We start from the raw sequence: 55,888 nt of genomic DNA on the forward strand, positions 1-55,888 counted from the left end.
TGCCGGACTGCGCCGAGTGATTGTGGGATCTCATCGTGTCGATTTTTGACGATCCCATCGTCGTTGCATTTGCAGTGTCAGCGTCAGTGCCGGTGTATCGGCGGAACTGGTTGCGCAGATCGGGAACGCGGAAATTGTCCCCGCCGAGGTCAACAAATCGGTGCATGCCGGCCGTCCACGACGCGGACGGAACGATCAGCGCATTCTCCTGCGCGTAAGCCCACAGCGACGCGTACGCGGCTTTGCTCAAGGTGCCTCCAACGGCATCGATCTCGCTCGGGAGCGGCACCACCGTGTGACCGTCCAATGGTCGGCCGCAAAGCGGTGACCGGTAGCCGGTGTAGTACTGCGTTGCCGACCACACCCACACCTCGGCAACCTCTGCCACGATGATGGGCCCGATGTTCGTCGCCGGCAGCGCTTGAATGGAATAGACCGGCGCGAAGCCCGCCAGCGCGGTGGTCACGAATTGGGTGGTTGCAGCCCGACGTGAGTTGTCCCCGCGTGCAGGCGTGTCAAACGTAGCGACACCTTTGACCTGGAGCGGACTAAGGCCGTCGTCGGGCGAACCGTTGATGAGCAGGCGCCCGCCGCTTTGCATAAGGCGCATGACTGCGGACGTGATGCCGGCAGGCCGATCAACTGAGAAGACGGTGGTGGACGACTTGTAATCGTCTGAGACGGCACGCAGCGCGAACGAGCCGCTGCTGCCGTGGAGAAGCTCCCACGTCTTCGCGTCGACGTCCGCCCCTTCGCGCATCAGGTGGATAGACGTCTGGCCTACGCCCTTGCCGTTGGACGCAGTGACCGCGCCGGTAGACGATGAGCCACGGATTCGTCCGTACGCGATCAGCTTGGTGCCGGTCAGATCGTCATCGACGCCGCCAATCGTGACAGGACCAGAAATCGCACCGCCGACCTTCTTGAAATACTGAGTGTGAGGATCGGGGGCGTCGACGTGCGCCTTAAGTCCCTTGTCTACATACTCGCGGGTTGCGAGGATGACACTGGGATCGATCTTCAGTTCGACATTCACGCCGCTGGAATTGACGATGACCATACGCACGGACTGCGTCTTGCCGGAGCCCTCGGGCAACGTCGGCTTGTACGTCGGCGGCGCATTGGAGACGTAGCACAGGTCGCCGTCCTCATCGAACAGTCCCAGCTCGCGAATCCACTTTCCGCCCTCGGTCTCGGGAATGACTTGTTCGGCGATGAGCTGCGACGGAGCCTTCGGGTCGACGTCGAGTGAGTTCAGCGCCGCACGACGCCATTCTCCGAGCAGCGCCTTCTGACTCGTCTTCGGGGTTGGTACGGGAGCGTTGTCGCCACCGCCGTCGCCAATGGCGAGCGCGACATATTTTCGCGGCAGGCCGAGGGCTTTTGCGTTTGCATCTTTGGCGTTGCCAATGTCAGTGGCAATAGCGAAGTAGGTCGCAGTCATGGGTAGACGGTCAGGGTTTCGATGATGTGAACGGCAGCGCCGGCGTATGCCGGGCCATCAACGGCGACGGCTTCAGGGGTGTACGGGTAGACCGTAAGCTCCTCGCCGAAATATGCGGCCGCGCCGTTGTACTGATAGCCTCGAATCTCGAGGCTGATATTCATTCCTGTCAGGTGGCGGCTGGCGGGCTTTACGTCGTCAATGACACGCACCAGCTCGTTGAACATCTCGTCGGTGATGCCGGTGTCGAGTACTCCGATGCGCAGATGGAACGTGCCGCGCCTGCCGACGGGCTTTTCCTGCCACCACTCGATGACCTCGATGAGGTAGCCCAGCGGCTCGACCGCACGGCGTAGGGCCGTGATCGTGCCCTTACGCTTGTGCAGCCAGAAGCTCTTGCGGATGACCTCGCGCTTCGTCGCCTCCGGCCAGGCGTCGTCCCAGCGGTCGACAGAGACTGTCCATGCCAGGATCGGCAGGAGAGCGACAGGGCACGTGCGCAGGTTCCACAGATCGCGCAGCGGCACGGGCACGCGCTCAATGTCGGATAGCGCGACCGCTACCGCACGCTCGAGCGCGGTTGCGTTAGCGGGGAGCAATGACTTCTTCATTGCGCAGCCACGAGTTCCGCAACCGTCGAACCGAGCAGCGTTCCGTCTTCCTGCTTCAGCCGCAGCGTGATGCGCGTGCAGATCGCTGCCTCTTCCTTGTTGCGGGCGATGTTCGCCGGGGGAGACACGATCTCGACGTTGTCCACGCCTTCGACGCCCAGCGCCGCGTCGATCTTCGCGCGATAGATGCTCTGGCCCAGGCGTCGACGTGCCTTGGCATACGCTTTGGCGTTGGTCATGGCGGCGGGGAGCAAGAGCGACTTCTCCGGGCTGGAGTCCGCGACGATCAGGTCCGCGTCGATCTCATAAAGAACGACTCTTGCGGCCTGCACCGTAACGCGGTCGCCGACGGGGCGCAGATCCTCTTCACTAAGCTTCTTCCTGACGGCGGCAAGCGCCTCCTCGGGAACAGTGCCGTCGTCGGCCGCGCCCAGGGCAGTGATCAGAATGTCGCATGGCTCCGGACTCACACATGAAGCGTCCGCCACGCGTCCGTCCGCCGAGCGCGAGTGAAACTCGTACGCTTTCGTCGGCCCAGCGATCGATAGGCCTTCATAGGCGTTTTGCCCGCGCTCGAGCAGCGCGTCGTCGTCTTCGTAGACGGCGTCGACGGGCGGGTTCGCGTCGGGGTTTGCAGGGACAATCGTCAGCCGTTCAACTTCGAAGAACGCAACGAGGTTCTCCAGGTCATTGCCTTTCGCGTAGGGCAGCATGACGGCCTTGGCCGCTTCGTTCACACGCTGGCGCCAACCTGTCTCGCGATAGCTGTTTTCCTCAAACAGCTTGGTCAGCATTTCGGACTCAAGCTCGAGGGTCGCCGCGACCGTTGCACGCATGTCCTCGGGCACCAACAAGAGCAGGCTTGCCTTTCGGGCGTTCAGGATGGTTTCGAAGTCGAGCGGCTCGACGACGTCCGGTGCGGGCAGTTTCGAGAAATCGATAAGGGCGCTCATGCGGCACCTCGCGCCAAGGCGACACTTGCGGACACAGGCGACGAGTCGCGCCCGCCGTCGATACGGTCCGCCTCAAATTCCACGGTGGCCTTACCAGTGTCGCCGCCGGTGCCGATGTTGAACGTGAGTCGGGTGAGAGACAGGCGCGGCTCCCAGCGCGTAATCGCCAGGACGCAGGCGGCCTGAATCAGCATTCGGGTGTAGTCATTGCTCGGCTGGTCGATCAGCTCTGGCACGATGGAGCCGTACTCGCGCCGCATGACGCGCGAGCCAACGGGCGTCGTCAGAATGTCCGACACGGATTGCTTGATGTGATCTAGGTCGCTCAGATTCGAGCCGTCGACTTTGTTTACACCGAGGTAGGTCATTTGTTCGGGCCATCCGTGTTGTCGCCGCCACGCTGGACGCCGCCGTGATCGTGCTCGTCTACAACGACGCCGTTCGATGACAGCTTGCCGCCTTCGTGGGTGATGTCGCCCTGAATGACGGTCTTCCCACCCTCGCCACCTCTTCCGGACAACCCTCCGTTGTAGGTCAGCAGCTTTTCGACGGTGAGCGCGCCGCCCACGTGCACGTCTCCCGTGAAGTTGGCCTTCGGAAAATCCACGGTCGCGTGTTCGCTGCCTTTGACGGTAGCCGTCTTCATTCCGGTGGCATTGAGCGCGCTGGTAGCTTCGTTGTAGACGATGCGCGCGCCGTCCGGGAAGTCGATCACGAACTCGTTGGGATCTTCTGACGGGGAGAGGATGAGATCAGACGGCAGACCGCGCAGCACAATGCCGTTGCCGGTCTCGCCGCTCGGGGAGAAGACCGTTACCTGCTCGCCTTTGCTCAGCGGCGACCAGATGCGCACGCGGCCAGCGGCCGGCTGAATGCATGCGAGCCAGTCGGTGAGGCGCTCGCCGATCTGCACGCGCACGCGCAGCGGTTTATAGGAGACCGCCGCGACGGTGCCCGTGGCGATCAGATTGGCGATGAGTCGGTTGTGTTCGGCATCCATGAAAGCAGGATGCCGCGCGCGCGGGAGAGCGTCACGCTAACGCTGTTGTTGCTGGTGCGGGCACAACAAAGGTTGGTCGCTGATCACCTCATGCCAATCTCTTGAACGTCGTCTATACCAACGACGCGGAACCTTCGTTCGGGCCGCTCTTTGGCCCATTTCATAAGTAGTACTTTGTCGCCTGCCGGGTAGACCAATCGCCAGACCTCTTGCGGCGTGTCATTTAGATGCGCCACCGACAAGGCGCTTGCTCCTGGGTCGCTATCGAAGTGCGCACGCAGCTTCCCAATCTGGGTCGGATAAAACCAGAGAAAGACGTACGTCGCAATGGTCAGAACGAGATTGAAAGAGTAGGGGAGTCTTGACGCACGTCGTTCGCGCAGATTGCGAAACTCCGCAAAAAGACACCCACACGAAATTCCTGCGAAGCCGGCGGATACATAGTAAACAGATCCGAAAACGTCTCGCTTCGAGACAAAGAGGGGAGACCCTGCGACGAGAGCGAATGCACATATTGCGGCGACGATAGCAACTGAAAGTTGGATGTTATCGACCTGTCGACTGCGGGGGTAGATGAGGACGAGAAACGTCGCGAACACCAAGGGCCACAATGTTCTAGCGCTGGCGATAATGATTGCTTGCGGCGTTAGTAATGACGCAAACCACGGAGCCCCTAGATAGGTAAAGTAGGAGGTCGTTTCCCGATAAGCGAACGCGAACGCCAAGGCCGAGACTAGAAAGACAGGGCCACCGAGTTTGCCGAGAAAGTCCAGAAGTCCGATCTTGTGTGTCTCGGGGTTCACGTTTTTTCTAAGCGGCGCATGCATGCGGGCGTCCTCGACTTGATTGTTTTCGGAATTGTATAGCGGCAGTCCTCCGTCCGATGGATAACCTCCTTCACCCGTGCCCATCGTTGCCCCTCATCAACCGGGCTGCCGCGATATGTGCGTTAGTACAAGGTCGGAAATACGTTCACAGTCGAGATCGGATATCCCAATCAACTCGCGAACCGCATATTTCACGGTGGGTCCGTTCTTTTCAACGCGATCACGAAGCCCGAAGTGATGCACGCGTGCGATGCGCTGTACTTCCCCGGTGAACTTCACGACGGCGCTATCTGATGTGGCCTCGATCTTGAGGTAGCGCGCCGTGCGAATCTTGGTGAACATCTTCCGCCGCACTCTTCCGGCCTTGGCCCGCATCTGGGGCTTGCGCGGCTCATAGGCCGTGCCGTCCGGATTCGTCTGCGCCGCGATACGCGCTTGCTGCTGGCGGCGCAGCTCGCCAGCGATCTGCCGCGCGAGCATACGACGGCCGGTCGGCTCGAGCGAGTTGAGCAATGCCACCGCCCAGGCATCCAGCTCGCGAATGTCGCCCGCCATCAGTTCATCCCGAGGAAGTCGCGCACGGCGTCGGAGAGCATCGGCTCTACACGGTAGATCGCCTCGGGCTTGCCCTCAACGTATTGCACATCGACCGCCTCGGTCAGTTGGATCTCGATAGAGACGTCGGCGGCTTCGTCGTTGAGAATGTCGACCTCAAATTTGATGCCGTCGCGCTGCCGGTCGGGATTCGCCAGCAGCTCGGGTTGCCAGTCACGGACCCACGCGATTATCGGAATCATCAGCGTGGGCGAGTCGTAAGGGTAGTCGGTGACGATGAGGTTGAGCGTGTAGCTGTAGCGAAACGAACCGCCTTTCGATCCGACCTTACCCGCTTCGCTGCTGGCCTCAAGCCGACCGTGGTCCACGAAGATGTGCAGCTTGCCGGGGTTCTGCCGCAGATAGGGGGTGTTCTCCACCAGGGCGGCTCGTAATGCGTTGGGCTTCTTCATCGGGTGACGCTCTCTTCTTCGATGCTCACGTAGGGGCTACGACGCAGCTTGTCGCGCAAGGCGTCGTAGCGGGCGACGAGTTCGTGATAGGCGGTGTAGTTGTCGGCAACGGTTGCGGCGACGGCAGAGAGCGCAACGCCGGAGGGTCGCGCATCAGAATCGCTGGGATCGTCAAGCGCGGTGTTGGCTGCGGCTGTGTCGTGCAGGCGCACAAAGCCGACAGGGACAGTGCAAGCGGCATCAGCTTGAGCAGTGACATAGACGGGTACCTTCTGAATGATCGTGTTGCCCTTGACGCGGACTTCCCGCACTCGGTCGACGTACTGCGTGATGACGACGGGGTTTTCACGCGCGTCGTTCAGATTGACCTTCAGTTGCTTAGCCTCTTGCTCAGCCGCGCTGGCGCGACGCTGGGCGGCGTCGAGCCGAAACTGTTGAACTGAGAAGAGCAACGCGGCGAAGGCCAGCGCGAGAAGCGCGCCGAGGACTTTGGTGAGGGGCGTCACTTGAGGTACTCCCCGAGGACGAGGCAGCGAAAGGCGTCCGGGTCGGTGGCGCGCCGGAAATCGGCTGCCATGTAACGGTAGACCGGCGGATCGTTCATGAAATGTTTTTCGCACCGCCATCCGTTTGCCCGAAGCAATCGAGCAAGAATGTCGTCGCCTTCGAACAGGTCTTCTGCTGAACGCAGGTATCGCGCGGTGGTGGCGTAGTAAGCCCCCTCCCTGACCTGCACGCCTTCGATCCAATCGAACTCGTCGTAGAACCACACGGCGTCGGCGGCGCGATGAGTTTCCGGCACTTCGGCGTTGCCGTCGCGAATCGTCACGATGCCGTGACGCTGCAACTGCGGTCGCAGGTGTCGTGCGAGCGAGGACACGAAGACGGTCGGCTGACCGTCCCCCGCATGGCGCATCGCGGCGAGCATCAGACGGTGCGTTTTTCCGGTCTGGCGCGGCGAAATCTCCAGGTGGGCAATGTGCGTCATGCCGCCACCTCAAGCGCTTTGTATTTGTCGAACGCGCGCGACAGCCTCACGTCGTACAGGTGCTGCGCGTAGTCCGAGCCGTTATAGATTTCGGCTACGGTGGTCCACTTCTTCGCCCGCATAGCCTTGAGAAGGACTGGATCTGCCAGCACGAAGCGAACGAAGGCGTCGAGCTGGGCGGCCTCGCCCGTGCGCATGAGATCCACGAACGCCTCGACGCTCTCATAGCCCAGACGCTTCCAGTGGTACGCCATGATCTGGAACGCCCCCCAGCTCGCAGACGACAGCGCGCAGGCGCGCTCGATGGTGCATGCATCGGAAAGCCGCTTATGCTCGCCGGCACCGCCCACGTAGCCGCCTTGCTTCGGGTTGACCAAGTTCGGGTAGCGCTTTGCGAGCGCAGTGGCATCCAGGCCGGCCGCGCGGACTTCCCGGTACATGACGTGGCGTTCGTACAGGATGACCGGCCGGCCATCGGGCAGGAACCCACAGCCCCGGCTCTCCACTTCGTTGACCGCGCGCACAACGGCCAGCTCGGCGCCGAGCCTATCGGCGGCCGCGACCAGATCGGCGCTGGTCAGGTGTCTCGGCACGCGCGCGCCGGCGGCGAGCGCTTGCTGTGTCTTCGTCCCTGCGATGCCATCGACCACAAGGCCAAAGTGCTGCTGCACGTCCATGACGGCACTGGTGGTGGCGGGGCCGAACCAGCCGTCGGCGTCGATGGCCGCGCCGAATGCCTTGAGCGAAATCTGCAGGCCGCGCACGGCCGCGCCGTGATTGCCCTCACGAAGCACGTTATTGAGCGGTGTCATTGACCTTCCTCAGAATTCGAGTGATGGGGTTTTCTTCGCCGGCGCTGCACCGGAACAGATCCACCACGTTGCCGCGTACGGCGAACACAGCCAGGCACAGCACCGCATTGATTGCCACGGTTGTGATATCGACCGCAGGGTGTGCGCCGAAGATGACGCGGATCGGCACCGAGGCAGTCGCGAGCGTCAGCACATAGGCGAGCCAGGCGGCGGCCGGTCGGTGACTGCCTGCCGCGCGCCGGAACAGCATCAGGCGCACGGCAATCGCGGCACAGAGCGTCGCGTTGATGATTTCGAGGGTGTTCACGATTTCGGGCCTCCCTTGAACGAGTCGAGCAGCTTCTCTGGGTTGTCCGCGCGGCGGATGAGCCAGAGCAGGAGCTTGATGACCACGGCGGCCGCGACAAGCGCTCCGACAGCCGGGTTGACGGCAATCCTGTCGGGGAGTCCCCAGCCGAGCAGGTCGGCGCTCAGCCTGGCTGAAAGACAGCCGGCTACGAAGGAGATGAGGAAGAACGCCAGGCGTTTGAACGGTGCCAGGTCATCGGAGGCCAGCACGAAGACCCCGGCGCCGGCAAACGCACCCATGACCACGGCGGCATCGACGCCTGGAAACAGCGAGATCAGGGCGACACCGGCCGTGGCGACCGTGGCGTTGGTGGTAACAGGTTCGGTCATGGTCAGTCCCACAGTTGCACGGTCTTTTTCTCAGCCTGTGCGGGTTGGTCGGGTAGATCGATCGGGTGGCCGTGAGGCAGGATGGGGCCGAGGTCAGCCAGGCCGGGGTTTGCCGCGAGCGTTGCTTCGACCACGCCCTGCGTGCGGCCGAATACGCGCCAGCAGATCGCATCGACGGTGTCGTTTTGCATTGCTCGCACGCGCATCAGATCAACTCCACGGTCGAGCGCGTCGCGCCGGTAATGTCGTTGATGGCCCATTGGGCATCGCGGCGCAGCTCGTCGGCACCTGGGCGTGTCACGTCGTCTTCCTTACGGGCGGTGGCCGTCGCGTCGAAGTTCCGGTACCGCTCGATGAGACTGGCGTGCGCCCAGCAGAACACAGCGCGCGTGTATCGAAGCACATGAGCCGTCGAGCCTGCGGCTTCCGGCACCCCCTGCCCCCCGACCATCTTCACGTCGGCGAGCGTTGCGCAGCCTTCGGCCACGCGCTGCGAGCGCCAGCTCGACAATGCCCCGTTGACGTACAAGATCGCTTCGATGACCTCCGATTTCAGGCGCGGCCCCGTCACGGTGCCGTCGAGACGCTGCGTGTCACGCATCGTCGTGAGATCGATATCCGGAAAGAACCCGTCGTTCTTGACGGTCTCGCCGGCGTCGTTGGTCGGTGCGGGTGCGAGGAAGGACATACGATGATTCCGTTGGGTAGTGGGCGGTGGAGGGGGCGTCGGCGTGGGCGATCAAGCCTGCGTCAGCTCCCTGCCGCCCGGCGCGGGGTACGCTCGGTGTCAACCGCTGCCGGCATCGCCGGCGTCGGTGGAGTTCTTGTTGCGGAGCTTCGTCTCTAGGCGCTCAATTTCCTTGATGACGCCCACGTTCTTGTTCAGCTCGAGCGCGCGTTTCAGACGCGCCAACGCTGCCGGCGGGTCCGTCTCGATCTGGGCAAGCCCGATTTCCTTGAAGAGCTTTGCGCGCACCTGGTCCGGCATGTCCTGCGTGTCGGTCATGCGTGCCACGGCGAGCAGGCTCGAGACGTCCACCTCGCCCCCGCCGCCACGGACCTTGCGCGCCATGTCGGCGTACTCCTCCGTGATGACGCAGGCCGTGGTACGGGTGTACGGCTCGGGCATCTTCAGGCCGTACTCGATGGCATGCGCGGCGATGGGCAGCGCGCCGGCGTAATCGCCCGCGTCGATGCGCCACACGAGGACGTTCATAACGACGTCGTCCTGCACACCGCGCCCGCTCGACAGCACGCCGTCAACCCAGGCAGCGTACTTCGGCAGCATCTCGCGCTTGGCTTCTGCCTTCTTCTCCGTGGACTGGATGCCGCTCAGTTGCCGCTTGTCCTGCGCCAGTTGCATCAGCTGTTGCTCGTAAGCGGTGGCGACGATGGGTTCATCGGTATTCGCCGCGGCGGCGGTGGCGCTCGCCGCGGTGACCCGCATGAAGTGTTGTTGAGCGGGTGACGGCATGCTTACTCCGGTGCGAACTCGATGTTCTCGACCACGCAGCCCAGGCCGTAGTCTTCGATCACGAACGCGTCGTTGCTCGACTCGAAGTTCTCGATGCGGTCGCGCTTCGCGTTGTCGATGACGGAGCGGCGGCGCGCACCATCCTGGAAGTAGATCGAAATGTTGTCGAAGCGGGTGATCATGAAAGCGGTAGCCGGGAAGAACGGGACCATAACCGCCGGTCGGCCCCCCATCGCCTTCTGGCTCATGATGATTTGGCCCGCGAGCTGCTCGGTGGGCGGCTGCTGGCGGTTGATCATCGGGAAGTACTTCTCGTGCGCGAGCGCGCGGCCGCACAGCACGACGAGGTCGGTGTCTTCGCGGTGCCACGGGTCAATCAGGTTCTCCAACGCGTCGTAGACCGCAGCGTCGATGTTGGCGTAGTCGCCGCCAGCGCCGATGACAACCTTGCCTGCGGTCTTGCCGTGATTCATAACTCGCGCCGGGGCTTGCTCACGGTATTTCTGCAGCCACCCCTTGTTGACGTCTTGAAGAAGCGGATTTGCAACACGGTCCGACGTGGGGGCACGCGACACACCGTTGAAGCCGATCATCATGCGGTCGAGCGCCTGGCGGACCATGAGGGCGTCACGCACACGCGCCTGAAAGTCCGGGAACTTCGCCCAGGCGTCGAGCTTCGAGTACTTCAGGTGCGAGTCGAAATTGGTCTGCGTGCAGAAGTATCCGTTCGGATCGAGGTCCGTCGGATCGGTGGTCTCGCGGTCTTTGACGTCGGTGTTGGTCGTGCTCGCGAGCGGCGAGCCAACGCCGAGACCGAGCTTCTCGCCCTGTTGCTCGGGCACGCCGATAATGTTGATGCGCTTGAGGAACTCAGTCGATTCCTGCATCTTCGTTTCGAGCGTCTGTTGAACGGACGGCGCGACCGAGTATTTTTCGGTGACGCAATCAACGCCGTTCAGTTTTTCGAGCTGGCGCAGATAGCCATTAAAGGCGATGCGGGTTTCCTTACGCATGTGTGCTTCTCCGGTACGGTGGGTTTCGTGTGGTGGTGAGGGCTGCGATCAGCAGTCGGTCAGCTCGGCGGACTGGGAGCCACCGGTAGCGGCAGCGCGCTGGGCGCTGCTGTCCGTATCGGAGAGCTTTTGGACCAGGGCGTCATGATCGGTGCGCAGCTTGTCGATGGCCTCGGCCACCGGCTTCATCGCGGCCGTGACGTTCGCGCTGAATTGTTCCAGCACCTTCGCGGCGGCATCTGCGCCAGCCTTCGCTGCCGCTTCGGCCGTGAACTCATGCGTTTTCGTGGTCGCGTCGGGAGTCTTGGTCGGCGGTGTGGTCGGTGTGGGCTTCTGGCCGAACAGTGCGGCGGTGAAGCGCTCGATGAGCGACGAGTTGGAACCCTTGACCGTCATGGTGACTTCGCCGGTGTCGTCGTCGTCGGCCTTGTCTTCGAGTTCGAGCGTGAACGGCAGCGCTGCCGTGAACAGGTTCTCCGGCGCTTGCTTGCGAGCGGCCAGCGGGCTATCCGTTGCGCTGGAGCTGAACTTCAGCATCTCCGTGCCCAGGCTCGCCGGGTTATCGGTAACGGCGAGCGCATACAGATACGCTTCACCGGAGTTCGCGAAGTTCGGTGCAATCTCGATGGACGTGTAGACCTTCTGACGGTCTTGATTCGTCATCTTGACCAGGTCATCGGTCGGATCGATCTGCGCGAGCAGTTGCAGCTTGCCCTCGGCGTTCTTCTGCGTCTTGAGTGCGACGACGTCGCCGTACGCCCGGAACGGACTGTCGGGGTAAAGCCCCTTGATGTGTTCCATATTCACGCGAGCGCCGTACTTGTTGACCGGGTCATAGTTGCTGGCCATCTGCGTGATTTGAGCGGCATCGATCTTGCGACCATCGGTCGTGTCGCCCTCGGTGGCAACGACGAAGAACTTCGACTTCTTGGACATGTTGGGCTTTCCTCTGGTGAGCATTCAACATGGCCCATATTCGGCGTCGGCCGCGCGCGGAGCAACGCAATGGTGTTGTCACACGAAGCCTTACAACACGGGCGCGTCGACCGTCCGCGCGCGCGTGGGCAACCTTGTCGGCATGACGCAACAGCTCGCCACCGACACCGCTCCTCACATCGAGGCACGCAACCTGTATTTCGCAGGGTGGCGCGTTGCGCGTATCGCCGAAAAGATCGGCGTGAAGCCGTCGACGGTGCACAGCTGGAGCCGACGGTATAAGTGGAAGGAGGTCGCGCCGGTCGACCGCGTCGAGCTATCGCTCGAGGCGCGAATGATCCAACTCGTTCGCAAGGAAGACAAAGAGGGGAAGGACTTTAAGGAAATCGATCTGCTCGGCCGACAGATCGAGCGCATGCAGCGTGTGCACAAATACCAACAGACCGGCAACGAAGTCGATCTGAACCCGAAGATCGCAAACCGCAACAGCGGGCCGCGCAAGAAGCCAGAGAAGAACGGCATCAGCGACAGGCAGCTCGGCCAACTGCGTGACGCGTTCATGGATTCGATCTTCGACTATCAGCGCGTCTGGTACGAGTCGGGGCAGAAGCACCGTATTCGCAACATCCTGAAAAGCCGTCAGATCGGCGCTACCTGGTACTTCGCTCGCGAAGCGCTCATGGACGCGCTCGAAACCGGGCGCAATCAGATCTTCCTTTCGGCCAGCAAGGCGCAGGCCCACGTCTTCCAGCAGTACATCGCGCAGTTCGCGAAGGACGCGGCCGACGTCGAGCTGCGCGGTTCGCCAATGCTGCTGCCCACCAGCGGCGCGAACCTGTACTTCCTCGGCACGAACGCCCGCACGGCGCAGAGCTACCACGGCAACCTGTACTTCGATGAGTACTTCTGGACGTCGAGGTTTCGCGAGCTGCGAAAAGTCGCGTCGGGTATGTCGATCCATAAGAATTGGAGACAAACCTATTTCTCCACGCCGTCGACGCTTGCGCACGAGGCGTATGGATTCTGGAGTGGTGCCCTTTTCAATAAGGGCAGGCCGAAGGACCAGCGCATTCAGCTGGATCTGTCTCACAAGGCGCTGGCGCGCGGCGTGCTGGCGCCCGACGGCCAGTGGCGTCAAATCGTTACGGTGGAGGATGCGCTCGCCGGTGGTTGCAACCTGTTCGACCTGGAGCAACTGCGGCTCGAGTACGGCCCGGAAGATTTCGCGAACCTACTGCTGTGCCAGTTCATTGACGACATGCTGGCCGTCTTCAAATTCGGCCTCTTGCAAGGCTGCATGGTCGACAGCTGGGAGGTTTGGGAAGACTTCATGCCGTTCGCCGCTCGACCGTTCGGCTATCGCCAGGTGTGGCTCGGCTATGACCCGAACGGCGCGAGCGGCATGGGCGACTCAGCTGCGCTGGTGGTGCTGGCCCCGCCGGCCGTGCCGGGTGGCAAGTTCCGCATTCTCGAGCGTATCCCGTTCCGTGGGCTTGATTACGAGGCGCAGGCGGCGGCGATCAAGAAGGCGACCGAGCGTTACACCGTCACGTTCATCGGCATTGACCGCACGGGCATTGGCGACGCCGTCTTCCAGCTCGTGCAGAAGTTCTTCCCTGGCGTGGTCGGCTTCACGTATTCGCCCCATGTCAAAACGCAGCTCGTACTTAAAGCTCATGACGTGATGAGCAAGGGCCGGCTCGAATACGACGCAGGCCACACCGATATCACGCAGTCGTTCATGACGATTCGCAAGACGATGACCGCCGGCGGCGGGCAAATCACTTTCAAGGCGGACCGCTCGGAAGAGGCCAGTCACGGAGACATTGCCTGGGCAACGATGCACGCGATGTCGAACGAGGGCATCGACGGCAGCACAGGCGCGGGCCAAAGCTTCATGGAGATCTATTAGTGAGCAAGAAACGAAACACGCGATTCAGCGCGCGCGGGGCCGAGATGCCCGCAACCCATCCGACGCTTGCGCGGGCATCGATGCCTGGCGTCGAAGCATTCACGTTCGGTGACCCTGTCGCCGTCCTCGATAAGCGGGAGATCCTGTCATATCTGGAGTGCCTGAAGCTCTCCAAATGGTACGAGCCTCCCATCTCGTGGGACGGGCTGGCGCGCTCTTTTCGGGCCGCTCCGCACCATAGCTCAGCGATCTACGTGAAGCGCAACATCCTCGCTTCAACGTTCATTCCGCACAAGCTCCTGTCGCGGGCCGAGTTCAAAGAATTCGCCCTCAATTACCTGGTGTTCGGCAACGCTTATCTCGAGCTGAGAAGGAACCGGCTTGGCGGACCGCTGACGCTCAAGGCGTTGCTCACTAAGTACACCCGCCGAAGTCTCGACCTTCAATCGTATTGGTGGGTGCCCGAAGTGGGGCAGGAGTCACAGTTCGAAAAGGGTGACGTCTTTCACCTGATGGGCGCGGATATCGATCAGGAGGTGTACGGTCTGCCCGAGTACCTTTCCGCTCTTAACGCTGCCTGGCTGAACGAGTCCGCGACGCTGTTTCGCCGGCGCTACTACAAGAACGGCAGTCACGCCGGATTCATCTTGTATATGACCGACGCCGCGCAGAGCCAGGGCGACGTCGATGCGCTGCGCACGGCGCTGAAGGATTCGAAGGGGCCGGGCAACTTCCGCAACCTGTTTATGTACGCGCCGAACGGCAAAAAGGACGGCATGCAGATCATCCCGGTCTCGGAGGTCGCGGCGAAGGACGAGTTCTTCAACATCAAGAACGTGACGCGCGACGACTTGCTGGCCGCGCACCGTGTGCCGCCGCAACTCATGAGCGTGATCCCGAATAACACATCGGGTTTTGGCGACGCGGAGAAGGCAGCGAAGGTGTTCGGCGTGAACGAAATCGTTCCGCTCCAGGACGACATGAAGGCCGTGAACGATTGGCTTGGCGAAGAAGTAATGCGCTTCCAGCCCTATGCGCTGACGGATGGCGAGCAAGCAACCTAACTCGCCAGGCTATTCCTCCTCAGGACCGGCGGCTGGCGCACTCGCGCGCGCAGTCCCCGGTTCCGGTTGGGCTATCGCATGGCGCTTGCGGTGATACCCAGCCTCCGCCACGCACGGCTCGCTCAGTAACCGTGAGCGCATCGCCTCAATACCGAATAGCCAGCCACCTACCTCTTCGCGCCACGCGTCCCTGACGATCTCCATCTCGTCGCGACATCCCACAAGCACGCCGTGCAAACGGTGAATCTCCCAAAGCAGCTCGCGGACCTCGTGCGTCGGCGCGCGCTCCCATATCGCGCGTAGCTCGATCCTGGTCAATGCCCGTCGTTTCGGTGGGGGAGTCTGTCGGCGTGCCATGACGAAATACTGTGTTTATGTACAGTATTTTAACCCAAAATCGAGGCTGCACCAGAGGCCCCACAACCGGCTGGTGTCGCGGGGTAGGCGCAGGGTCAGACGGGCGCGTCCGGCCTGTTGTGCGGGCGGGCAAGGGCGTTGCCCCCGGCGTTCTTCCTGTTGGCTGGCACCCCACCATCAAAGGCCGGCGCGCGCGGTCATGACCCCGCCACGCCTGCCCGCTTGATACAACACATTTTATGCAGGTCGGGACCCGGCGCCTAAGCCCGCCCGTACTGGCTTGAGCATGCCTTTTGCATTGCATAAAATGTGTGCGTATCTATGCGCAGAGCTCACGCAGTTCCCCATGCGGCGATCCGTGGAAATGTGGCGTAGCTACGTTGTTGTTCTACATGCGAATATGCGAGATCGGGGGTATGTTCAACATTCACACCACCGCGGTCCCAAAAACATAATATTGGCCGTTTTGGAAAGGAAATTGCATGGCCACCGCTTTATCATTTATTCACAAGCATTACCGCGTTGTCTGCACCGTCGTTTCGTCCCCAGACGGGCGATGCCGAGGAGAGGCGGAAATTTTCAAGATTATCGAAGGACTCGCCTCCTCGCGTGTGGAGCGGAGACTTAATATAGAGAAGAGCATCCAGGAGACGGCAGCTATGGAGCAAATTTCCGAGCTGGCTAGACGGTGGATAGACACCAGATCGTGACTACTTGGGAAAGTCGGGGAAATCGTGTATGCCAAGCGAAGCCTATTACTACTGTGTTGACGCGGCCGCTCAAGAAGATGGGGCGTACCGCTGGGTCATTTATGGCTACTACGACGAAAGGGGCCGTCCGGGCTTGCATATTAATGGTACCGAACGCTATCCCTCTGTGTCCGTGGCTTGCAAAGAGGGAGCGAAATGGGCAACGGAAAACCTTCGGGATGCAAAGGCGTACACACTGCGATAGCAGCGCGCTCCGCGCCGAAGTGTCATGAGGTAGGACCACACGGAACGCCCCCAGAATGCAAGTACGCACCGCAGAGCGAAACGGCGGACCGATGGTACGTTCTCCAAACGCCACTACGTTAGCAATTTCTCGGCGAGTTTCGCCCGAATTTTCTTCCCAGTCCGTGTTCGGCCCTTGGGGTTACCGTGTCCGACCACGCGCAAATCGGGGACGGCGGTCGTGTTTAGCACCCGACGAGTCGGTGGTCGATCGCCATGCGTACCTCCTCAATCAATGCGTCTCGAATCTCGTCCAATTCCTCGCCTTTTGCTAACTTCAGTTCTCTCGTTCCGAATGGCTCGATAAGCTCGACTCCGTCAAATGGAGTGACCCTAATGGATACATTCCATGACTCGGTGCGTTCGACGATTTCGATGTCGATTAAGCATCCGCGATAAACGGACTTGATGGATTGCATGGTGACGGTCTAGTTTTGGGGCGAGGCGGAGATATGGTTAGTGTATGGCAAGCGATGGAGAGGCCCAAATACACCTTCAGGCGCTAAGCTCATGCATCTTTGGAGGCACCCCGTTCGCTGTGATATGCGGCCACGAGATTGGTGAGTTCTGCCGTGAGGCGGTCCAGGCAGGACGATAATTCGGTCGTCTGACGCATTTCGGGAAAGGCGAGCCTGATCATTGCTATCACGAATAACCCGACTTCGAAAGCGTACTTGAGTGAGGCCAGAAAAAGATCGCCGTCCGCGTGTACGTACGTGAGGTTCAACAGAGATTTGCCGTTGCCGATTGGTTTGTGACTTAGATTTGAAAAGAGAGCAACGGAATTTGGATGAGCCCCGAAATCAATTGCGGTCTGGTGGAGGTCTTTTGCCCACTTGGCCCCGTCGTTGCTGCATTTTGCAAGTTCTCTGGCGATCGGTGCCACGGAGAATTCTTTCGACCATGCTCTGAAGGCATTGCGGTCTGCCGCGTCCGGTTTCGTGGCCCACCGCGCGGCAGCAGATTGGTCGTGCGTCATATACCACGCATACAGCGCCATTTCTGTTGCGGCCCGCCCGGTAGCATATGTCGGGAGACAGTGCCCGGCCTCGGCTGTGCGAGCTGCGGCCACCCAATGGTTTGTTGCGGTGATTGCCAACAGGCGAGCGATTTGATCTGGACGTTTTAGCACGCCGTAGACCAACTCCGCGTTGCACTTGGTGAGCGCTTCGAAGATATCCGAAAGCCCCTTGTGCCAATCTGCCGAGTGAACGAATGTTGCCCATTCATTCCCGATCAATAGCTGGCTGATCGACGATAGGCCGTCGCCTCCCCAATCCGGGGGGCTTTCGATTTTGTTGTTTTCGGAGGGCACCGGCGCGTCCTATTTATCGATTTATCGCGAGACAGAGTAAGCGAAGGCGTCGATCTCGTCGCGAAGCGGATTTTGCGTGCCGTTTACGTGCCATTTGTCCGAAAATCAACGACAACCAGCGACAACGACGCAGAAATGAAAAACGGGCCCGAAGGCCCGTCTTTACAAGGTTTTTGACTGTCGTTCGTTGTCGTTGACGGTCAGAATTTTGGTGGAGCCGGCGGGGATCGAACCCGCGTCCGCAAGTACTCCACGACCAGTTCTACATACTTAGTTCAGTCGTTTGATTTAACTGCTTTGTCGCGGACGAACACGCTACGCAGCAGCGATCCACTAAATTTTCGACCCTGGCGTCATGGCGCCGCCAAAGCTTAACTGACGTATATGACCTCTGGCGGTATTGCTACCGGTCTTGCGACACTAGTCCGTCAGTGAACTAGGCAGAGGACGGCGGCCCTTAGGCTGCCAGCTGGTAACGAGAGTCGTTAGCAGTTACTTAATTTCCCATTGATTAACGAGGTGACGGGTCCTCGGTATGCCCTGAATCGCTTTGCTACCCACGTCGAAACCATGTCGGCCCCTGTGGAACTTTGCATTATGACACAAATGCATCACTTGAGTGCGAAGTCCACCCGCGTCGTCGCCCCTTTGTCCTTGATGCCGTCTGCATTGAGCTTCGGCGCCACTACGAACAGGCGGTCGGACGCGATCTTGCCGTCCAGCCATGAGCGCACCCGCTGAGCACGTCGCTCCGCCAGCGCCCGCAAATCGTCCTCTCCGACCTTGACGTTCGTCTCCATGAGCTTCTCCATCTCGTCGTCGGGCAGCGACTTGGTAAAGCCGATCATGTTGCGCGGCTTGGCAAAGTCCGCCGCCTTGTACGCGGCCGTCAGGTATTTGCTGCGCTCCTCAGGGGTGACCGTCACGCTGTCGACGTCGACACTCTCCCCCTTGCCGACCATCGACTTGACCTTCTGGGCCTTGATGGCGCGCTCCACCGCAACGCTGCGCAGCCCGTCGGTGTCTTTCGCCGGGTCGACACGTCCCACGATGTCCAGCTTGAGCGCCTCACGATCGTTGAGCGCCTTGACCAGCGTTTCCAGACGTTTCTCGTCTGCCGGCGTCAGACGTGCACTGCCAGGGGCGAATTCAACGTAGCCGAGCTCCTGATCGCCACCGCCAAACGCAGACGCCAGCAAGCTGAACGGCGCCGTCACGGCCTTGACGATGAGGTTCACGAAGGCCCGGAAGATCACGCCGCCGAGACTGAACTGGGGATCGTCCAGGGACCCCGAAATCGGAATGTCCACATCGATCTCCCCTCGCGAATTCTTAAGCAACGACACCGCGAGGCGTACAGGGAGATTCGTTGCCGTCGGACTGTCGACATGATCGCCGAACGTCAACTGGTCGATGAAGATGTGATTGTTTGCCGTGAGCTTCGCCTGATCGAGCAGATAGTGCACGTCGACGGTCAGCTTGCCCTTTTCGATGGGGTAGCCCGCGTATTTCGTCGAGTACGGCGTGAGGTTGGTCAGCTCGATGCCATCCGCTTTTGCCCCGAGATCCACGAACGCCATGGGCGCCAGCGGATTGATCTTGCCGTTGATGTTGATCGGGGCGTTGCGATTGACCTTGCCTTGCAGCGCTACGTCGGCGGGCTCGGTTGTCGCGGTGCCGAACGCGCCGATACGCCCGCCGATGTCCGTCAGGTTGGCGGTGTAGTTCGGCTTGACGAAGTTGTCCGTGAAGTTGATGTTCCCGCCTTGCAGCGTAATACGCCCGATGTGGACGTCCGCAGGCAGCGCCTTGCCGGTGCCATAGCCCGGGCCGCGCTCCACGGTCGTCTGGCCCGGCGACTGCTCCTTTTTCTCGACTTCGGTCGGTTGTCCCGCTTCTACCGCCGACGCGGCCGCATCGAGCGGTGGCTTCGCGGCAGACGCCGCATCCAGCGGAATGCCTTCGTTCGCGCGCGTGAGCGAGCGCGGCGCCTGCTTGTTGCCGACGACGTCTGCCAGATTCAACCGGCCGTTGGCATTGATGATCAGCCGCGCATAGAAGCGAGAGAGCGCAACGCTGCCCAACTGCACGTTCGGTTTGCCGCTGCCGATCGCCAGATTGATTTGCTGCACCGACAACGCATTCCAGCGCACGAAGTCGTCGGTCGTCACCTTGTCAAGCAAGCGTACGTTGCCGAGCGTAGCGTCGCCGCGATACGTTGCTTGCGTGGTCTCTCCCTTCATGGCAAACGTAGTGCGGCCGTTGCTCGAGAGCAGGGCGCTCGCGATGCTCGCGTTAAGTTCGTCACTCATGTACGAGTCGAAGGCCGCGAGATCGAGCTGCTGTGTCTTGACCTGGAGGTCACCGGACAGCGGTTGCGGCGTGATGTTGCCGGTCGCGTTCAGCGAACCCTTCTTGTTGAGCGTGCCGTCGATCTGGAGCTGCAACGGCTTGGTCATGTCCTGGGAGGCGTTCTGAAGCTTGATGTTCAGCGGTGCGAACCTCGCGTTGATCGGGCGACCTTTGACCGCGCGGTCTTCAAATCCGACGCTGGCGTTCTCGACGGCCACCTTGCCGACCTTCCACTGCCATCCGTCGGCACCCGACGTACCGGACGTACCAGACGTACTCGACACCGTTCCCTTTGACGAGCGGCGCCCCCGTTCGGTGCCGACACGCGCCTGGATTCCGCTGCCGTTGCCACGGCTGGCGGCTGCTTTGGGTTGACCGTTGCCGGTCAGCGCCAGGAGGTTGATCGTGCCGTCCTTGTCGCGCCGGGCCGCCAGATCGAGACCGGTGACCGTGACTTCGTCGACCACCGCTTGCCGGGCGCCGAGATCGAAATGCGACAGTTTTGCCTGTGCCTTGGCGAGTTTGAGCGGCGCGTCGTTCTTGTTGCCCGTATGCCATTCGATCTTTTCGAGCGTGGCCGTGGCCGGCTCGATCTGAACGTTCGGCTGCTTGTCCGGTGCAAAGGCTGCGCTGAACTTCGCCTGCGCGCCGACCGTCCCGCTCTTCAGATCGCCTGCAAGCGCTCCCTGTGCGAAGGGCAGCAAAGGAGCGAGCGCGATCGACTGCGCGTCGAGTTCCCCCGTGGCGTTGTGGGCAGGCAGGCTGAATTGCCCGTGCGCCTTGAGCGAACCGCCGCTTTGAATGCCGAGCGAGGCCTCGTAGGACGCCGGATCCTTGCCGAGCGTCGAGAATTGTTTCACCGCGAACCGGACGTTCTCCAAGGACACGCTGGCAGGCTTCGCCCCGCGCTCGTCGGTGAAACGCAACTTGCTGTTGACGAGCGAGACTTCGCCCACCAAGAGGTCGAGCGGTGAAGGCTGGGCTGCTGCGGCCGCCTTCGCCTGGGCCGCCTCGGCCGCAGAGGCCGGGGTCGCGGGGCGCGCCGTCTGTTCGGCAGCCACCTTCGGCGCGGACTTTGCCGCTTCACTGGCCTTGGGCGACGCGGCGGCTTCGTCCACGGCTTTACCCACCGCCTTGAGCACTGGACGCTGCGGCAGCAATGCCCGCGTCACGTTGATAGAACCGTCCTTCTCCAGCGTGACGTGCTGGTCGAGTCCGTCGATGCGCACGCTATCGATGTGGTAGACGTTGTTCAGCGGTTCGATCTTGCCGAGTTTTACGTCAACCTGTTTGACCGCAACAAGCGGCGACCCGTCGGCTTCGTTGACTACTGCATCGGCCAGCCCCGCAGTGCCCGTTAGCACCACGTGATTACCGTCCTTGTCACGTGTGAACCGTAGCTTCAGGTCGGTGCTGACTGCCGCGCTTTTGATCTGCGCGGGAACCGTCATCGGCGAGTATCCGAGATACTTCGGCACGTCGAGGCGGTCGATCTTGATGTCGACAGTCGACTCGAGCGAGTCGGCGAACGGCTTCGTTTGCCCGGAGATGTGCAGCGGCGCGCCGTCGATGGACGCCTGGAGCAGCGGCTGCACGAAGATGTCCGTGTCGGCCGGCAAATTGGCGATGAACGGTACACCGACTTGCAGATTGTCGACGACGTGTTTTTCGTCCTGATAGGTGTCGTCGATGCGGATCGTGCCGTTCTTGATCTGCACATTGTTCAGGGCAAAACGCGCCGGTTTCGACGGCTCGGGCGACGGTGGTCCCGACGTGGCGCGATCGATGATGTCCGAAAAATTGAAGCGTTGCGGGGCCGTGCGCACGATATTGACGACCGGGGTGTCGACGTACAGTTCGCCGATCACCGGCGCGAAGCGAAACAGCGAACTCCATGACGCATTGACGCGCAGCTCGCCGATGTCCACGAAGGGCTGACCCGGCGTCTTGTCGCCGATGTGCACCTTGTGCAGATCGAGGCGGAGCGTGTACGGGTTGAAGCTGACGTCGCCCACGCTCACCGGCCGTTCGAGATAGGCGGACAGTTTGTCGACGGCGTAGTGCTTGAGCACGGCCGGGACGGTGAAGTAACCGACGACACCGAACATGGCAATGATGCCGGCGGCCCACAGGCCGGTTTTACGGGCGCGGCGGCGCACGTTGGGGTCGCGGCCGAGCGCTTGAGCGCGGGCGACACCTTGCTGCAGGCGATTACCGCCTGCGGAGGATTCCGTCGAGGATTTGCGATCGTTCGCTTGCTCGGCCATGCGGTCTCCCGTAAGTAGCCAGTGAAGCATACGCCGTGCCACTGAAGCGCGGCGGGACAGTCCCGAAACGCGGCCACGGCATGCGTCGCGGCGTTTCGGCAGGCGATGGTCCGGCGGCTTACGCCGGTGACATCACCAGCGGGGCGATCGCGCCCGCGCGTTCGACGACGGCGTCGGCCTGCCACTGAGCAGGCGCGAGCGAGTCACCGCAATAACCATAGGCCGCAGCCACCGTTGCCATTCCAGCCGCTTTGCCTGCCTGCACGTCGCGTAGATCGTCTCCGACGTACACGATCTGTGCGGGTGCAATGCCCAGGCACTCCGCTGCGTACAACAACGGCGCAGGATGTGGCTTGCTGTGCGGTGTGGTGTCGCCCGAAACCACGCAGGCGGCGTTGTCCGCAAGCCCGAGCAATTTCACGAGTGGGTTGGTGAGGCGTGCTGCCTTGTTGGTCACGATGCCCCAGGGCATACCGCGCTCGGCAAGCGCCGCGAGCAGGGCGGGGATGCCTTCGAACAAATGGCTCTGCACGCACAATGCGGCTTCGTAGTTGGCAAGGAAGGCGTCTCTCAGGGACGCAAAGGCAGCATCCTCCGGCGTGACACCGAACGCACTGCCAATCAATCCGCGAGCGCCATGCGACGCCTGCAACCGCAGCGTTTCATAAGGCCCGGGCGGCAGACCTCGGTCTATACGCACCTTATTGACCGCGGCGACGAGATCGGGCGCCGTGTCGGCGAGCGTGCCGTCGAGGTCGAACAGCACGGCGCGAATGTCGCCATGCAATAGGGTCGGGGCGGGGGTGTCGAGGAGGGAGTCGGAGACTCGGGCGGGGGGCTCGAACATATCAGGCGTCGCGTGTGCACGCGATCATGTAGTTGACGTCGGTGTCGCGATTGATCGAGTAACGCTTGCTGATCGGATTGTAGGACAGACCACGCATGTCGCGCAGGGTGAGACCGCTGGCACGGGTGAACGACGCCAGTTCCGACGGGCGAATGAACTTGGCGTAGTCATGCGTGCCGCGCGGCAACATGCGCAGGACATACTCGGCACCGACCACGGCGAGCAGCCAGGCCTTCGGATTGCGGTTGAGCGTGGAGAAGAACACATGACCGCCCGGCTTCACGAGGGTGGCGCAGGCGGCCACGATGGACGCGGGCGAGGGCACGTGTTCCAGCATTTCCATGCATGTGACTACGTCGTACGTTCCTGCGTCGCGCGCAGCGAGCGCCTCGGCGGCGATTTCTTCATATTCGATGTTCAGGCCCGCTTCGAGGCTGTGCAGATCCGCCACGCCAAGCGCTTTCTTCGACAGGTCGATGCCTTTCACGCGTGCGCCCTGACGGGCCATCGATTCGGAGAGGATGCCACCGCCGCAGCCGATATCGAGCACACGTTTGCCTTGCAGCTGCACATGTTGTTCGATCCAGTCCAGGCGCAGCGGGTTGATCTCGTGCAGCGGTTTGAATTCGCTGTGCGGATCCCACCAGCGGTGGGCCAGTTCACTGAATTTATTGAGTTCTTGCAGATCGGCGTTCATCACTTGCTCATGGACATTGACGGATCGACGCAGACCGGATGTGACATGGCCGCGCGTGCCCTGTGAACCGGATGGTCGGCGGGCGCCGTCGAGATGCGGCAAGTATAACGAAGTGAGTACGCCCATGTCCAAAGCGCAAGGCGTGACGGGGACTTCGCGGTTATCGTCAGGGGCGTAGCGACACGCGCGCCGGCAGGCAGGCGTGGCATGAGAATACCGGGCCACGTCTACCCGCCCGTCTGCCCGAAAGGTCAGAGACTCCGTTCACGCCGGACGGCAGCGGCCGAACGTGCTGAAACGAGATGGATTCAGGGGCGAAGGCGGCGACCCGAAGTCGCCGCCTGCATATCGTGGTCGCTCCGGTTCGGGGGGGCGCTTACCTCCCCCGTGTCAGGCGGCGGCCGGCAGATGGGCCAATACAGCGTTCGGGTCGTGATAGACGAGGCCGAGCGCCTCGGCAACGCCCCGGTTGGTCACCATGCCGCGCGCGACATTCAGGCCCGCGAGAAGATGCGGGTCGGCGCGCATGGCGGCAACGGCGCCATGGTCGGCCAATTGAAGAATGAACGGCAGCGTCACGTTGTTCAGGGCAAAGGTCGAGGTGCGCGGCACGCCCCCAGGCATGTTGGCGACGCAATAGTGCACGACCCCATCGACGACATAGACGGGGTCGGCGTGCGTGGTCGGGTGCGACGTCTCGCAGCATCCGCCCTGATCGATGGCGACATCGACGATGACCGAGCCTCTGCGCATCAGGCCGAGCATCGCCCGCGTGATGAGCTTGGGTGCTGCGGCACCGGGAATGAGTACGCCGCCGATGACGAGGTCGGCGTCACGCAAATGGCTTTCGATGGCGTGCTGCGTCGAATAGACGGTTTGCACGCGGCCGCCAAACTGCGCGCTGATGCGGCGCAAGGCGTCGACCGATTTATCGATGACGGTCACCTGCGCGCCGATCCCGACCGCAACGGTTGCGGCATTGGTGCCGACGACCCCGCCACCCAGAATGACGACCTTGCCGGCTTCCACTCCCGGTACACCCGAGAGCAGCAGCCCAAGTCCCCCGTGGGTTTTTTCGAGCGCCGTGGCGCCTGCCTGAATCGACATGCGGCCTGCGACCTCCGACATGGGCGCAAGTAACGGCAAGCCGCCGCTTGCGGACGTCACAGTTTCATACGCAATGCACGTGGCGCCACTCTTGATCAGGTCGCGCGTCTGTTCCGGGTCGGGGGCGAGGTGAAGATAAGTGAACAGCGTGTGATGAGGCCGCAATCGCGCCCGCTCGATCGCTTGAGGTTCCTTGACCTTGACGATCAGCTCGGCACGGTCGAAGACATCGACGGCGTTGGCAGCAATGCGCGCACCGGCAGCCGCGTAGATCGTATCGTCCATGCCAATGCCTTCGCCCGCTTGGGTCTCGATCCACACCTCATGCCCGCGTGCCACCACCTCGCGTACGGCTGCGGGCGTCATGCCTACGCGATATTCGTGGTTCTTGATCTCCTTGGGTACACCGATCTTCATGATGCGTCTCCTGTGTTGTGTTTTGTTGGAACGGCAAACAACGGGTATGACAATGCGGCAAGGACAAACAAAAACGGCACCCGAAGGTGCCGTTTCGCGAATCAGGCGAAGGCCGGTTGGGCCTGTGCCTCCGACGCGCCGCTGTAGCGCGCCACGGACAGGTCGTCCGCGAGGATGGCGGGCCGGCGTCCGGACATCAGATCGGCCAGCAGTTGGCCCGACCCGCAGGACATGGTCCAGCCCAGCGTGCCGTGTCCGGTATTCAGGAACAGGTTGCGCAGCGACGTGGCGCCGACAATCGGCGTACCGTCCGGCGTCATGGGGCGCAAGCCTGTCCAGAAAGAGGCTTGTGCCGTGTTGCCGGCGCCCGGATAAAGGTCGTTGACCACCATTTCGAGTGTGGCGCGGCGTGCCGGATTGAGCGCCTTGTTGTATCCGACGACTTCGGCCATGCCGCCAACGCGGATGCGATCGTCGAAACGGGTCACTGCGATCTTGTAGGTCTCATCCAGGATCGTCGACACCGGAGCGCGCGAGGCGTCGACGATTGGCACGGTGATCGAGTACCCCTTGAGCGGATACACCGGGATGTCAACGATGCCGCGCAGGAACGGGGTGGAATACGAGCCGAGCGCAACGACGTAGGCGTCCGCACGTTGCAGCATCCCTGCGCAAACCACGCCCTCGATCTTGTCGCCAGCCACGCTCAGCCCATCGATCGGCATGTCGTAACGGAATTTCACGCCAAGCGCTTCGGCCATGGCCGCCAGTCGCGTGGTGAACAACTGGCAATCGCCGGTTTCGTCGTTGGGCAGGCGCAGGCCCCCCGTCAACTTGTGTGCGACGGTAGCCAGTGCGGGCTCGGCGCCGGCCAGCGCCTGGCTATCCAGTAACTCGAACGGCACGCCGGCCTCTTCGAGTACGGCGATGTCGCGCGCGGCATTGGCCAGTTGCTCTTCCGTACGGAAGAGTTGCAGCGTGCCTGCCTGGCGGCCTTCGTAGGCGATACCCGTTTCGGCGCGCAACTCGCGAAAGCAGTCGCGGCTGTATTCCGCGATTCGCACCATGCGTTCCTTATTGACGGCATAACGCTCGGGCGTGCAATTGCGCAGCATCTGATAAAGCCATTTCAATTGCGTGAGCGTGCCGTCCGGACGAACGGCAAGCGGCGCGTGCTTCTGGAACAGCCATTTCACGGCCTTGGTCGGAATCCCCGGGGCCGCCCAGGGCGACGCGTAACCGGGCGAAATCTGGCCGGCGTTGCCGAAGCTGGTTTCGAGCGCCGGACCCGCTTGACGATCGAGCACCGTGACGTCATGCCCGGCCTTGGCCAGGTAGTAGGCGCTGGTAACGCCGATGACGCCGCTGCCGAGAACGATGACCTTCATTGCGTTGACTCCTGTAAAACCATAGTTATGCAGTAATAATTCGCATGCTATTCTCGGATTGGTAGGTTTAGTTAATGTATATCGCCTGAATTCAGGAATTAATCATGAGAGTGCAGCAGCAATCGGTCCGCACGCTGGACCGGCTCGATCGGCGGATCCTGACGTTGCTTCAACAAGACGGCCGGATGTCCATGAAGGACCTGTCGGAACAGGTCGGGCTGTCGATAACCCCGTGTATCGAACGCGTGAAGCGCATGGAGCGCGACGGCGTGATCATGGGGTACTTCGCCCGCGTGAACCCGGCGGCGCTCGGGGCGGCACTCCTGGTGTTCGTGGAGATCACGCTCGATCACAAGTCCGGCAACATGTTCGATCAGTTCCGCCGGGAAGTGCTGCGCATTCCGGAAGTCATGGAGTGTCACCTGATCTCCGGCGACTTCGACTACCTGATCAAGGCGCGTATTCGTGAGATGTCCGAATACCGCAAGTTGCTGGGCGACATTCTTTTGCAACTGCCGGGCGCCGTGCAGTCGAAAAGCTACGTGGTGATGGAGGAGATCAAGGAGACGCTCACCGTGCACGTCGAGGAGTGATGCGCACACGCGGGCGTGTGAGGCCGCGGCTTTGCAACTTGGAGGTGACGTGGGGCCGTCGATAGACGGCGCTATCGGGCGCTATCGGGCGTTATTGAGCGTTATCGAGTGTTATCGAGCGCCCGCGAGGCTGCGGCATCGACCCGCGTTGACGGAGCGCCTGCGGGAGCCGCACATTGCGGCGCCGCATTTGACGGTCTGTCAGAAAAGCGGCATTTGCGGGTCGACTTTGCCGGTGGCTCCGGCGCTGATCGCGTCGCGTCGGATCGTTGTGCCAACCGACGTAGCGTTGCCGTTCGTGTCAGCGGCGCCGGGCGGCCGATCGGGGACGCGAAACTGATCCACTCTCAATGGCGGACGCGCCTGATTGAGCCCCAACTTGCGGGCCGCCAGATGGAAGCGCTGTCGAATCAACTCGGCATGCAAGCCGGTCCCCCGCATGCGGGAGCCGAACTCCGCACTATTGTGTTTCCCCTCCCGGACTTGTTCGATCAGGCTCATCACGTGGCGCGCCCGCATTGGGTAATTGGCTTCGAGCCAATCGACGAATACGTCGTGAACCTCTCTTGGAAGTCGCAACATCACGTAGCCGGCGTACGTCGCACCAGCGGAGGCTGCCGTCGTCAGCACACGTTCGATGTCGAAGTCGGTGAGGGCGGGCACGATCGGCGCCACGATCACGCCGGTCGGGATGCCGGCGTCGGTCAACTTGCGAATGGCCTCGATACGCTTGGGCGGCGTATTGGCGCGGGGCTCCATCTTGCGGGCGATCTCCGCATCCAGCGTTCCCACCGAAATGAAAACCCTCGCGAGTCCACGTTCGGCCATGCGCGACAGGATGTCGATGTCCCGAGTGACCAGTGCCGACTTCGTCGTAATGCCGACCGGATGGCCAAAGCGCTCAAGCACTTCGAGCACGCCTCGCGTAATGCCGTACTCCCGCTCAATCGGTTGGTAAGGGTCGGTGTTCGCGCCCAGTGCGAGCAGGGCGGGTTGGTATCCGCGCTTGCGCAATTCGGCATCGAGGCGTTCGGCGGCGTTGTGCTTGGCATACAGGCGAGTTTCGAAGTCGAGCCCTGGGGACAGTCCGAGATAGGCGTGCGTTGGCCGCGCAAAGCAATACGTGCAGCCGTGTTCACATCCGCGATAGGGGTTGATTGAACGGTCGAATGGAATGTCGGGCGACGTGTTGCGCGAAATAATCGTTCGTGCGGTCTCCAGGGCGACCTGCGTCACGAATTTGACCTCGCATTCCTGGGCCGCGTCCGATTCGTGGCGATTCTCGTCGCTTTCGCGACGAAATTCCGAGAAGCGCGATTCGAGATTGGCCGTAGCGCCTCGGCCTTTGCGCGACGGGGGCGGCGCGAATGAGGATGCCATGGTTTGTCTCCTGTCGTCTGCTGAATGGCAGACCCTGTGACGCATCGGCGGCAGTCGCAGGGAATGATCGTCATTATACTGTGTTTTTATACAGTATTTTGACGGAGACGAAAGATGACAGCGAATGCAGTTGCCGTGGCGGCGGACATGCCCTTGGTAGTGGCGTGCTGGAAGGAGTGGACCGCCTGGGCGAAGTTATGCGTCGTGCTCGGGAGCCACGGGTGGAATATACGGGGCGATGGCTCGCGCAATGGCATCGAGCGCCCTGTCATCGGCGTTGGGACGTTGCCGGGCGAGGTGAATGGCTCGCTGGGTCAACAGGGAATAGAGCGTCGCATGGTTGCCTCCCATTGCGGCAAGCGCTTCCGTGTGTCGCGTAACGATGCCGGCATCGCCGCGCGACACCGGCCCGGCGAGTGCGCCCGAAAGCCCGCGCTCGCGCGCGGCATTGAGCGTCCCCATCACGAGCGGCCACATCGCCTCGCGGGCGTCTTCCGCCGGAAGTCCGATCGCCTTCCACAGTTGCGTCGCTTCGTCGAGCAGACAAAGCAGAAAGCTGGCAGCGTAGTTGGCGCCCGCGTGATATCGCATGCGCTCGCCCGCAGGAATCGACAGGGCGCGGCATCCCATGTCGCTCGCGAGACGTTGAAGCACTTCGTTCAGCGGCGCTTCGGCCTCGATCGTGATCGCGCTGCCTGCAAGGCGAGTTGCGTCATCGTCCAGTCCCGCAAAGAGAAACAGCGGATGGAATCCGCCAATTTGTCCGCCGCTCTTCGTCGCACGCGTAAGCAGTCCGACTTCGGAAGCTCCGCTGCAATGCACGAGCGCCTGATCGGCGCGCGGCGTGAGGTAGCACGCGCATTCGGCAATGGCGTCGTCGGGGACCGTAAGAAACACTACGTCGGCCCGCGAAAAGACAGCGTTCATGTCCCCGGGGCGGTCAATGGTCAGTGCGTGGCAGTTACGCAGTGCTGCTGCGACACGCTCCGCGTTTTCCCCGCGGCGGCTGGCAATGACGGGCACTTCGTATCCCGCCCTGGCGGCAGCGCCTGCCAGGGCGCTGGCGACACGTCCCGCGCCAATGAAGCCCAACGTCGGCCGGGGCGGGAGTGGTGGCGAAGTGAGCGTCACAATCGGGGCCTACTGGGACAGCCGGTTCGGCGTGTCGTGGATTTCGAAGTACGTCTGGAACGCCACGGCGAGGCCGACCATCATCAGCATGGCACCGACAAACAACGACACGCTGACGATGATCACGGCGATCCAACCCGAACGGGATTTGGCCGTGACCTGAGTATTGAATTGTGCGTTCCAGCGCTCATCCGGACGAAGTCCGTAGACGATCGCCGCGAGGAACGCGGAAAACAGCGAGATGGCACCGAGAACCGTCAATACCCATCCCGCCGAGGAATGCAGCTCGCTCGTCACAAGCAGACCCCAGCCAGCCACCCCGCACGCAGAACCCACGATGTGGGCCCAGCCGAAGCGATCGCGCAGGCCGTACAAATAGAAGCGATGCAGGCCCAGTGTGCCGAACAGCATGGCGAGGCCGGCGGTCAGGGTCTTGGACTTGTAGGCGACTGCGTTCATTGGATGTGGTTATCGGGCAGGCGTTTCGCGAAGGACTTCGACGAGCGTCCAGCGCATGCTCGACGCGTCAGCGGGCGGATTGGCCACGGGTTCGCCGTGAATTTTCACGCGGTATTCTACGCCGGGCTTCCACTCGAAGCCATCGATGTGGGCGTACCACAGCTCCCATTGCGATTTTCCGGTGTCGTCCGCCGTGCGAACGCGCAAACACTTACGCGGCGCCACGCCGACGCAATCGGCCATTTGCGAATCGACATCCAGAATGCGGTCTTCTGTCTTGGTCGTGCCGCTTGCGCCCGCGACCGGTCGGTTGAGCAGTGTTTGAGACGCGTAGGTCAGTGTTTCACCGTTGGGGGCGCTCAGTGTCAACTGCGTATCGCGGCGCTCAAAACGGGTCACGCTCGGCAGTGTCTTGAGATAACGCGTCTCGAATGCCATCGAATCCGCGCATGCCATGCGTGTCGCGGCAGGGGCCTGAATCGTGACCTGGCCCTTGCCCGGCCCGAGCGTGTACTGACCGAAAATTCGATTGCAGCCGCCGGTGCCGGAGAACGCGCCCTTGTCGTTGAACGTGAGATTGATCGCGCGGCCCTCAGGCAGGCTCGGGGCATCGCTCGCGCCCTCCCATTTCACCAGTTGCCAGGTGCCGAGAATGTCGGCCGGGCCCGTCGCGGCAGCGGTGGTGTCGGTGGCCCCCGACGACGGATTCGTGCCCCCGCCGGTCGGTGCGGCGCAACCGGCCAGCATGGCGGCCGGCACGAGGAGGGTCGCCAGATAGGTGGCGAACGAGGTGGGGCGGAGCGAGAGTCGGCTTTGCGTCATGATTTTGAATGGGTGTAGTTGCACAGGGGGCAGGAACGGCCAGAGGCGCGTCGAACGCAGGGCAGTGTGTTCAAACGGTGCCGTGAGTACCACGACCGGTTGACAGAGGCTGCAAGGGGACAGTTCCTTGCGTAGGGCTGGGGACATTTCCCAAACGGTTTGGCTAACTGTCATGGCGGGGCCTCAAGGCTTCCGGTATGTGATGCGGTATATCGCACCGGCATAGTCATCGCTAATCATTAGGGAACCGTCCGGCAATGTCAGCAGGTCGACGGGGCGACCCCATACGGAATCGTCGGCGCCCAGCCAGCCCTGGGCAAAGACTTCCTGTTTCACCACGTTGCCTTTCGCATCCAGCGCTACACGTACGACCCGATACCCGACCTTGCTGCTTCGGTTCCATGACCCGTGTTCAGCGATAAAGATACTGCCGCGATACTCCTCGGGGAATTGCTTACCTAAATAGAAGCGCATGCCAAGTGTTGCGACGTGAGCGCCAAGTTTCGCCTTGGGCGGCGTGAAAGCGCTGCAAGATTTTTCCCGTCCGAAGTCGGGATCCGCAATGTCGCCTGCATGGCAATACGGGAATCCGAAATGCTCGCCGTGACTGGTGAGTCGATTGAGTTCGTCGTCGGGCATATCGTCACCCATCGAATCGCGACCATTGTCGGTGAACCATAGCGCATTTGTGCCGGGCTGCCAGTCGAATCCCACGGTGTTGCGCACGCCGCGGGCCACGACGCGCCAATCGGTGCCATCCGCTTTCATGCTCCCGATCATGGCGTAGCGATTTTCGTCTTGATGGCAGGCATTGCAGGGGGCGCCAACGCCCACGTAGAGGCGTTGGTCGGGGCCGAAAGCGATATATCGCCAGCCGTGGTGGCTTTCGGACGGTAGCTTGTCGTAGACGGTCACCGGTTTGCCGGGATTGTCCAGACGATTTTCGATGTCCTCCAGTTTCACGATGCGTGAAACGGCGGAGATATAGAGGGTGCCATTACGAATGGCGACGCCGACGGGCATGTTCAGCCCCGAGGCAACCGTGCGGATTTTGGCGGCGTAGGCGCGCGAGGGGTCGAGCGTGATCGCGTAGACGTTACCCTGCGCGCGACTTCCGACAAACAAGGTGCCTTTCGGGCCTAGCGCCATCCCCCGCGCGCCGGGGACTTGATCGGAGAGCACTTCGACGTGGAAACCGGGCGGCAGCGACAGCTGCTCGATCGGAAGGGCTTCGCGCGCGGTCACGAGTTGAGAGGCGCAGGCGAGGAGCGCGCCTAGAAGACGTTGCCATCCATTGGGAAATCCTGGCATTCGGGACTCGCTTCACGCAAAGGATGCGTGCATTGTAGACCAGGCCCCGCAGGGGCGCGGCAGGGCCGCACTGGCGGCGCAATTTTGGCGCGGTATGGCGGGGACCACATTCCGTTTGGCGAAGTGTTTGTTTTGACGAGGGTTTTGCGCTATAATCACGCGTTTTCTGTCCGAACACTTCTGGATTCACAAGGATTTAATATGGTCGTTATCCGCCTGGCTCGCGGCGGCGCGAAGAAGCGCCCGTTCTACAACATCGTTGCAACCGACTCGCGTAACCGCCGCGATGGCCGCTTCATCGAGCGTATTGGCTTCTACAACCCGGTCGCTGCCGAAGGCACGGAAGGTCTGCGTATTGCTCAAGACCGTCTGACGTACTGGCAAGGCGTTGGCGCACAACTGTCGCCGACCGTGGCTCGTCTGATCAAGCAAGGCGCCAAGGCTGCTGCCTAAGCTTTCAGATAGTCGAGCTGTACGCATTGCTATCGGTTTGCCGATGGCATGAGAATTGAACGGCGGTGCCTGTTCCTGAGTGATCCGGAGCAGGCATCGCCGTGTGTTCGTCACAAGGTTGGATTGGCATGGTTCGTACCGCACGTGAGCGGGTACCGCTGAAAATCGGTGCTGAAGCGCGTCGCGCCTCCGGCATGCGCGCTGAGCAGGTCCTCGCCCCGGTGACCGAAGTCCCCGACGATCTCGTCGAGCTTGGTTACATCGGCGATGCCTACGGGATTCGCGGCTGGATCAAGGTGCAGCCGCACACGGGTGAGGGCGAAGGCCTCTTGTCCGCAAATTGCTGGTATTTCCGCCGTCCCGGTGAGTCCGCCTTTACGAAGGCCAACGTGCTTCATAGCCGTGGACACTCGGGCACGGTCGTCGCGCAATTGCGTGGAAGCGAGAACCGCACGGCTGCCGAGGCGCTCAAGGGCCTTCAGGTCTGGGTGCCGCGAAGTGCATTTCCGACAGCTGGTGAAGACGAGTTCTACTGGGTCGACCTGATTGGCGCCCAGGTGACGAATTTGCAGAACGAATTGCTGGGGAAGGTCGTCGGCTTGCTCGATAACGGCGTGCATACCGTGTTGCGTGTCACATACGACGTGCCTGCCATCGACGACAAGCCCGCGAAGACCGCCGAGCGCTTGATCCCGTTCGTTGGCCAGTATATTCAGACCGTCGACACCCAGGCCGGGCGCATTGTGGCCGACTGGGGTCTCGATTACTGAATTACCGATTGACCGCCCGGTGGCTTTTGCGCCCGGGCACCTATGGACGGAACCGGTCTGATGCAGTTTGACGTCGTCACGCTCTTTCCCGAAATGTTTCGGGCGCTGACCGACTGGGGCGTCACCAGCCGGGCGCTCAAGCAGTCGCGCTACGGTTTGCGGTTTTGGAATCCGCGTGATTTCACGCACAACAACTACCGCACGATCGACGATCGCCCTTATGGCGGCGGGCCTGGCATGGTGATGCTTGCCAAGCCGCTCGACGATGCGATTGCCGCTGCAAAGGCGGCGCAGGCACAAGCCGGTGTGCCGCGTGGTCGGGTGTTGTTGATGTCGCCGCAAGGCAAGCCGTTGACGCATCGTCGGGTCGTAGAGCTGCGCGAGCAGGAGCAGGGTCTGATTTTGCTTTGCGGACGTTATGAAGCCATCGATCAGCGATTGATCGATCGCGTGGTGGATGAAGAAGTCAGCGTCGGCGATTTTGTGCTCTCCGGCGGTGAAATACCGGCCATGGCGCTTATGGATTCCCTGATCCGCCTGCTGCCGGGGGCGCTGAACGATGAGCAATCGGCGGAGCAAGACAGCTTCGTCAATGGGTTGCTCGACTGTCCGCATTACACGCGGCCGGAAGAATACGAAGGTGTGCGCGTGCCCGACGTGTTGTTGGGCGGGCATCACGCAGAGATTGAAAAGTGGCGGCGCCGTGAGGCGTTGGCCAACACTTGGCGCAAGCGACCCGATTTGATCGAGAGCGCACGCGCCAACGGATTGCTCAGTCGTGCCGATGAGGCATGGCTGGCAAGCCTGCAGGCCGATTCGGCCAAGTAGGTTCGGGTGTCGTCATGGGGACGACATTCGGTTTGAACCCATCCTCTGTCGGGGCCGGCTCGCCGGTATAACGTCGATACGATGGCACAAGGAGTGGTAAATGAATCTGATCGCCAAGATCGAGCAAGAAGAAATCGCGCGTCTGACCGCGAACAAGACGATCCCCGAATTCGCCCCGGGCGATACCGTGATCGTCAACGTGAACGTGGTTGAAGGTAACCGCAAGCGCGTTCAGGCTTACGAAGGCGTCGTGATCGCCAAGCGTAACCGTGGCCTGAACTCGGGCTTCATCGTCCGCAAGATTTCGTCGGGTGAAGGCGTTGAGCGTACGTTCCAGACGTACTCGCCGCTGATCGCCAGCATCGAAGTCAAGCGTCGTGGTGATGTTCGTCGCGCGAAGCTGTACTACCTGCGTGAGCGTTCGGGCAAGTCGGCACGTATCAAGGAAAAGCTCACGTTCAAGAGCAAGCCTGCCGCCGCCGAGTAAAGTCGGGCGCCGCTACGTCTGGCGACCTGTGGCCGGGCGCAGCAAAAGTTGTACGGAAAAGCACCCTTCGGGGTGCTTTTTTCGTTCTGCCGCATTCGGTCGTGCGTCACGCGGCGGTGCGGCGGTGCGGCGGTGCGCCCGGTCCGGCATAACGCGGGTATGCCGCGAATTGCCGCGTGAATGGCATTTTCTTCGCGCATACGCACTTTCGGCTTCCTCGCTAAAATAGCGAAGTTATCTATCCTGAAAAGGTCTACGTGGCCCCACCTCTTATCCTGCATCCTGAAGCGTTACCTATCGTCTCGACGGGCGAGGGTGAGCCTTCGGTGCCGGCAGAGCGGTTGACGCCTACAGCGCTACGTGACCGCCTGGCCAGTCCGCCGATCTGGACGCCAGAGTCCGGTATCGTCGAATTGACCTCTCCCTCGCTGTTCACGCCACGTGCCGCCGCGGTCTTGGTACCGCTGGTGATGCGACCGCATGGCACCACCGTGTTGCTCACGAAGCGGACCCAGCATCTGAGTACGCACGCGGGGCAGGTGAGCTTCCCCGGAGGAAGTCGGGAACCCGACGATCCCACCCCCGTTGCGACGGCCTTGCGCGAGTCACGCGAAGAAATTGGGCTGGACGCCGGCGCCGTCGAGGTTATCGGAAGTTTGCCGGACTACGTGACCGGCACCGGCTTTCGTGTCGCGCCGGTTGTGGGACTTGTCAAACCTCCGTTCGACCTGGTGGCCGATACCGGGGAGGTGGACGAGATTTTCGAAGTACCGCTGGATTTTCTGATGAATCCGGCGCATCACCAGATTCGTGTCTTCAATTATCAGGTCGGCGAGCGCCGTTTCTACGCGATGCCTTACCCGAAGCCGGCAGGCGGTGAGTATTTCATTTGGGGAGCGACGGCCGGCATGCTGCGGAATTTCTATCAATTGTTGCGCGCCTGACGCGAAAGGCGGTCGGGCAGTGCGGGCTGTGCGCTCAAATGCGTTGGCGAGTGCGTCGTCAAGGCGCACCGGGCGGGCATTTGCGAGAAGCTGTGCTATCGTTACACCATTCCGTCCGGTGATCTGATCGCACGCATGACATTCTTCTCGGTACTCCTCGCGCTGATCCTCGAGCAGGTGCGTGCCCTCTCCACGCAAAACCCGATCTACAACCTGATCCGCTCCCACGCGACACACACGTCGCAGTCGTTCGACGCTGGGCAGCCGCGTCATGGCGTGCTTGCATGGCTGGTCGTCGTCGTACCGTTTGTCCTGGCCGTTGGCGTCATTTACTACCTGCTGATGCGGGTCAACATTTTCCTGGGTTTTGCCTGGAACGTGCTGATCGTCTATTTGACGATGGGTTTTCGCCAGTTCAGTCATTACTTCACCGACATTCACGTTGCGCTCAATAACGACAACGTCAACGAAGCGCGCGAGATCCTGCGTCAATGGATCGGCATCGATACGGTCGATATGCCGGTGGACGAAATCGTGCGCCATACGCTGCTGCATGCGGTTATCGCGTCGCATCGCCACGTCTTCGGGGTGTTCTTCTGGTTCCTGATGCCGATCGGTCCGGCGGGCGCCGTGTTGTACCGACTCGCGGAGTACCTGTCGCGCCGGTGGACGGAGGCCGCACCGGATCGCAGCCCGGCGTTCGGCGCGTTTGCACGCAAGGCGTTCTACGTCATCGACTGGGTGCCTGCACGCCTCACCGCCATCGGCTTTGCGATCGTCGGTAACTTCGAAGACGCCATCTACGCATGGCGTCATTACGCCAAGCAATGGCCGAATGAAAACGAAGGCATTCTGCTGGCAGCCGGGAGCGGTGCACTGGGCGCGCGACTGACCGGACCATTGGCCGAAGTGTCCAGCGTTGATGCCCTCAATCAAGGTGACGACGCAGTGTTGCCCGTCGGTAGCGAGTGCACGCCGCGCACCCTGCAGGCGGCGGTCGGTTTAGTGTGGCGCGCAGTGCTGCTGTGGATGCTTCTGTTGCTCTTACTCACGCTTGCCGTCTGGTTGGGCTGATTTTTCTAGTTGTGCAGGACCGACAAAAAACCCCGCAGACGCGGGGTTTTTTTGTCGCATGGCGTGTGCGCTGTGGTCGCTTAATACGGGATTTGCTGTTCCGACTCATGGACGAGCTGCGCATAAAGGGCGTGGCGCTGCTGAGAAATCCGTCCATCGGCAACGGCTTCCAAAATCGCGCAGCCCGGCTCCTTCAGGTGATGACAGTTGTAGAAGCGGCATCCGGTCAGGAGTGGGCGAAATTCGGGAAACGCCCGCTCCAGTGCGCCTTCCTTGAGGTGATGCAGGCCAAATTCCTGAAAACCGGGGGAATCGATGAGCAGACCACCCTCCGGCAGATGAAAGATGCGCGTGAAGGTCGTCGTGTGCTTACCTGAATTCAATACCGTCGAGATTTCGCGTGTTGCAGCGTCCGCGTTGGGCACCACGAGGTTCACCAGACTCGATTTCCCCATCCCGGACTGACCGAGCAGCAGCGAGGCCTGATGCGCCAGGCGGGGCAACAATAGCGCTTTCGCTGTCTCGGGATCCGCACGCACCGACAACTCGAGGACTTCGTATCCGAGTGCCCGGTATGGCGCCAGACGTTCGCGCGCCGCCGGCAAAGCGCCGGACACGTCCGTCTTGTTCAGGACAATCAGCGGCCGCAATTCATTCGCCTCCGCTGCGACCAGGGCGCGGCCAAGCAGGTCCTCGCTGAAGTACGGTTCCGTCGCCAGCATGATGACCAACTGATCGATGTTGGCGGCAAAGAGCTTGCTCTTGAACTGGTCGGAGCGGTAGAGCAGGTTGCGCCGCGGCAGAATCTCCTCGATGACGCCTTGATCGCCCGTACGCGCCCAGGACACCTCATCGCCAACGGCGATTTCGCTCTTCTTGCCGCGAGGAAAGCACAGCACGGTCTCCCCATCATCCGCTTCGACAACGTAATGACGGCCGTGGGCCGCGGCCACGCGTCCGTGGCGTCGCTCCTGTTCGGTCGATTGAACTGCTTGCGTTTTACCCTTGGCGCCGCGCTTCATGCGTGCCCCAGCAGACGGTCGATGCGCTGGGACGCGGGCGGGTGGGAATAGTAAAACGCGGTGTAGAGCGGATCGGGTGTCAATGTCGACGCGTTATCTTGATAAAGCTTGACCAGTGCATTCACGAGGTCGCTCGCCTGCGTCTGGCTCGCGGCGAACGCGTCGGCTTCGAATTCATGTTTGCGCGAGGTGAGACTGCTGAGCGGGCTGGCGAAGAACCCGAACACCGGCAGGACCAGGAAGAAAAGCACCAGCGCCAACGCGTTGTTGCTACCGGTCATCGACGGCATCACCCCCAGTTCTGTGTAGAACCACGTTTTACCGGTGAGCCAGCCGAGCAGCGCGAGAAACGCCAGCGACAGGGCGAATGCAACGACCAGACGCTTGGTGATGTGGCGACGCTTGAAGTGCCCGAGTTCGTGCGCCAGAACGGCCTCGATCTCGGCAGGCGAGAGTCGCTCGATCAGCGTGTCGAAGAACACGATGCGCTTGGCTCGGCCGAATCCGCTGAAATAGGCGTTGCCGTGTGCGGAGCGCTTCGAGCCGTCCATGACGAACAGCCCTCGTGCCGCGAAGCCGCAACGCTGCATCAGCGCCTCGATGCGCTGCGCGAGCGATGCATCCGAGAGCGGTTCGAACTTGTTGAACATCGGCGCAATGACGTGCGGAAAGATGAACTGCACGAAAAGGTTGAACGCGACCCACACGACCCACGTGTAAATCCACCAGAGTGGCCCGGCCTGGTCCATCAGCCACAGCACGACGAAAAGCAGCGGCAAGCCAAGCACGATGCCGACGGCCGTTCCCTTGATCATGTCCGCGATGAACAGCCCGAGCGACATGCGGTTGAAGCCGAAACGCTGTTCGATCACAAATTGGCGGATATAAGTGAAGGGCAGATCGACGACACCGGAAATGAGCAGTACTGCGGCAATGAGGGCGATCTGACCGACATACCCCTCGCCGAGCCACGCCGAGATGCCGACGTGCAGCAGGTTCAGCCCGCCCAATAAGGTAAAGGCGACGAGCAGCACCGCTTGCGCAAAGATCTCCGCCATACCGAGCCGGGTACGGGCGACGGTGTAATCGGCGGCGCGCTGATGATCGGTCAACGTGATCGTGTCGGCAAAGCGCTCGGGCACCGAGGCCCGATGGGCCACGACATGGCGGACCTGGCGGGCGGCCAGCCAGAGCTTGGTCATGACCATCGCCAACAGGAAGATCACGAAGAGATAAGTGAACATGCGCTTGAGGAGAATCCGAAGTATGCGAGAATTATAAGTTCTTTCGACCGGTGAGGCGCCGTGCCGGTCGCTTTACGACGCGTTTTCCAGAGTCTTCCGATCATGTCTTCCATTCCATCCCAAAATCCCACGCTCGCCGACGCCGAAACCACGCTCGCGCGTGCCGAGTTCAATTTGGTCTGGCTCGACATGGAGATGACCGGCTTGCAGCCCGACAGCGACCGCATCATCGAGGTGGCGGTTGTCGTTACCGATTCGGCACTCACGCGCCGCATCGAAGGGCCGGTATTCGCGATTCACCAGTCCGACGCCGTACTCGACGGGATGGACGACTGGAACAAGTCCACGCATGGCCGGTCCGGGCTGATTGATCGGGTCAAGGCGTCGACGGTCGACGAAGCGGGTGCGGAGGCGCAGCTGATTGAATTCCTGAGCCAGTACGTGCCGCCGAACAAGTCGCCGATGTGCGGCAATTCGATCTGCCAGGATCGCCGCTTCATGGCGCGTTACATGCCCAAGCTCGAAGCGTTCTTCCACTACCGGAATCTGGACGTCAGCACACTCAAAGAGTTGTGCCGCCGCTGGGAGCCGACGGTCTACAAGGGTTTCACCAAGCGTGCCGCGCACACGGCGCTGGCCGACATCCACGAATCGATCGACGAACTGGTGTACTACCGTGAACACTTTCTGAAGACCGCTGTGCCCGTGACCACGGCCTGAATTTCTGCGAACCGGGTTTCTGCGAAAACCGGGAGCACAAGCATGAACGCCAGCGGATTCGCTGGCGTTTTTGCATTTTGGGAGGGGGAGCGGCGAGGGCCGATGAGGCAGGTTGCCGCCATCGCCGACGTCCTTCGCGTCGCTTAAGCCGATTTCGGTGCTCGTATCGCGTTCTTGGGACGGAAGGCCTTGCAGACCGTTTCGTTCGTCTCGATGTACGGCCCGCCGATCAGATCGATGCAATAGGGCACCGCCGCGAAAATGCCAGGCACGACCGTCTTGCCGTCCGCGTCGCGCAGCCCTTCGAGCGTTTCCTTGATGGACTTCGGCTGCCCGGGCAGATTGATGATGAGCGCCGCGTGATCTGCCGTCTCGCGAATCACGGCCACCTGTCGCGAGAGGATCGCTGTCGGTACGAAGCGAAGGCTGATCTGGCGCATTTGCTCGCCGAATCCGGGCATCTCTTTGGTGCCGGCGAGCAGCGTGGCTTCGGGCGTGACATCGCGCCGCGCAGGGCCCGTGCCGCCGGTGGTCAGCACCAGATCACACTGCAGCGTGTCCACCAGTTCGATCAGGGTCGCCGTGATGCCCTCGGCGTCGTCGGGAATCAATCGGCTTTGCGCCACCCACGGCGACGTGAGCGCGCTGCCGAGCCACGCCTGAAGCGCAGGAATGCCCTGGTCTTCATACGTGCCCTGACTGGCGCGATCGCTGATGGACACCAGACCTACGCGAAGTTCGTCGGGATGTGCGCGGGCAACCATCAATCGTCCTCGCGTGTTGGGAATTCCGGAAGATCGTTATCGGCCTCGTCCGAAGTTTCGGCTGCGGCAGCGCCGGTTCCGAGCAAATCCTTGAGGACCTGAAACAATTCGCGGAACGCCTTGGGCGGCTTTTGCGCGGCCTGCTCACGGCGGGCGTTGCGAATGAGCGTGCGGAGTTGCTGGGCATCGGCGCCGGGATGTTGCGCGAGCAGTTCGGTCAGCGCCTCGTCCTTGGCCAGCAGGCGTTCACGCCACCGCTCCAGCGCATGCAGCTTGGCGGTTTCGGCCTTGGAGACGCCCTTGATGACATCCAGCGCGCGCTGGATGGCCTCGATTTCCCTCTCGTCGAGCGTGCGCATCTGCTTGCCCACGTACTGCAACTGTCGGCGTCGGCCCTCATGGGCCGTGATGGTGCGGCAATCGCGAACGGCGCGCTCGAGGTTTTCGGGCATCGGCACGCGGGCGAGCGCGTCCTTGGCCAGATTGACCAGTTCTTCGCCCAGATCCTGCAGGGCATGCGACTCGCGCTTGCGCTGCGACTTGCTCGGGCCTTCGTCGGAAAGCTCGCTATGGGCGATACGGTTAAAGCGTTGAATGTGCGTCATAGCCGCTATTGTAACGCGGCGCGCGTCGTCCAAATAGTTGCTTGGGCTACGCACGACGGCTCGCAAGTCGCGCTAAGATGGCGGTTCCTATTCAGCCACTGACCGAATCGCGCCGATGTCCCAAGCGACCCAGCATTTCACGCATACCCAGGATCAACTCAAGGAAATCGTCAGCGACGTGCTGCAGTACGCCCGTTCGCTCGGCGCAACCGACGCAGCGGCGGAGATCTCCGAGGGCGACGGCCTGTCGGTCTCGGTGCGGCGCGGCAAGGTCGAGACCATCGAGCGCAATCGCGACAAGCTGGTCGGCGTCACCGTATTCATCGGCCAGCGCCGCGGTAACGCAAGTACCTCCGACTTTTCCCGCAAGGCGCTGCACGACACGGTCGACGCCGCCTACAACATCGCCCGTTTCACCGCGGAAGACGATTGTGCGGGCCTCGCCGAGTCCGAGCTGCTCGAAATGCATCCGCAGGACCTGTCGCTGTTCCATCCCTGGGACATTACGGCAGACGAGGCGGTCGAACTGGCTCGTCGCGCCGAGAAGGCCGCGCTCGACGTGAGCCCGATCATTCGCAACTCCGAAGGCGCGGCCGTCTCCGCCCAGCACTCCCAGTTCCTGCTTGGCACGACCCGGGGCTTCCTATCCGGTTATCCGTACTCGCGCCACTACCTGTCGGTGTCGCCGATCGCGGGCTCCGGCAGCCACATGCAGCGCGACGACTGGTATTCGTCCAAGCGCGCGGCCGGCGATCTGGCGTCGCCCGAGGCGGTCGGTCGATACGCCGCCGAGCGCGCACTGGCGCGGCTGAACGCCCGCAAGCTGTCCACGCGCAAGTGCGCGGTGCTCTTCGAGGCTCCGCTCGCAGCGGGGCTGCTGGGGGCATTTGTGCAGGGGGTGAGCGGGGGCGCGCTGTATCGCAAGGCGACATTCCTCGTCGACACGCTGGGCAAGCCGGTTTTCGCTGACCATGTCGGTATTCACGAAGATCCGCACGTGCCCCGCGCCATGGGCAGCGCGCCTTACGACGAAGAAGGCGTCAAGACGCGCGCGCGCGACGTTGTGAGCGACGGCGTCGTGCAGGGTTATTTCCTCTCGACCTATTCGGCACGCAAGCTCGGTATGCAGACGACCGGGAATGCGGGCGGCTCGCACAATCTGCGTATGTACAGCAAGCTGACCGCGCCGAGCGACGACTTCCGCGCCATGCTTCGCAAGCTGGGGACCGGGCTGCTGGTGACTGAGTTGATGGGGCAGGGCGTAAATTATGTGACGGGCGACTATTCGCGCGGCGCTTCGGGGTTCTGGGTCGAAAACGGCGAAATTCAGTATCCCGTCGAGGAAATTACGCTGGCGGGCAATCTGAACGACATGTTCCGGCAGATCGTCGCGATCGGTGCCGACACGCTGGTGCGGGGTACCAAGGAAGTCGGGTCAATCCTGATTGAACAAATGACCATTGCCGGTCATTGATGCTGCGAAAAGCCGTTATGGCGCCACAAACGCGTTGCATTTGTGCGCCATTGCGGGGCAAATGCTCAATTATCGTGTCCGGCGCAAGCAGTTTGCGATATCCTTAGGGGTTTTCTTAAGCCGTGGCTTAAGAACAGATACGGTAGTTAGGGTAATGGGCGCGCTCATAAGGCGCGCCTTCTCATAACTAGAGACTAGGTATTGGAGGAAGAGGACTCATGAAAAGCACCATGACCAAGTTGCTGAGCGCACTTGTCGCTACGGGGATGGTGGCTGCGGCCCACGCAGCCGATCTGAAGATCGGTGTGGCCGAAGCACTGTCGGGCGGCGCTGCGCAATACGGTATCGCCATCAAGAACGGTTTCCAGCTCGCCGCTGACGAAATCAACGCCGCCGGCGGCATCAACGGCAACAAGCTCGTGCTTCAGGTCGAGGACGAGCAGGGCAAGAAGGAAGAGGCGATCAACGTTTTCAAGAAGCTGATCTTCCAGGACAAGGTGCTCATGGTCTTCGGCCCGACACTGTCGAACTCGGCACAGGCTGCCGACCCGATCGCGCAAGCCGGCAAGACGGTGGCGTTCGGCACGTCGAATACCGCTGACGGCATTACCTCGATTGGCGATTACATCTTCCGCAACTCGGTGACCGAAGCCGACGTGCTGCCCGAGACCATCAAGGTTGCGGCCAAGCACACGGGCATCAAGAAGGTCGCGGTGCTCTACGGCAACGACGATGTGTTCACCAAGAGCGGCTACGACAACTTCAAGAAGGCCCTCGAAGACCTGAAGATTCCGGTCACGACGACCGAAACGTTCGCCAAGGGCGATGTGGACTTCAAGGCGCAGCTCACGAAGATCAAGGCTTCCAACCCGGACGCCATCGTGCTGTCGGCACTGATCGCCGAAGGTGCGCCGATCATGGTGCAGGCGCGTCAACTGGGCATCAACGTCCCGTTCATCGGCGGCAACGGCATGAACTCGGTCAAGATCTTCGATCTGGCCAAGGGCAGCTCGGACGGCCTGTGGGTGGGTAGCCCGTGGTCGATCGAGAACAACACGCCGGCCAACACCAAGTTCATCGCCGCCTACAAGGCGAAGTACAACGTGGCGCCGGACCAGTTCGCCGCGCAATCGTACGACGCGATGTACATCGCGGCGGGCGCGATCAAGAACGTGAAGATCTCGGGCAATCTGGACGCCGACCGCAAGGCCCTGCGCGATGCGCTGCCGAAGGTCACGCACGACGGTGCGACCGGCAAGTTCGCCTTCCGTCAGGCAATGGGCAAGAACGGCAAGCCGGCCGGCTACGATGCACAACAGGCACCGATCGTCAGCGTGACGAAGGGTGGCAAGTACGTCATCGAGAAGTAACTAGCCCGGCAGTACTTGAAGAAGTCCGCATGGGCGTAGGGCCGAAAGGCGCTACGCCCATCGGCGTTTCTGGCACACGTCGCCCCCCCTTGTCGGCGCGTGCCTCCGTCCCTCAGGCTGGAATACACACCATGCTGGAACAGCAACTCGTCAACGCGCTCTCCCTCGGGTGCGTGTACGCCTTGTTCGCGCTCGGGTTCACACTCGTGTTCGGCATCCTCGGCGTCATCAACCTCTCGCACGGCGCAGTTTTCATGGTCGGCGCCTATGCCGCGCTGCAAGCCGTCGCGCATCTGCATCTGCCGCTGTGGGCTGCGATCGTTACCGCAGTCATCGCCTCGGGCCTGTTAGGCCTGGTCATCGACGTGCTCGTGCTCAAACCGTTGCGCAAGCGCGGTGCGCCTCACCTGATTCCGATGATCGCCACCATTGGTGTGGGCATCTTGCTCAACAACGGTGTGCAAGGCATTTTCGGCGCAGAGAACCTTCGCTTTCCGTACGACATTGTCTCGCAGGACACCATCACGGTGGCCGGCGTGCACATGACGGTGCTCGAGCTCGCGATCATCTTCATCTCGTTCGCGCTCATGGCGGTACTCATCACCACGATCAAGAAGACCCAACTGGGACGCGCGCTGCGCGCCATCGCCGAATCGCCGAAGGCCGCCTATCTGCTCGGCATCAACGTCGAAGGCCTGTTCCTCGCCACGTCGTTCGCTGCCGCGGGTCTGGGCGGCATGGCCGGCGTGCTGATCGGTCTGTACTCCAACGCCGTGTTCCCGCTCATGGGGCAACCGATGTTGCACAAGGGCATCGCGGTGATCATTCTGGGCGGGATGGGCGACATTCGCGGCGCCATGATCGGCGGCTTGTTCCTCGGGTTTGCCGAAGTGTTGTCGGTGGCATACATCGGCTCGAACATGCGCGACGCCGTGGCGTTCGGCCTGCTGTTCCTGATCCTGCTGGTGCGTCCGCAGGGGTTGTTCGGCAAAGTGCTCGAACGCAAAGCGTAATCACGGGGGCGCAATGGACTGGTTCAATAATTTCTGGGCGGTATACAGCAATCTGGTGCTCACGCTGGGCACCAATGCGCTGCTGGCCCTGTCGATTTATCTCACGCTCTCGTGCGGCATGCTGGCAATGGCCAACGCTGCCTTCATGGGCATCGGCGCGTACACCGCTGCGTTGCTGACGATGAATTACGAAACGCCGTTTGCCGTATCGCTCGCGGGCGGCATGGCGGCGCCGGCAATCGTGGCGTTCATCATCGGCAAGCCGACACTGCGTTTGTCTGGCGTGTATCTGGCGATGGCGACGCTGGGTTTCGGCGAAGTCGTGCGCGTGCTCATCCTCAACACCGAAGACCTGACGGGCGGCGCGCTCGGTCTGAACGGTATTCCGCAACTGACCCAGTGGTGGCATGTGGCGGCTGCCGTCGTGATCGTCCTCGCAGTGTTGTGGCGTCTGCGTCGCTCCAAGGTCGGCCGTGCGTTCGAGGCGATCAAGGAAGACGAGACGGCCGCAGGTCTGATGGGCATCAACGTGACCGGGTACAAGATGCTGGCGTTCGTGCTGGGTGCCGTGCTCGCAGGTCTTGCCGGCGCGCTCAACGCGCATCTGACGTTCTTCATCGGACCGAACGAGTTCGGTTTCGACCGTGGTGTCGAGATTCTGACTATGGCGATTCTCGGCGGTATCAACGGTCTCGTGGGGCCAGTGCTCGGCAGCACGATTCTGACGTTGTTGCCGGAGTTGCTGCGGGCATTCAACGACTTCCGTCTCGTGGTCAACGGCCTGATTCTGGTGCTGATCGTGCTGTTCCTGCCCAAGGGCATCTGGGATCCGATGCGTTTTCGCCGTTGGTTCCGTGCCGGCAAGACGCGCTCGGCCTCTTCCACGTGAGCGGCGGGGGGACACGACATGCTTAAGCTTTCCAATATTTCCAAGCGATTCGGTGGACTTCACGTGCTTCAGGACGTGAACATCGAGGTGCCGCAAGGCACCATCTTCGGCCTGATCGGGCCGAATGGTGCGGGCAAGACGACGGTCTTCAACCTGATTACCGGCCTGTTGCAGCCCACCGGCGGCAGCATCACGTTCGACGGCGAGAGTCTGGTGGGCGAAAAGCCGCACCGGATCACGCAGCGCGGCGTGGCCCGCACGTTCCAGAACATCCGCATCTTCAAGGAGATGACGCTGATCGAGAACGTCGTGGTGGGTATGCACCGCCATCTCACATACGGTCCGGCGGGGTTGCTGCTGTCGCTGCCGGGCTTTCGCGACATGGAGAAGCGCTCGCGCGAACGTGCGCACGAGTTGCTTTCGTGGGTGAAGCTCGATCACAAGGCGTACGACATTGCCGACAATCTGTCGTACGGCGACCAGCGCAAGCTCGAACTGGCGCGTGCGTTGGCTACCGAGCCCAAGCTCCTCTTGCTCGACGAGCCGGTCGCCGGCATGAACACGGGCGAGAAAGTCGACCTCATGAGCGAGATCGAGAACATCAAGGCGCGCGGTTACACGATCTTCATGATCGAGCACGACATGCGCTTCGTGATGGGCCTGTGCGAGCGGATCGCCGTGCTGAACTTCGGTCGGATCATCGCCGAAGGCAAGCCGGACGAAATCAAGAACAACCCGCAGGTTATCGAAGCCTATCTGGGCCGCGATGACGATGACGATGTCGCTGCCATGGCGGCGGATGCGGAGGATAAGGCATGAGCGCACTGCTCGAAGTAAAGGGCCTGAAAGTGGCCTATGGGCATATCGAAGCGGTGAAGGGCGTCGACTTTGCATTGCGCGAGCACGAGATCACGTCGCTCGTGGGCGCGAACGGCGCGGGCAAGTCCACTACGCTGCTCGCTCTGTCGGGCCTCATCCGCAAGCAGGCCGGCACGATTCTTTTCGAAGGCGAAGACATCGGTGGTCTGGCGCCTAACAAGATCGTGCAGCGTGGGCTGGTGCAGGTGGCCGAAGGCCGCGCCACGCTCACGACCATGTCGGTGCGCGAGAACCTTGAACTCGGTGCCTATACGCGACGCGACAAGCAGAACGTGAAGCCCGATCTGGACAAGGTCTTGCAACGGTTCCCGCGACTTGCCGAGCGCCTCGACCAGATGGCGGGCAATCTGTCGGGTGGCGAGCAGCAGATGCTGGCGATCGGCCGTGCGCTGATGGCTCGCCCGCGTTTGTTGTTGCTGGACGAGCCGTCGATGGGCCTGGCGCCGATCATTGTGCAGGGTATTTTTGCCACGCTGAAGGAAATCAACGCCGACGGTCTGACCATCTTTCTGGTGGAGCAAAACGTTCGTCAGGCACTGAAGATCGCCCAGCATGGCTACGTGCTCGAAACCGGCAAGGTCGTGCTCGATGACACCGGCCGTAACTTGCTGGGTAATCCGCGCGTTCTGGAGGCGTACCTGGGCGGTTGAGCCGGAAAGTTCGTTCCGGCGAACTCCGCAGAACCAGCAAGGCAAGCAGGAACGCAGCACGCGCGACGAAGGCGAAGCACTGTGACGGAGGAGGCGTTCAAAACGGGCGTTTCCGGTACCACACGTCGTTGCCTCGGACTGACGCCCAGCGGCGTCGACCCGTTACCGAAAGGTGGCCGGTCGGCGCCGTTTTTTCATTGGGGCGGGCAACCGATGGCACGTTGGCAGACGGCGGGATTTGGTGCATGCTGCGCCTAATTGGCCACCGGCAGTTGCGGTGTGCGCAATGAAAGGTCACCGTCGAATCTACGTCACGCTTACCGAGGCGAAAGGGATTTCATGGACGGCTTTCTCATGGAGCATGCATCGCGCGGTCAGCGGACGTTTGCCGGCTGTCTGGCGATCGTCATTCTTGCCGCCTTGATACTGGCGGCGCCGCAAGCCACTGCCAGGCTGCCCGCCGTCGCGCCATTCCTGCCGATGTGCGGACTGACGGTGTTCACCACCGCGACCATCGCGTCGTATCTGCTTTGCGCGCAATTTCAGGTAAGTCGTTTGCCCGTATTCGGGTGGCTTGCCGGCGCCTACGGGTTCACGGCACTGACCGTAGCGATGCAACTGCTGACCTTCCCGGGACTATTTGCCCCGACCGGATTGTTCGGCGCGCATCCGACCACGTCCGGCTGGATCTGGGTGTGCTGGCATGCCGGATTCCCGGCGCTCGTGCTCGTTGCCATGATCTCGCGGCGTCTTTTCTCCCCGCAATCCGTGTCGCAGTTGCCTTCGACGAGTCGTGGCATATGGCTCTATGTCGGTGCGCCGCTCATCGTTGGCGTCTTGTTGTGTCTGGTCGCGCTGGCCGTTCCGTTGCCGCCGGCGCTTGCACCGGCCACGGCGCCCGGCGATTTCTCGGCAAGCGGCACCGGCATCGTGTTGCTCGTCGTGAATCTCGTCGCGCTCGGCGCAGTACTGGGTATCGGGCGATTGCGTACGGTGCTCGACCTTTGGGTCGCGCTCGCGATTCTGGCGTGCGTGACGGACACCGTGCTCAGCCTGATGAGCACCGTTCGATTCTCGCTGGGCTGGTATATGGCGCGATTTTTCAGCATGTCCGCGCCGGGACTGCTGGTTTGCGTGCTGGTGTGGGAGGTGACGCGGCTGTATCGCGAGCTCACCCGAGCCCATCTGCGCCTCATCGAATACAGTAATCGCGACGCGCTCACCGGCATCTACAACCGTCGCTATTTCAACGACCGTTTCCCCGGCGACTTCGAGCAGGCGCGTCGATCGGGCCGGCCGCTCTCGCTACTGATGGTCGACGTCGATCACTTCAAACGGTACAACGATCAGTACGGTCATCCGAGTGGTGACGAATGTCTTGAACAAGTCGCCCTCGCCCTGATGCGGGCAACGCACCGTCCGACGGACCTTGTCGCGCGCTATGGGGGCGAGGAGTTCGTGATCGTCCTGCCGGATACCAACGAGCGGGGGGCGGAATTTGTCGCAACGCGTGTGACGGACAGCGTGCGTGCGTTGGCCAAACCGGGGCCGGGACCGCAGGGATGGGTGACCGTCAGCGTCGGATGCGCGACTCACGTACCGCAGCAGGGCGACGCGCGAGATACGCCCGAGCGGCTGATCGCCTTGGCAGACGACGCGCTTTATACCGCCAAGCATCTTGGTCGCGACCGGGTGCATGTGGCGACGATCGGGCGCCCGGAAGCGGCAAGCAGCGAGCAAGCATGCGGCGCCTCTGCGGAGGTGCCGCGCGCGAATTTAAGCGCCTGAGGCTTCACCTGAGCGCGCGCCAAGCGTCGAACGAGCGCGCTCAGATGCGTTCGTAGGTGACAAAGGAATAGTCGAAGTCGTTCGGGGCGGGCGAATGATGCGTTTCGCGTGCCGTTTCGCGCCACTGTCCGGCGGGAAGCGCCGGAAAGTAAGCGTCGCCCTCGAATGCTTTGGCGATCTCCGTGACAACGACCTTGTCCGCGCTTGCCAGCGATTCGGCGTACAACTGCGCACCGCCAATCAGGCAAATCTCTTCGACGCCGACGCACAGCCGCATGGCATCGATGAGAGATCCGGCCACCTCACAACCCTCGATCTTGAGCGCAGGGTTGCGCGACACGACGATATTGCGTCGTCCCGGCAAGGGGCGACCGATCGAGTCGTAAGTCTTGCGGCCCATGACCACTGGTTTGCCGAGCGTTGTGCGCTTGAAGTGTGCGAGGTCTTCCGGCAAACGCCAAGGCAATTGATTGTCGCGCCCGATCACGCCATTTTCGGCGCGGGCGACCACCAGCGTCAGAATCGTCATACGGCCACCGGCGCCTTGATGTGGGGATGCGCTTCGTACCCGGCGATACGGAAATCTTCGAACTGGTAGTCGAAGATCGAATCGGGCTTGCGGGCGATTTCCAGCGTCGGCAGCGGGAACGGCTCGCGCTCAAGTTGCGTACGGACCTGCTCGAGGTGGTTGTTGTATAGATGGCAATCGCCACCGGTCCAGATGAAGTCGCCGACATCCAGCCCGGTTTGCTGCGCCATCATGTGGGTCAGCAATGCATAGCTCGCGATGTTGAAGGGCACCCCGAGGAAAATGTCGGCACTACGCTGGTACAACTGGCACGAGAGCTTGCCGTCGGCCACGTAGAACTGGAAAAACGCGTGACACGGCGGCAACGCCATGCGCGGAATTTCCCCCACGTTCCATGCGGACACGATCAGGCGTCGCGAGTCGGGCGTGGCGCGGATCTGATCCACAAGCTGCGTGATCTGGTCGATGTGCCCGCCGTCGGGGGTCGGCCACGAACGCCACTGTGCGCCGTAGACCGGGCCGAGCTCGCCGTCCGCATCGGCCCATTCGTTCCAGATGGACACGCCGTTTTCCTGCAGGTAGCGCACGTTGGTGCTGCCTTGCAGGAACCAGAGGAGCTCGTGCACGATGGACTTGATGTGCACCTTTTTCGTGGTGACGAGCGGAAACCCTTCCTGCAGGTCGAAGCGCATCTGATAGCCGAACACCGAGCGCGTGCCCGTGCCCGTGCGATCAGTCTTGTCTGTGCCATGTTCGAGAACATGGCGCATGAAGTCGAGGTACTGTTTCATAGGCCCATCCGTTTTGCCGGATTTTACCAGCCTCTGAGTGACGGCGTACTTTGCGAGACCAAGTCACGAGAGTAAGTCACGAGACTCGAACACGGGAGCCAGACCTGAGAGTCAAACGTGACACTCGAACGCGGGACTCAAACGCGAAGCTCAGGCGGAAGCCGTATGCGCGGCAAACGCCACCGGATGCTGCACCGTCAACCGCAATCCCACGCGATCGCCGGGCGCATGCGTCAGTTCCCCGTCGACTCGCGCCACGACTTCGTTGCCCGACGCCAGCCGCAGCGTGTAGAGCTGATCGGCCCCCCGAAACGCACGCCGCACCAGCGTCGCCTCGAAAGGGCTGGCCGGGTCGTGAGCGATGTCGTCTGCACGAAGGAGGACGTCGACACTCAAAGGGTACGCATCCTTCGTGGTGTGACGCAGAAGCTTGTCGGCCAGGGCCGACGAAACGGAAATCTCCCCGAGTTCCAGCGAGATGCCGCCGCCGTCCGCGTTGCCGCGGAATGTCCCGGGGATCAACGCGCCGCGCCCGATGAAGTCGGCCACGACCCGGTTGGCCGGAGCACGCCAAAGTTCGCGGGCGGCGGACCATTGTGCGATCGCCCCCGCATGCATCACACCGATGCGGTCTGCCATGGCAAACGCTTCATGTTGATCATGGGTGACCAGAATCGCCGTGGCCCCGCTGGCGCGAATGATCTCCCGGACCTCGACGGCCAGGCGCTCGCGCAGATCGAGATCGAGGTTCGAGAACGGCTCGTCGAGCAGCAGCAACGCCGGCGCGGGCGCCAGCGCGCGGGCTAACGCCACGCGTTGCTGTTGCCCGCCGGAAAGTTCGTGCGGGTACTTGCGCAGCGTACCCGCGAGACCGACCCGCTCGGCAAGCATCTCGACGCGAGCCTGACGTTCCGCACGCGCCATTCGGCCGAGACCGAAGCCAATGTTCTGCGCGACGTTCAGATGGGGAAACAGGGCGTAGTCCTGGAATACCACCCCGACGTGACGACGCTCCGGCGGCTCGCTGACCTGCGCGTTAGCGACCTCGTGGCCGTCGAGCACGATTCGCCCGCCGGCCAATGGCTCAAACCCACAGACAGCGCGCAGCACGGTCGTTTTGCCACAGCCGGAGGGGCCAAGCAGGCATCCGATTTCCCCGCGCGCGAGGGATAGCGATAGGTCACGGACGGCGGTGTGAGCGTGACCTGCGGTCTCGTAAGTGACGCAGATGTGGTCGAGCAGCAGATAGGGCAGGGGCATCGAAGTTCAGGAGGGTGATGTCGGCGAGCGGTGTTCTGCGCGTGTGGTCCCGGTATTGCAGGCACCGTGCGTGGCGCGGCACGGGCACTTTCCGTGAGTGGCCACGTCAGAGGTGGTGTTGCGAATGCGTATAATTTACAACGCTTTAGACCGAAGTGCCGGTTTCGGTTCCTTCAGGCGATACGCAAGATGAGGCTAGTCGAGGAAAAGGACCCGGCTTCATCAAGCCGCGGTTCGTTGTCCGCGGCCCGCGTATGTCGCTGGCTTGTGTGGTCCTCGTTTTTCCGTTCCATTGCCCATCCACCGGTTCCGACCAAGATTTGCCGATGTCATCGACGCCTCCGTCTCGCGCCGCCGCTGATTCTTCCTCCCTCGATTTGTCGGCCGACGCCGTCGGGGCCGGATCCCCCCATCGGGCGCCGGCCTTCGGGGCGACCGGAGCGGGACACGCGTCCCCTGATGCCCCACATGCCCCACATGCCCCACATGCCCCGCATGCGACGGATGCCCCGCAAATGGCGGGTCGCAGACGCCGCCGCTTCTCCGGGCGCTGGGCGTGGCGCATGACGGCATGGATTCCGGCGCTGATCGTTCTGGTACCGATGCTGGGCATCTTTGCGGCGTTGGCCGCAGGGGATGCCCAAACGCGCGAAGTTCTTTGGCACATGTTCGATACGGTGCTGCCGGAATACGCGCTCAACTCGCTGCGCATATCGCTGGCGGTTGCCAGTGGCGTTTTGGTGATGGGGGTGATGAGTGCCTGGCTGGTCGTGCACTACGCATTTCCCGGTCGTCGCGTGCTCGAGTGGGCACTGATTCTCCCGCTGGCGATGCCAGCGTACGTGACGGCTTACGCTTATACCGACTTCCTTCAGTTCTCCGGGCCGGTGCAAGGTGCCTTGCGAAGCATGCTCGCTGTCGACCGGGTCGCGTGGTTTCCGGAGATTCGCTCCTGGTACGGCGCGTCATGGGTGTTCGCCGGCGCGTTCTATCCCTATGTCTATCTTTTGGCGCGTACGGCGTTTGCAGACCATAGCCAACGTTTTTTCGAAGCCGCACGCACGCTCGGGTGCACACCGTCGCAAGCCTTTTTCCGGGTGGCGCTGCCGCTCGCGCGTCCGGCATTGGTAGCCGGCGTGGCGCTGGTCCTGATGGAGACGCTGGCTGACTATGGGGCGGTGGCGTACTTTGGCGTGCCGACGTTTACGACCGGCATCTACCGTGCCTGGCTCTCAATGGGGGATCGGGTCGCGGCTGCCCAGTTATCCGCCTGTCTGTTGTTTGCCGTGCTTGTGCTGTTGATCGCCGAAGCGCGCAGCCGCACGCGACTTCGGTACTACGGCGCGCCGGGGCGTGCACCAACTACGTCTCGCCGCACACGACTTTCCGGACGGCGAGGCGCGCTTGCCATGATCGCGTGTGCGTTGCCGCTCATCATCGGCTTTGCGCTGCCGGCACTCATCATGTTGCGACTGGCCGCGTCCGAATTGGGGCAGGTACCGTGGCCGCGCTATGGCGAGTGGGTATTCAACACCGTTCGGCTCGCGGCGGTGGCGGCCGTCGTGGCAAGCCTGTTTGCCATTGTGCTTGGATACGCTCAGCGATTGGCGCCTGGGCGCATCACGCGCGTGGCCGTACGCCTGGTCGGTGTCGGGTACGCAATTCCGGGGGCGGTCATTGCGTTGGGCATCCTCACGCCGGTCTTGCATCTCGATACCTGGTTGGGGAACCGGTTCGGGGCGAACGGCCTTGTGCTCGCGGGCACCAGCGGTGTCCTCATCTACGCTTATCTCGTCCGTTTTCTGCCGGCCGCGCTGCAAAGCGTCGACGCCGGATTTGCCCGGATCGCGCCGAACCTCGACGCTAGTGCCCGAAGCCTCGGCGTCGGCGGCTGGTCGATGTTGCGCCGGGTTCACCTGCCGCTCCTGCGAGGCAGTGTGTTGACGGCGGCGCTGCTGGTGTTCGTCGACGTCATGAAGGAGTTGCCCGCGACGCTCGCGTTGCGTCCGTTCAACATGGATACGCTTGCGGTCGTTACCAGCCATCTTGCTGCCGACGAGCGGCTCGCCGAGGCCGCAGTCCCGGCACTGACGCTGGTGTTGGTCGGCCTGTTGCCGGTCCTCGTACTCGCTCGGGCCATTTCGCGTCGCTCCCATCGTCCCTGATGCTCCGATGCCCTGGTGCCCGGAGACTCCGCGGAACCGCCTGTTAACTTTCTCGCCGAATGGGCGATCCGGCGCCCGACTTTGCCTGCGTTCGGCGTCATTGCGTCAAATCTAGAATCGTTTCCCCAGTTGCCGCGCCGATAGCGCCGCACTATAGTCAAATCAGACCCGGCAACCAAGCCGGGATGATTGAGCGTCAACAAAATGATTGCGATCATCATTTGCAAATGTTGGCTGTTCATGGCCTTGGCGACGGCACCACTGCCCGAGGCACCGCTAAACGCAGCGGACGGTGGCTGGAGTGCCGTACTGCTGACGGGGGCGATGCGCTAGGCGGTTGTCCTGGGAGGGATCGGCGCAAGGACATATGGGCGGACGCGGGCGTCCGGCGGTCCCGTGCAGCCTTTTTGAACGACGACGTCGTCATGTCGATCGCCGCACGCGGCTGTTCCCCCCTCGGCTTGAACCTCGGATCGTGGCGTCACGGTGCCTGGGTTTCGCCAGCTTTTGACGACGTTTCATACGGATTCGCGAACGCTGCGCACCGGTCAGGTGTTGTTTTCAAGCAGGGTCAGGGGCGGCCCCAAGTGGCGCTTTCGCCACATGCGCCGCAAAATCGCTGTCAATGGAGTGCCTTCGGGAGACAGGCATGGCGCTATGGCGGATCGATCTCGTCTCGTTGCGACTGTTCGTCGCCGTTTGTGAAGAGAGCAGCATCGCGCGTGCGGCCGAGCGTGAGTTCATCGCACCGTCGGCCGTCAGCAAGCGCATCAACGACCTTGAGTCTCTGGTCGGCTCGGCCCTTTTGCAGCGGCACAAATGGGGCGTGAGGGCCACCCCGGCGGGCGAAGCCCTGCTGCATCACGCACGCAACGTGCTACGTAGTCTGGAGAAGATGCAGGGTGACCTCTCCGAATACACCAGTGGCGTACGTGGCCATATACGCATCTTCGCCAACGTCTCCTCCATCGTCGAAACGCTACCGGACGAACTTGGCGCCTTTTTACGTCGCCATGAAGGGGTGAAAGTCGACCTCGAAGAGCACACCAGCGCCCAGGTCGTGCGTGGGGTTGCCGACGGGGCCACGGACATCGGGATTTGCTGGGATGCTGTCGATACGCGCGACGTCGAAGTCTTCCCTTATCGTCGCGACCAGATCGTGACGGTGCTGCACCGCGACCACCCGTTGGCAGGCGCCACGCGGTTAGCGTTTATCGAAACCCTCGACTTCGATCAGATCGGCGTGCATCCGGACAGCGCCATGTATACCGTTTTCCGCCGTCTTGCCGCGGAGCAGGGGAAAACGGTCAAATTCAGAATCCACGTCTCAACGTTCGAAGCGGTATGCCGCATGGTGCGGGCTCAGTTGGGGCTCGCCATCGCGCCGAAAGAGGCCGTCGGCACGTATTCGCAGGTGCCCGATGGCGAAGCGCTGCGTATCGTGCCGCTGACCGACCCGTGGGCCGACCGGCGGCTGATCGTCTGTGTGCGTCGCTACGATGCGCTTCCCGTGGCCTCCCGCATGCTGGTCGACCATTTGTGCGCGCGTAACGTAACAGCGCGTGACGGGGGAACGACACCGGACGGAAGTCACTCGGACAGCAAAAAGCTGGACGACGATCAGGCGCCGGGCGTGCAGGCATCGTGAATCGCGACGTCTGGCATGCCGAAACACCTCTTGTCGCGGTGTCCTGCGCAGCGGATGCTCTGGGAGCCGATAGCGATTCCGGCCGACGAGCCGGGGCGCGCCTGTATCTCGCATTTCGCGGGAGGAGACACGCGATGACACATGCCGAAGCGCGCCGCGTGCGCGAAGCCGTGGGACGTCTCATTCTCGTCCTCACGCTCATGGCGTTAGGTTTGATAGCGGTTGGCCTGAGTGGCGGCGCGTCCGCTGCACCTGCGCAGCCGCTCGAAAAATCGAAGATCACGATCGCCGTTGGCGGCAAGCCCGGTCTGTATTACCTGCCCCTCACGATTGCCGAACAGCTTGGCTATTTCAAGGACGAAGGACT

57 protein-coding genes and 1 other RNA gene (1 of these 58 cut by a window edge) are annotated in these 55,888 nt (G+C 62.0%); 20 read left to right on the plus strand and 38 right to left on the minus strand.

The window, feature by feature from the left end; all coding sequences use genetic code 11:
* The 18 genes from PCA31118_RS27375 to PCA31118_RS13470 all read right to left on the minus strand — a co-directional run.
* Positions 1–1,444 (minus strand): phage tail protein (locus tag PCA31118_RS27375; protein ID WP_246190222.1); only part of this gene is annotated, 1,444 nt, incomplete at its 3' end.
* Complete coding sequence (locus PCA31118_RS13390) at positions 1,441–2,055, minus strand: phage tail protein I (RefSeq protein ID WP_150625699.1); 615 nt, start codon at positions 2,053–2,055, stop codon at positions 1,441–1,443. The genes PCA31118_RS27375 and PCA31118_RS13390, both read right to left, overlap by 4 nt.
* A complete protein-coding gene (locus tag PCA31118_RS13395) occupies positions 2,052–3,008 on the minus strand; it encodes a baseplate J/gp47 family protein (protein WP_150625700.1) in 957 nt (318 codons plus the stop codon). Before PCA31118_RS13395 ends, PCA31118_RS13390 begins: the two co-directional genes overlap by 4 nt.
* Entirely contained in the window at positions 3,005–3,376 is a 372-nt protein-coding gene (locus tag PCA31118_RS13400) for a GPW/gp25 family protein (protein ID WP_150625701.1), read from the minus strand. Before PCA31118_RS13400 ends, PCA31118_RS13395 begins: the two co-directional genes overlap by 4 nt.
* Entirely contained in the window at positions 3,373–4,008 is a 636-nt protein-coding gene (locus PCA31118_RS13405) for a phage baseplate assembly protein V (protein WP_150625702.1), read from the minus strand. The genes PCA31118_RS13400 and PCA31118_RS13405 overlap by 4 nt, the downstream gene beginning before the upstream one ends.
* Positions 4,009–4,091: 83 nt before the next feature.
* The gene (locus PCA31118_RS13410; protein ID WP_150625703.1) at positions 4,092–4,919 is read right to left on the minus strand and encodes a hypothetical protein; all 828 of its coding nucleotides are present in this window, start codon (positions 4,917–4,919) and stop codon (positions 4,092–4,094) included.
* Between the two features lie 12 nt (positions 4,920–4,931).
* Entirely contained in the window at positions 4,932–5,390 is a 459-nt protein-coding gene (locus tag PCA31118_RS13415) for a phage virion morphogenesis protein (protein ID WP_150625704.1), read from the minus strand.
* Positions 5,390–5,842 (minus strand): phage tail protein, encoded by a 453-nt coding sequence (locus PCA31118_RS13420; RefSeq protein ID WP_150625705.1) that lies wholly within the window; start codon positions 5,840–5,842, stop codon positions 5,390–5,392. The genes PCA31118_RS13415 and PCA31118_RS13420 overlap by 1 nt, the downstream gene beginning before the upstream one ends.
* Positions 5,839–6,348, minus strand: coding sequence for a hypothetical protein (locus PCA31118_RS27040; RefSeq protein WP_174990460.1), 510 nt, complete (start codon positions 6,346–6,348; stop codon positions 5,839–5,841). The genes PCA31118_RS13420 and PCA31118_RS27040 overlap by 4 nt, the downstream gene beginning before the upstream one ends.
* Positions 6,345–6,830 (minus strand): hypothetical protein, encoded by a 486-nt coding sequence (locus PCA31118_RS13430; RefSeq protein ID WP_150625707.1) that lies wholly within the window; start codon positions 6,828–6,830, stop codon positions 6,345–6,347. Before PCA31118_RS13430 ends, PCA31118_RS27040 begins: the two co-directional genes overlap by 4 nt.
* Entirely contained in the window at positions 6,827–7,642 is an 816-nt protein-coding gene (locus tag PCA31118_RS13435; RefSeq protein WP_150625708.1) for an N-acetylmuramidase domain-containing protein, read from the minus strand. The genes PCA31118_RS13430 and PCA31118_RS13435 overlap by 4 nt, the downstream gene beginning before the upstream one ends.
* Positions 7,626–7,949 carry a phage holin family protein gene (locus tag PCA31118_RS13440; protein WP_150625709.1) on the minus strand — a complete coding sequence of 108 codons (324 nt, stop codon included), beginning with the start codon at positions 7,947–7,949 and terminating at the stop codon, positions 7,626–7,628. Before PCA31118_RS13440 ends, PCA31118_RS13435 begins: the two co-directional genes overlap by 17 nt.
* Positions 7,946–8,320 carry a putative holin gene (locus PCA31118_RS13445; RefSeq protein WP_150625710.1) on the minus strand — a complete coding sequence of 125 codons (375 nt, stop codon included), beginning with the start codon at positions 8,318–8,320 and terminating at the stop codon, positions 7,946–7,948. Before PCA31118_RS13445 ends, PCA31118_RS13440 begins: the two co-directional genes overlap by 4 nt.
* Positions 8,321–8,322: 2 nt before the next feature.
* Positions 8,323–8,526, minus strand: a complete 204-nt coding sequence (locus PCA31118_RS13450; protein WP_150625711.1) for a tail protein X — start codon at positions 8,524–8,526, stop codon at positions 8,323–8,325.
* Positions 8,526–9,008 carry a head completion/stabilization protein gene (locus tag PCA31118_RS13455; protein ID WP_150625712.1) on the minus strand — a complete coding sequence of 161 codons (483 nt, stop codon included), beginning with the start codon at positions 9,006–9,008 and terminating at the stop codon, positions 8,526–8,528. The genes PCA31118_RS13450 and PCA31118_RS13455 overlap by 1 nt, the downstream gene beginning before the upstream one ends.
* Before the next feature lie 99 nt (positions 9,009–9,107).
* On the minus strand, positions 9,108–9,794 hold the full coding sequence (gpM, locus tag PCA31118_RS13460) for a phage terminase small subunit (protein ID WP_150625713.1): 687 nt from the start codon (positions 9,792–9,794) through the stop codon (positions 9,108–9,110).
* A gap of 2 nt (positions 9,795–9,796) precedes the next feature.
* A complete protein-coding gene (locus PCA31118_RS13465; RefSeq protein ID WP_150625714.1) occupies positions 9,797–10,807 on the minus strand; it encodes a phage major capsid protein, P2 family in 1,011 nt (336 codons plus the stop codon).
* 48 nt (positions 10,808–10,855) lie between these two features.
* Positions 10,856–11,743, minus strand: coding sequence for a GPO family capsid scaffolding protein (locus tag PCA31118_RS13470; protein WP_150625715.1), 888 nt, complete (start codon positions 11,741–11,743; stop codon positions 10,856–10,858).
* A gap of 142 nt (positions 11,744–11,885) precedes the next feature.
* Between PCA31118_RS13470 and PCA31118_RS13475 the strand changes: the two genes are divergently transcribed.
* Together PCA31118_RS13475 and PCA31118_RS13480 are read left to right on the plus strand one after the other, a co-directional pair.
* The gene (locus tag PCA31118_RS13475; protein ID WP_150625966.1) at positions 11,886–13,655 is read left to right on the plus strand and encodes a terminase ATPase subunit family protein; all 1,770 of its coding nucleotides are present in this window, start codon (positions 11,886–11,888) and stop codon (positions 13,653–13,655) included.
* 44 nt (positions 13,656–13,699) lie between these two features.
* Positions 13,700–14,719 carry a phage portal protein gene (locus PCA31118_RS13480; protein WP_150625716.1) on the plus strand — a complete coding sequence of 340 codons (1,020 nt, stop codon included), beginning with the start codon at positions 13,700–13,702 and terminating at the stop codon, positions 14,717–14,719.
* 1,534 nt (positions 14,720–16,253) lie between these two features.
* Here the strand turns inward: PCA31118_RS13480 and PCA31118_RS27045 are convergent.
* From PCA31118_RS27045 to PCA31118_RS13515, 8 genes are all read right to left on the minus strand, one after another.
* A complete protein-coding gene (locus PCA31118_RS27045; protein WP_174990461.1) occupies positions 16,254–16,487 on the minus strand; it encodes a hypothetical protein in 234 nt (77 codons plus the stop codon).
* Between the two features lie 89 nt (positions 16,488–16,576).
* Complete coding sequence (locus PCA31118_RS13485) at positions 16,577–17,383, minus strand: hypothetical protein (RefSeq protein ID WP_150625717.1); 807 nt, start codon at positions 17,381–17,383, stop codon at positions 16,577–16,579.
* A 209-nt stretch (positions 17,384–17,592) separates the two neighbouring features.
* Positions 17,593–17,964: a transfer-messenger RNA gene (ssrA, locus tag PCA31118_RS13490) on the minus strand.
* Between the two features lie 30 nt (positions 17,965–17,994).
* Positions 17,995–22,002: a DUF748 domain-containing protein gene (locus tag PCA31118_RS13495; RefSeq protein WP_174990462.1), complete on the minus strand. Its 4,008-nt coding sequence runs from the start codon at positions 22,000–22,002 to the stop codon at positions 17,995–17,997.
* 118 nt (positions 22,003–22,120) lie between these two features.
* On the minus strand, positions 22,121–22,849 hold the full coding sequence (gene gph, locus PCA31118_RS13500) for a phosphoglycolate phosphatase (protein ID WP_150625719.1): 729 nt from the start codon (positions 22,847–22,849) through the stop codon (positions 22,121–22,123).
* Position 22,850: 1 nt separating this feature from the next.
* Entirely contained in the window at positions 22,851–23,549 is a 699-nt protein-coding gene (ubiG, locus tag PCA31118_RS13505) for a bifunctional 2-polyprenyl-6-hydroxyphenol methylase/3-demethylubiquinol 3-O-methyltransferase UbiG (protein ID WP_150625720.1), read from the minus strand.
* Between the two features lie 387 nt (positions 23,550–23,936).
* A complete protein-coding gene (gene ald / locus PCA31118_RS13510) occupies positions 23,937–25,070 on the minus strand; it encodes an alanine dehydrogenase (RefSeq protein ID WP_150625721.1) in 1,134 nt (377 codons plus the stop codon).
* A gap of 101 nt (positions 25,071–25,171) precedes the next feature.
* Positions 25,172–26,458, minus strand: coding sequence for a D-amino acid dehydrogenase (locus PCA31118_RS13515; RefSeq protein ID WP_150625722.1), 1,287 nt, complete (start codon positions 26,456–26,458; stop codon positions 25,172–25,174).
* 104 nt (positions 26,459–26,562) lie between these two features.
* Here PCA31118_RS13515 and PCA31118_RS13520 point away from each other — a divergent pair, with 104 nt between their 5' ends.
* Positions 26,563–27,051, plus strand: a complete 489-nt coding sequence (locus tag PCA31118_RS13520; RefSeq protein WP_069341766.1) for an Lrp/AsnC ligand binding domain-containing protein — start codon at positions 26,563–26,565, stop codon at positions 27,049–27,051.
* A gap of 201 nt (positions 27,052–27,252) precedes the next feature.
* Here the strand turns inward: PCA31118_RS13520 and PCA31118_RS13525 are convergent, their stop codons facing one another.
* From PCA31118_RS13525 to PCA31118_RS13545, 5 genes are all read right to left on the minus strand, one after another.
* Entirely contained in the window at positions 27,253–28,431 is a 1,179-nt protein-coding gene (locus tag PCA31118_RS13525; protein WP_150625723.1) for a PA0069 family radical SAM protein, read from the minus strand.
* 195 nt (positions 28,432–28,626) lie between these two features.
* Complete coding sequence (locus tag PCA31118_RS13530; RefSeq protein WP_150625724.1) at positions 28,627–29,562, minus strand: Rossmann-like and DUF2520 domain-containing protein; 936 nt, start codon at positions 29,560–29,562, stop codon at positions 28,627–28,629.
* Positions 29,563–29,571: 9 nt separating this feature from the next.
* Positions 29,572–30,021: a TM2 domain-containing protein gene (locus PCA31118_RS13535; RefSeq protein ID WP_150625725.1), complete on the minus strand. Its 450-nt coding sequence runs from the start codon at positions 30,019–30,021 to the stop codon at positions 29,572–29,574.
* Positions 30,022–30,030: 9 nt separating this feature from the next.
* A complete protein-coding gene (locus PCA31118_RS13540; protein WP_174990463.1) occupies positions 30,031–30,843 on the minus strand; it encodes an META and DUF4377 domain-containing protein in 813 nt (270 codons plus the stop codon).
* 183 nt (positions 30,844–31,026) lie between these two features.
* A complete protein-coding gene (locus tag PCA31118_RS13545) occupies positions 31,027–32,154 on the minus strand; it encodes a PQQ-dependent sugar dehydrogenase (protein ID WP_150625727.1) in 1,128 nt (375 codons plus the stop codon).
* Between the two features lie 201 nt (positions 32,155–32,355).
* Here PCA31118_RS13545 and rpsP point away from each other — a divergent pair, with 201 nt between their 5' ends.
* From rpsP to PCA31118_RS13575, 6 genes are all read left to right on the plus strand, one after another.
* Positions 32,356–32,607 (plus strand): 30S ribosomal protein S16, encoded by a 252-nt coding sequence (gene rpsP / locus PCA31118_RS13550; protein ID WP_017234865.1) that lies wholly within the window; start codon positions 32,356–32,358, stop codon positions 32,605–32,607.
* 128 nt (positions 32,608–32,735) lie between these two features.
* Positions 32,736–33,377, plus strand: coding sequence for a ribosome maturation factor RimM (gene rimM / locus PCA31118_RS13555; RefSeq protein ID WP_246190223.1), 642 nt, complete (start codon positions 32,736–32,738; stop codon positions 33,375–33,377).
* Positions 33,378–33,437: 60 nt separating this feature from the next.
* Positions 33,438–34,205, plus strand: coding sequence for a tRNA (guanosine(37)-N1)-methyltransferase TrmD (gene trmD, locus PCA31118_RS13560; protein WP_150625728.1), 768 nt, complete (start codon positions 33,438–33,440; stop codon positions 34,203–34,205).
* A gap of 100 nt (positions 34,206–34,305) precedes the next feature.
* Complete coding sequence (rplS, locus tag PCA31118_RS13565; RefSeq protein ID WP_044455193.1) at positions 34,306–34,692, plus strand: 50S ribosomal protein L19; 387 nt, start codon at positions 34,306–34,308, stop codon at positions 34,690–34,692.
* Positions 34,693–34,949: 257 nt separating this feature from the next.
* Positions 34,950–35,636 (plus strand): CoA pyrophosphatase, encoded by a 687-nt coding sequence (locus PCA31118_RS13570; RefSeq protein WP_246190224.1) that lies wholly within the window; start codon positions 34,950–34,952, stop codon positions 35,634–35,636.
* Between the two features lie 135 nt (positions 35,637–35,771).
* Positions 35,772–36,710, plus strand: coding sequence for a CobD/CbiB family protein (locus PCA31118_RS13575; protein ID WP_150625729.1), 939 nt, complete (start codon positions 35,772–35,774; stop codon positions 36,708–36,710).
* A gap of 80 nt (positions 36,711–36,790) precedes the next feature.
* Here the strand turns inward: PCA31118_RS13575 and rsgA are convergent, their stop codons facing one another.
* Both rsgA and PCA31118_RS13585 read right to left on the minus strand, forming a co-directional pair.
* Complete coding sequence (rsgA, locus tag PCA31118_RS13580) at positions 36,791–37,732, minus strand: ribosome small subunit-dependent GTPase A (protein ID WP_150625730.1); 942 nt, start codon at positions 37,730–37,732, stop codon at positions 36,791–36,793.
* Positions 37,729–38,976 carry a M48 family metallopeptidase gene (locus PCA31118_RS13585; protein WP_150625731.1) on the minus strand — a complete coding sequence of 416 codons (1,248 nt, stop codon included), beginning with the start codon at positions 38,974–38,976 and terminating at the stop codon, positions 37,729–37,731. Before PCA31118_RS13585 ends, rsgA begins: the two co-directional genes overlap by 4 nt.
* A gap of 102 nt (positions 38,977–39,078) precedes the next feature.
* Between PCA31118_RS13585 and orn the strand changes: the two genes are divergently transcribed.
* Positions 39,079–39,696, plus strand: a complete 618-nt coding sequence (gene orn / locus PCA31118_RS13590; protein ID WP_150625732.1) for an oligoribonuclease — start codon at positions 39,079–39,081, stop codon at positions 39,694–39,696.
* A 143-nt stretch (positions 39,697–39,839) separates the two neighbouring features.
* Here orn and mog read toward each other — a convergent pair whose 3' ends face one another.
* Together mog and yjgA are read right to left on the minus strand one after the other, a co-directional pair.
* Positions 39,840–40,460: a molybdopterin adenylyltransferase gene (mog, locus tag PCA31118_RS13595; RefSeq protein WP_150625733.1), complete on the minus strand. Its 621-nt coding sequence runs from the start codon at positions 40,458–40,460 to the stop codon at positions 39,840–39,842.
* Positions 40,460–41,065, minus strand: coding sequence for a ribosome biogenesis factor YjgA (gene yjgA / locus PCA31118_RS13600; RefSeq protein ID WP_150625734.1), 606 nt, complete (start codon positions 41,063–41,065; stop codon positions 40,460–40,462). Before yjgA ends, mog begins: the two co-directional genes overlap by 1 nt.
* Positions 41,066–41,180: 115 nt before the next feature.
* Between yjgA and pmbA the strand changes: the two genes are divergently transcribed.
* The 7 genes from pmbA (at position 41,181) to PCA31118_RS13635 (ending at position 49,128) form a co-directional block, all read left to right on the plus strand.
* Positions 41,181–42,539, plus strand: coding sequence for a metalloprotease PmbA (gene pmbA, locus PCA31118_RS13605; RefSeq protein WP_150625735.1), 1,359 nt, complete (start codon positions 41,181–41,183; stop codon positions 42,537–42,539).
* 218 nt (positions 42,540–42,757) lie between these two features.
* A complete protein-coding gene (locus PCA31118_RS13610; protein ID WP_044455202.1) occupies positions 42,758–43,909 on the plus strand; it encodes an ABC transporter substrate-binding protein in 1,152 nt (383 codons plus the stop codon).
* 131 nt (positions 43,910–44,040) lie between these two features.
* Complete coding sequence (locus tag PCA31118_RS13615) at positions 44,041–44,922, plus strand: branched-chain amino acid ABC transporter permease (RefSeq protein ID WP_150625736.1); 882 nt, start codon at positions 44,041–44,043, stop codon at positions 44,920–44,922.
* A 13-nt stretch (positions 44,923–44,935) separates the two neighbouring features.
* Positions 44,936–45,811: a branched-chain amino acid ABC transporter permease gene (locus PCA31118_RS13620; protein ID WP_150625737.1), complete on the plus strand. Its 876-nt coding sequence runs from the start codon at positions 44,936–44,938 to the stop codon at positions 45,809–45,811.
* Between the two features lie 18 nt (positions 45,812–45,829).
* On the plus strand, positions 45,830–46,630 hold the full coding sequence (locus tag PCA31118_RS13625) for an ABC transporter ATP-binding protein (protein ID WP_150625738.1): 801 nt from the start codon (positions 45,830–45,832) through the stop codon (positions 46,628–46,630).
* Complete coding sequence (locus PCA31118_RS13630) at positions 46,627–47,340, plus strand: ABC transporter ATP-binding protein (RefSeq protein ID WP_044455206.1); 714 nt, start codon at positions 46,627–46,629, stop codon at positions 47,338–47,340. The genes PCA31118_RS13625 and PCA31118_RS13630 overlap by 4 nt, the downstream gene beginning before the upstream one ends.
* Positions 47,341–47,679: 339 nt before the next feature.
* A complete protein-coding gene (locus tag PCA31118_RS13635) occupies positions 47,680–49,128 on the plus strand; it encodes a sensor domain-containing diguanylate cyclase (protein WP_150625739.1) in 1,449 nt (482 codons plus the stop codon).
* Between the two features lie 40 nt (positions 49,129–49,168).
* Here the strand turns inward: PCA31118_RS13635 and PCA31118_RS13640 are convergent, their stop codons facing one another.
* From PCA31118_RS13640 to PCA31118_RS13650, 3 genes are all read right to left on the minus strand, one after another.
* Positions 49,169–49,657 (minus strand): dihydrofolate reductase, encoded by a 489-nt coding sequence (locus PCA31118_RS13640; RefSeq protein ID WP_150625740.1) that lies wholly within the window; start codon positions 49,655–49,657, stop codon positions 49,169–49,171.
* Positions 49,654–50,448 (minus strand): thymidylate synthase, encoded by a 795-nt coding sequence (locus tag PCA31118_RS13645; RefSeq protein WP_150625741.1) that lies wholly within the window; start codon positions 50,446–50,448, stop codon positions 49,654–49,656. The genes PCA31118_RS13640 and PCA31118_RS13645 overlap by 4 nt, the downstream gene beginning before the upstream one ends.
* A 150-nt stretch (positions 50,449–50,598) precedes the next feature.
* Positions 50,599–51,708, minus strand: a complete 1,110-nt coding sequence (locus PCA31118_RS13650) for an ABC transporter ATP-binding protein (protein WP_150625742.1) — start codon at positions 51,706–51,708, stop codon at positions 50,599–50,601.
* Between the two features lie 515 nt (positions 51,709–52,223).
* Between PCA31118_RS13650 and PCA31118_RS13655 the strand changes: the two genes are divergently transcribed.
* The 3 genes from PCA31118_RS13655 to PCA31118_RS13665 all read left to right on the plus strand — a co-directional run.
* On the plus strand, positions 52,224–53,873 hold the full coding sequence (locus tag PCA31118_RS13655; protein ID WP_150625743.1) for an ABC transporter permease: 1,650 nt from the start codon (positions 52,224–52,226) through the stop codon (positions 53,871–53,873).
* A gap of 649 nt (positions 53,874–54,522) precedes the next feature.
* Entirely contained in the window at positions 54,523–55,521 is a 999-nt protein-coding gene (locus tag PCA31118_RS13660) for a LysR family transcriptional regulator (RefSeq protein WP_246190225.1), read from the plus strand.
* A gap of 134 nt (positions 55,522–55,655) precedes the next feature.
* Positions 55,656–55,888, plus strand: partial view of an ABC transporter substrate-binding protein gene (locus PCA31118_RS13665; protein ID WP_150625744.1) — the start only. The gene runs 844 nt beyond the window's last position; only the first 233 of its 1,077 coding nucleotides appear in the window; its start codon is at positions 55,656–55,658; the stop codon falls past the right edge of the window.

Origin of the sequence: Pandoraea captiosa, assembly GCF_902459775.1 — a bacterium.
Classification (GTDB): domain Bacteria; phylum Pseudomonadota; class Gammaproteobacteria; order Burkholderiales; family Burkholderiaceae; genus Pandoraea; species Pandoraea captiosa.

Bases quoted from the DNA above. Each gene is read 5' to 3' on its own strand.
- PCA31118_RS13390 (WP_150625699.1), bottom strand. From the start codon at position 2,055: ATGAAGAAGTCATTGCTCCCCGCTAACGCAACCGCGCTCGAGCGTGCG.
- PCA31118_RS13395 (WP_150625700.1), bottom strand. From the start codon at position 3,008: ATGAGCGCCCTTATCGATTTCTCGAAACTGCCCGCACCGGACGTCGTC.
- PCA31118_RS13400 (WP_150625701.1), bottom strand. From the start codon at position 3,376: ATGACCTACCTCGGTGTAAACAAAGTCGACGGCTCGAATCTGAGCGAC.
- PCA31118_RS13405 (WP_150625702.1), bottom strand. From the start codon at position 4,008: ATGGATGCCGAACACAACCGACTCATCGCCAATCTGATCGCCACGGGC.
- PCA31118_RS13410 (WP_150625703.1), bottom strand. From the start codon at position 4,919: ATGGGCACGGGTGAAGGAGGTTATCCATCGGACGGAGGACTGCCGCTA.
- PCA31118_RS13415 (WP_150625704.1), bottom strand. From the start codon at position 5,390: ATGGCGGGCGACATTCGCGAGCTGGATGCCTGGGCGGTGGCATTGCTC.
- PCA31118_RS13420 (WP_150625705.1), bottom strand. From the start codon at position 5,842: ATGAAGAAGCCCAACGCATTACGAGCCGCCCTGGTGGAGAACACCCCC.
- PCA31118_RS13430 (WP_150625707.1), bottom strand. From the start codon at position 6,830: ATGACGCACATTGCCCACCTGGAGATTTCGCCGCGCCAGACCGGAAAA.
- PCA31118_RS13435 (WP_150625708.1), bottom strand. From the start codon at position 7,642: ATGACACCGCTCAATAACGTGCTTCGTGAGGGCAATCACGGCGCGGCC.
- PCA31118_RS13445 (WP_150625710.1), bottom strand. From the start codon at position 8,320: ATGACCGAACCTGTTACCACCAACGCCACGGTCGCCACGGCCGGTGTC.
- PCA31118_RS13450 (WP_150625711.1), bottom strand. From the start codon at position 8,526: ATGCGCGTGCGAGCAATGCAAAACGACACCGTCGATGCGATCTGCTGG.
- PCA31118_RS13455 (WP_150625712.1), bottom strand. From the start codon at position 9,008: ATGTCCTTCCTCGCACCCGCACCGACCAACGACGCCGGCGAGACCGTC.
- gpM (WP_150625713.1), bottom strand. From the start codon at position 9,794: ATGCCGTCACCCGCTCAACAACACTTCATGCGGGTCACCGCGGCGAGC.
- PCA31118_RS13465 (WP_150625714.1), bottom strand. From the start codon at position 10,807: ATGCGTAAGGAAACCCGCATCGCCTTTAATGGCTATCTGCGCCAGCTC.
- PCA31118_RS13470 (WP_150625715.1), bottom strand. From the start codon at position 11,743: ATGTCCAAGAAGTCGAAGTTCTTCGTCGTTGCCACCGAGGGCGACACG.
- PCA31118_RS13475 (WP_150625966.1), top strand. From the start codon at position 11,886: ATGACGCAACAGCTCGCCACCGACACCGCTCCTCACATCGAGGCACGC.
- PCA31118_RS13480 (WP_150625716.1), top strand. From the start codon at position 13,700: ATGCCCGCAACCCATCCGACGCTTGCGCGGGCATCGATGCCTGGCGTC.
- PCA31118_RS27045 (WP_174990461.1), bottom strand. From the start codon at position 16,487: ATGCAATCCATCAAGTCCGTTTATCGCGGATGCTTAATCGACATCGAA.
- PCA31118_RS13495 (WP_174990462.1), bottom strand. From the start codon at position 22,002: ATGGCCGAGCAAGCGAACGATCGCAAATCCTCGACGGAATCCTCCGCA.
- gph (WP_150625719.1), bottom strand. From the start codon at position 22,849: ATGTTCGAGCCCCCCGCCCGAGTCTCCGACTCCCTCCTCGACACCCCC.
- ald (WP_150625721.1), bottom strand. From the start codon at position 25,070: ATGAAGATCGGTGTACCCAAGGAGATCAAGAACCACGAATATCGCGTA.
- PCA31118_RS13515 (WP_150625722.1), bottom strand. From the start codon at position 26,458: ATGAAGGTCATCGTTCTCGGCAGCGGCGTCATCGGCGTTACCAGCGCC.
- PCA31118_RS13520 (WP_069341766.1), top strand. From the start codon at position 26,563: ATGAGAGTGCAGCAGCAATCGGTCCGCACGCTGGACCGGCTCGATCGG.
- PCA31118_RS13525 (WP_150625723.1), bottom strand. From the start codon at position 28,431: ATGGCATCCTCATTCGCGCCGCCCCCGTCGCGCAAAGGCCGAGGCGCT.
- PCA31118_RS13535 (WP_150625725.1), bottom strand. From the start codon at position 30,021: ATGAACGCAGTCGCCTACAAGTCCAAGACCCTGACCGCCGGCCTCGCC.
- PCA31118_RS13540 (WP_174990463.1), bottom strand. From the start codon at position 30,843: ATGACGCAAAGCCGACTCTCGCTCCGCCCCACCTCGTTCGCCACCTAT.
- PCA31118_RS13545 (WP_150625727.1), bottom strand. From the start codon at position 32,154: ATGCCAGGATTTCCCAATGGATGGCAACGTCTTCTAGGCGCGCTCCTC.
- rpsP (WP_017234865.1), top strand. From the start codon at position 32,356: ATGGTCGTTATCCGCCTGGCTCGCGGCGGCGCGAAGAAGCGCCCGTTC.
- rimM (WP_246190223.1), top strand. From the start codon at position 32,736: ATGGTTCGTACCGCACGTGAGCGGGTACCGCTGAAAATCGGTGCTGAA.
- trmD (WP_150625728.1), top strand. From the start codon at position 33,438: ATGCAGTTTGACGTCGTCACGCTCTTTCCCGAAATGTTTCGGGCGCTG.
- rplS (WP_044455193.1), top strand. From the start codon at position 34,306: ATGAATCTGATCGCCAAGATCGAGCAAGAAGAAATCGCGCGTCTGACC.
- PCA31118_RS13575 (WP_150625729.1), top strand. From the start codon at position 35,772: ATGACATTCTTCTCGGTACTCCTCGCGCTGATCCTCGAGCAGGTGCGT.
- rsgA (WP_150625730.1), bottom strand. From the start codon at position 37,732: ATGAAGCGCGGCGCCAAGGGTAAAACGCAAGCAGTTCAATCGACCGAA.
- PCA31118_RS13585 (WP_150625731.1), bottom strand. From the start codon at position 38,976: ATGTTCACTTATCTCTTCGTGATCTTCCTGTTGGCGATGGTCATGACC.
- orn (WP_150625732.1), top strand. From the start codon at position 39,079: ATGTCTTCCATTCCATCCCAAAATCCCACGCTCGCCGACGCCGAAACC.
- mog (WP_150625733.1), bottom strand. From the start codon at position 40,460: ATGGTTGCCCGCGCACATCCCGACGAACTTCGCGTAGGTCTGGTGTCC.
- yjgA (WP_150625734.1), bottom strand. From the start codon at position 41,065: ATGACGCACATTCAACGCTTTAACCGTATCGCCCATAGCGAGCTTTCC.
- pmbA (WP_150625735.1), top strand. From the start codon at position 41,181: ATGTCCCAAGCGACCCAGCATTTCACGCATACCCAGGATCAACTCAAG.
- PCA31118_RS13610 (WP_044455202.1), top strand. From the start codon at position 42,758: ATGAAAAGCACCATGACCAAGTTGCTGAGCGCACTTGTCGCTACGGGG.
- PCA31118_RS13615 (WP_150625736.1), top strand. From the start codon at position 44,041: ATGCTGGAACAGCAACTCGTCAACGCGCTCTCCCTCGGGTGCGTGTAC.
- PCA31118_RS13620 (WP_150625737.1), top strand. From the start codon at position 44,936: ATGGACTGGTTCAATAATTTCTGGGCGGTATACAGCAATCTGGTGCTC.
- PCA31118_RS13625 (WP_150625738.1), top strand. From the start codon at position 45,830: ATGCTTAAGCTTTCCAATATTTCCAAGCGATTCGGTGGACTTCACGTG.
- PCA31118_RS13630 (WP_044455206.1), top strand. From the start codon at position 46,627: ATGAGCGCACTGCTCGAAGTAAAGGGCCTGAAAGTGGCCTATGGGCAT.
- PCA31118_RS13635 (WP_150625739.1), top strand. From the start codon at position 47,680: ATGGACGGCTTTCTCATGGAGCATGCATCGCGCGGTCAGCGGACGTTT.
- PCA31118_RS13640 (WP_150625740.1), bottom strand. From the start codon at position 49,657: ATGACGATTCTGACGCTGGTGGTCGCCCGCGCCGAAAATGGCGTGATC.
- PCA31118_RS13645 (WP_150625741.1), bottom strand. From the start codon at position 50,448: ATGAAACAGTACCTCGACTTCATGCGCCATGTTCTCGAACATGGCACA.
- PCA31118_RS13650 (WP_150625742.1), bottom strand. From the start codon at position 51,708: ATGCCCCTGCCCTATCTGCTGCTCGACCACATCTGCGTCACTTACGAG.
- PCA31118_RS13655 (WP_150625743.1), top strand. From the start codon at position 52,224: ATGGCGGGTCGCAGACGCCGCCGCTTCTCCGGGCGCTGGGCGTGGCGC.
- PCA31118_RS13660 (WP_246190225.1), top strand. From the start codon at position 54,523: ATGGCGCTATGGCGGATCGATCTCGTCTCGTTGCGACTGTTCGTCGCC.